Source organism: Kitasatospora misakiensis (genome assembly GCF_042656005.1).
GTDB lineage: Bacteria > Actinomycetota > Actinomycetes > Streptomycetales > Streptomycetaceae > Kitasatospora > Kitasatospora misakiensis.
The window spans coordinates 56,790-111,271 of the sequence record NZ_JBHSOF010000008.1 but is presented as its reverse complement, the minus strand read 5'-3'; the positions used below and the strand labels follow the sequence as shown (position 1 = coordinate 111,271).

The window sequence follows — 54,482 nt, the reverse complement described above, 5'->3', positions numbered from 1 at the left end:
CGTCCCGGTCGCGCCGCCCGTCCCGGTCGCGCCGCCCGTCCCGGTCGCGCCGCCCGGGCCGGTCGCGCCGCCGGTGCCCGCGGGCTCCACCGGGCACTTCCTGCTGCCCTCCGGCGCGCCCGTCCAACTGCCCGCCCGCCCGCCGCAGCAGCACGCCCCCGCCGGTCCGATCGCGGTGCTGCTGATCGGCCCGGCCGGCGCCGGGAAGACCACCGTCGCCCGCCACTGGGCCGAGCGGCGGCCCACCCCGACCGCGCACATCAGCCTCGACGACGTCCGCGAGTGGGTGCAGTCCGGCTTCGCCAACCCGCAGTCCGGCTGGAACAACGCCTCCGAGGCGCAGTACCGGCTGGCCCGGCGGACCTGCGGGTTCGCCTGCCGCAACTACCTCGCCAACGGCATCTCCTGCATCATCGACGACGCCGTCTTCCCCGACCGCCCGGCGATCGGCCTCGGCGGCTGGAAGCGCCACATCGGGCCCGGCATGATCCCGGTGGTGCTGCTGCCCAGCCTGGACTCGGTGCTCGGCCGCAACGCCCGGCGCAGCGGCAACCGCCGGCTCGGCGACGAGGAGGTGGCCCGGATCCACGGCCGGATGGCCGGCTGGTACAACTCCGGGCTGCCGATCATCGACAACTCCCACCTCGACGTGGCCGCCACCGCCGCCGAGCTGGACCGGGTGATCCTGGCCCGGCTGATGGGCATCCCGGTCCGCTGAGCGGCTCCGGTTTGGCCTCGGCACCGGGCCGGGTCTGTCAGTGCCGACTGCGATGATGGACGCGTCCTGAACGAACCACCGGGGGGAGCCGCGCCCGTGCCGGAAGGCCACATCATCCACCGCCTCGCCGCCGAGAACCACCGCGCCTTCGGCGGCCGGTCGGTCCGCGCCAGCAGCCCGCAGGGGCGGTTCGCGGACGGCGCCAAGCTGATCGACGGGCGGGAGCTGGTGGCGGCGGAGGCCACCGGCAAGCACCTGTTCCTCGGCTTCGGCGAGGACGCCTGGGTGCACGTCCACCTCGGGCTGTACGGCGGCTTCACCTTCGCCGAGCTCGGCGGCGGCCCGGTGCCCGAGCCGGTCGGCCTGGTCCGGCTGCGGCTGGAGAACGACGAGCACGTCGCCGATCTGCGCGGCCCCAACACCTGTGCGCTGATCACCGGCGCCGAGAAGGCCGCGGTGGCCGCCCGGCTGGGGCCGGACCCGCTGCGCGCCGACGCCGACCCGGACGCCGCCTGGCGGCGGATCACCGGCAGCCGGACGACGATCGCCGCCCTGCTGATGGACCAGAAGGTGCTGGCCGGGGTCGGGAACGTCTACCGCGCCGAGGTGCTGTTCCGGCACGGCATCGATCCGCACCGGGCCGGGCGTGAGCTGCGCCGGGCCGAGTGGGACGCGATCTGGGCCGACCTGGTCGCGCTGATGCGCGAGGGCGTCGGCGCGGGCCGGATCGACACCGTACGCCCCGAGCACACCCCCGAGGCGATGGGCCGCCCGCCGCGCGTCGACGACCACGGCGGCGAGGTGTACGTCTACCGGCGGGCCGGGCTGTCGTGCCTGGTCTGCGGCACCGAGGTCAGGACCGAGGAGCACGCCTCCCGCAACCTGTTCTGGTGCCCGTCCTGCCAGCCGGCCGGTGCCCGGGGCTGACGCCGGTCCGGCCCCGCGGCCCCGCGGCGTCCGGCGGGTCAGCCGGCCGCCGCGGCGTGCTCCGGGTGCCCCGGGCGCCCGGCGTGCTCCGGGTGGTCGGTGTGCGCGGCGTGGCCGTCCGGCTCGGCGTGGTCGCTGTGCTCGTTGTGGTCGCTGTGCTCGGTGACGGCGGATTCGACGGCGCACTCGTCGAGGAGGGGGCGCAGAGCCGCGTCCACAAGCCGGTAGCGCACCACACGTCCTTCCTTCTCCCCCGTCACCACACCGGCCGTCCGGAGCAGCCGCAGGGCCTGTGAGACGGCGGGGTCGCGCATGCCGGTGGCGACCGCGAGGTCGGTGACGGCGAGCGGTCCGGTGCGGTGCAGGGCGAGCAGCAGCGCGAGCCGTCCGGGGTCGGCGAGCAGCGAGAAGCGGTCGGCCCAGGACCGGATGTGCGCGCTGTCGCCGATCGCGGCGATGGCTTCGCAGACCCGGTGGCCGTCGATGGTGCGGTGGCCCGCGCGGTCGGCCGGTACGAGATGCATACGGCCCATTCTCGCAGGCCGGGAGGTGTGATCCTGGACACCTGCGCAGGTGCGCAGCCTTGCAAGGGTCGTCCGCCGCGCCCTACGGTGTTCCCCGCCGTGGTGCTCGGGAAGACCGGTGAAGGATCCTCAGGGATCCCAGTCCGGAGCGGCCCTCGCCACTGTGATCGGGGGACAGTTGTCCGTACCCATATCGCCACTGGGCGCCTAGCGCACCTGGGAAGGCGGGTCCGGGAGCCCCGTCAGCCAGGAGACCGGCCACGGCATCTCACGAAGTCTTTCCACGAGGTGCTGGAGCGTGATCCCAGGATGACCCTGCCCGAAACCGTCGCCGCCCCGGCGGCGCCCACCCCCCTGCCCACCTTCCGCTGGCGGCGCGAGGACACCGTCCGAACCGCCGGCCTGATGGGCGTGATCCTCGCCATGCACGTGGTGGCGTTCGGCACGCTGATCTTCCTGGTCGCCCCCGAGAAGTACGAGGTCGGTACCCAGGTCTTCGGGGTGGGCCTCGGCATCACCGCGTACACCCTCGGCATGCGGCACGCCTTCGACGCCGACCACATCGCGGTGATCGACAACACCACCCGCAAACTGATGGCGGACGGCAAGCGCCCGGTCTCGGTGGGCTTCTGGTTCGCCCTCGGGCACTCCTCGATGGTGGTGCTGATGGCCGCCCTGGTGGCGGGCGGCGCACAGCTGGCCAACACCCTGATGGACGACGAGTCCGCCACCCACCAGTGGCTGGGCGTGGTCGGCACCTCGGCCTCCGGGGCCTTCCTCTACCTGATCGGCGCCCTCAACCTGATCGCGCTCTTCGGCATCCTCAAGGTGTTCCGTTCGATGCGGGCCGGCCACTTCGACGAGGCCGAGCTGGAGGAGCACCTCAACTCCCGCGGCCTGCTGGCCCGGCTCCTGAACCGGGTGACCCGCTCGATCACCCGCCCCGGGCAGATGTTCCCGGTCGGCATGGTGCTGGGCCTGGGCTTCGACACGGCGACCGAGGTCACCCTGATGGTGATGGCCGGCTCCGGCGCGGCCGCCGGCCTGCCCTGGTACGCGATCATCTGCCTGCCGCTGCTCTTCGCGGCCGGCATGAGCCTGTTCGACACCCTGGACGGCACCTTCATGAACTTCGCCTACCAGTGGGCCTTCTCCAACCCGGTCCGCAAGGTGTACTACAACCTCACCATCACCGGGCTGTCCATCGCGGTGGCCTTCATCATCGGCACCATCGAGCTGGTCAGCGTCCTGCACGAGAAGCTCGACCTCACCGACCCGGTGTCCGGCTGGATCGCGGACATCTCCCTCGACAACGTCGGCTACGCGATCGTCGGCCTCTTCGTCGTCGTCTGGGCCGCCGCCATCGCCTACTGGCGCCTGGCAGGCGTCGAGAAGAAGTGGGCCGCCCCCGCCTCCGCACCGGCCGCTACCCCGGCCCCCGCCGGCGGCGCCGAGTAGCCCCACCCGGCTCACAGGCGGGCCCGTACGGGTACTCGGTCGGTCCGAGTTCCCGTACGGGCCCGGTGGCTTCAGCCGCCCGCGAACTCGCGGAGCTTCGCGCGGGTCTCCGCGTCGGTTGAGGTGATCACGGTGCCGATCATCCCGCGGGTCAGCAGCACCTTGTAGGTGTTCCGGATCAGCCGGTCGACCTCGGCGTCGGGGGTGGACCGGGTGAACACCGGGTCCTTGGACGCCGTCCGGTCGGTCACCCAGCCGTCCTGCCGCCACACGAGGTCCGGGCCGAGGATCACCCCGCTCCAGTCGTACTCGAAGCCCTGGGCCGTGTACACGCAGCCGACCTGCCCGAAGCCGCCCGGGTCGGTGGCCCAGAGCGCGGACGGCGGGGCTCCGTCCACCGCCGAGTCGCCGTGGACGTTCCACGGGCGGGACCAGTCGCCGATGACCACGTCCTGGGGGAGGGGCTCGCCCGGCTTCGGCCGGGTGGTCCACTTCCAGCAGTACCCGGCGGACATCCGGGCACCGAACCCTTCGGCGTTCCGGGTCTGCAGCAGCCGCTCCAGCTCGAGCGGTGAGTCGACGACCTGGAGTTCCATACGGCCGTCCGGCTCCCAGACGGTCGGCTGCTCGTCCTGCAGGCCCAGCAGCCGCACCACCCAGCGCAGGTAGGCCTCGCTGCCGCCGCAGCGGAACTGGCCGTCGAGCGGGACGACCTGGCAAGACAGACCCTTGTCCGCCGCGGCCTTCCGGATCTCCTCGACCGTGCCCATCTCACCCGGGCGCACCACCTGGTGCTCGTCCAGCAGGAACACCGGCACCCGAGCGGCGTCGATGAGCTCCTCGATCTGGGGCTTGCCCGTGCGGTTCGCGGCCTTGGTCCAGCGGTTCGCCGAGGTGATGCGGATCCGGTGGGCCTCGTCGCAGACGAGCACGTCGAGACCGTTCCGATCGGCCGTCATGAAGCTGTTGAAGTACTTGAACAACTGCTGGACCTCGGGCTTGCGCGCGCCCGCGACCTTGCGCATCGTCTTCGTGAAGGACTGGGAGCCCGTCGCGTGCAGCGCGCGGTGGCCGTCCCGGTAGAGCTCGCCCAACAGCGAGAGGGCGATCACGCTCTTCCCGCTGCCCGGCCCGCCGGTGACCACCACGACCTCCTTGTGGTCCGACCGCCGGGCCTTGCGGACCGCGCGCATCACCAGCTCGAACGCCTCGCGCTGCTCCTTCAGGAGGATGAAGTGCTCCCGCTCGCGCACCTCGGCGGCGGCGACGGCCATCAGCTGCCGGGACGGCTGGATCCGGCCCGCGCACAGGGCGTCGCCGGCGGCGGAGCCCGGCCCCGGGGCGAGCAGGGTGCGAAGGTGGTCGACCAGCCGCTCCCGGCGCTCCCCGGTGAACAGCCGCCCCTGCCGGTCCTGCTCCACCTCGTAGAGGCCGGACACGCCGAACTCGGTCGCGTTGTGGAGGAACGCCACTCCCGAGACCAGGTGCTCGCGTCCGTCGAGGGCGCCGTTGAAATCGCAGAGGTAGCGCACGTAGTCGCGGACCTGCTCGACCGGGTTGAGCACCGGCCGCGGGTAGGCGTCGACGCGGCAGAGCGCGGGCGCGTCGTCCTCGGGCTCGGCGCCGGACCACTGCTTCAGCTCCACGACCACATAGGACGGTTCGCCGGTCGCCGGGCGGGTGCCGGCGAGGACGACATCCGCCCGCTTGCTGCTCAGCGGGAGGGCGTACTCGATCAGCATCTCGACGGCGCCCAGACCCGCTTCCCCGAGCGTCGCCGCGAGCACCGGCAGACTGCGCTCCCAGGAACGGACCTCGGACGCCGTCGGCCGGTGACCGTAGGCACGGAGGAACTGTTCGGCCAGGCGCGTGGCGAGCGCTCCGGCACGGTGTTCGACGGTGACGGCGTCAGCGGTGGCACGGAACAGCAAGGCTTCCCCCCAAGGCAGCACGAATCGGGGCCACCCTAGCGCGGGCCACCGACATCCCCCGTGGCCTCAGGAGACCCGGTATCCGCTGTTCCGCTCGCTGGTTCGGCCGCGTACCATGACGCCGTCCCATGTCCGAGCGTCCCTCGTGTCCCCTGGCGGCCCTTTCGTGCTTCTGCTCCAACTCCCCGCCCGTGACCTGCTGCGCCTGCACGAGCGGGGGCTGCTCGTCAGTCACCTCTCGCAGCGGTACCTCCTGTTCAACCGGGCGCCGGCCAGTCGAAACGAACAGCGGGCCTGGGAGGCCAGCTTGGTGGCCCTCGCCGAGGACCTGGTCGGCTTCGGTCTCGGCGAGGTGCGGATGTTCGTGGAGTACCAGCCCCCGTCGGATGGTGAGGACGGTCCCGCGCACCCGCCGATCGACGTGCTGCTGGTCGGCCGCTATCCCGACTCGGACCGTGACTCGGTGCTGGTCGTCGAGCTCAAGCAGTGGAGTGCGGCGGTCAGGAGCCCGGCCGACCCCGCCAAGGTCGATGTTCCTGGCCTCGGCGCGAAGAAGCACCCCGCCCAGCAGGTCCGTTCCTCGTACGAGACCGTCCTGGCCCCGTTCGGTCTCCTGGATGACCTGACGCTTCAGGTGGGCGGCTTCTCCTACCTGCACAACGCCCACGACGTCGCGGTCCGCGACCTGCTCGACGCCGAGCACGCCACGGGTGGCACCGGTCTCTACTTCACCGCCGACACCCGCCATGAACTCGGGCGACTGCTCCTCCAGTCCTTCGCCCCCGGCGACAACTCGGCGGTGGCGGAACGGCTTCTCCGGCGCATCGGCATCCGCAATACGCCGCTCCTGGAGGCCATGGTGCGTTCGCGGGGGGAGGACACGGTGTTCACGCTGCGCGGGGTGCAGCGCACGGTCGCCGACCAGGTCCGTCGCGACCTCGAGCGGATGTACCGGGACGGCGAGACGGGGAAGGCGGTGTTCGTCGTCACGGGAGGGGCCGGGACGGGAAAGAGCGCCATCGGGCTGGAACTCCACAACCGCCTCTCGAACGAGCTCTACCGGGTGCTCTACGCGACCGGTGCCAGGGCGTTCGACGCGAATCTGCGGGAGCACCTGGGGATGGCCGAGACCCGCTTCCGGAAGGAGTTCAAGTTCTTCCGCGATTTCGTGGAGCCGCCCGCCCCCCGGCTGGACGTCCTGATCTGCGACGAGGCCCACCGCCTGCGGGAACGGTCGACGTTCACCGGGTTCCCCGGCGCCGCTCGCCGTCGGGCCGGGACCAGGCCGCAGGTCGAGGAACTCATCGAGGCCGCACGGATCACGGTGTTCCTCCTGGACGAGGCGCAGAGCCTGAGGAACGACGAGGTCGGCACCCGGCAGCTGATCGTCGACGCCGCGAAGCGGATGGGTGCTGCCGTCCGGACCTACGACCTCCAGGACTACTACCGCTGCGGCGGCAGCACGCTGTACCGCCAGTGGGTCTGGGACCTGCTCGGCCTGGAGGGGGGACAACCCCGGCCATGGGTTCCCGACGGGCTGATGCACGTAGAGCTCGCCGAGACCCCCACGGACCTGGAGAAGAACCTCCTCCGGGAGATCGAGGCCGGGGCGAGCGGCCGGATGGTCGCCGGCTTCTGCTGGAAGTGGAGCGACCCGCGGGAGGACGGCAGCCTGGTCACCGATGTCCGGATCGGAGGCTGGCACAAGGCCTGGAACGCCAAACCAGATCCGGAGCGCCGGGTGAAGGAGTACGAGAACAACGCTCCCCCGGCGGAACTCTGGGCCACCCGGACGGGTGGCAAGCACCAGATCGGCTGTGTGTACTCCGCCCAGGGCCTGGAGTGGGACTGGTGCGCGGTCATCATGGGAGAGGATCTCGTCCGGCGCGGGGACCGGTGGGTGATGCAGAAAGGATCCTTCCGTAAACGCGTGGACGGCCAGGGCTACGACGTTCTGAGGCCGGGATCCGCGGACCCGCGGATCGCCGACGAGAGCGGCATCGGCTTCGCCCAGCGTGTGCGCCACGCCTACCACGTCCTGCTCACCCGGGCGAGCAAGGCGACGGTGCTCCACTCGACCGATCCGGAGACCATGGAGTTCCTTCGCACCGTGGTGCCACCGGTGGACCTGCACGGCCTTCGTCCGTCGGGGCGCGGAGAGCCGGACCCGGCGGAGTCCCGGCGGGTCCGGCCGACGCGCGGACGCGGGAAAGCCCGCCGACCACCGGTTCCGCGCGGAGTTCCGGCCGAGGGCCAGAACAGTCTGTTCGACGAGCTCGACCACTGATTCCCGCAGACCTTGCAAGAGTTGATTCGCGGGGGTGGGGGCGCTTCAATGGGGGTGCGGAGCCACTGGGTGGGCTGCCGGGACAAGCCAGATGCAGGAAACTGGATCCCTCCGGGACGGATGTTCCGGTTGCGGCCCCCGGAGCCCTCCCAGTGGCTCCCGTTCTGTGCGACCTCAGCCGGTCAGATCGGTCCACCAGACGCGCTTGGTCAGGAACGACTCGTCGCCGAGCAGTCGGACACCGTGGCCGAGCACGTGACCGGATCCGGCGTGACGCGGCACCTGCGCGGCGCAGCTGATCAGGTACGACGCGCAGGCACGGTCATCCGGCGCGCCGGTCAGCGCGTTGTTGAGGAAGCCGCAGTGCAGGTCCGCCAGTTGAAGCCCGTCGTAGGCGGCGGTCCCGTGCCAGGTCGGCGGCCAGTGGAGCAGATGCCAGGGGACCTGTGGTGCGCCCGCGCGGACCAGGTCGAGGTAGGCGACGGTGTCGGCGTGGTCCAGGTGCCGGACGTGCCCGAACTTGACCGAGGCGCGCCGGGGGCCGCCCGGCCACGCCGCCGCGGCGTGGGCGACCAGTTCGAGGATGAGGCGGCAACAGTGGTTGTAGAAGGTCTCGCCGCTGCGCAGCAGCTCCTCGTCGGCCCCCGCCGTGTCCTTGTGGACGACGACATGGACCACCCGTACGTCCGGGATCGCCGCCAGCATGTCGGCGGCCAGCTCCCTCCGGGCGCTGTGCTTCTGTTTGAAGTGGTCCACCCAGTGCAGGGGGCTGGAGGTGCCGATGTGCGCCCGAAGTCCGGCGGCCGTCGCACGCATCTGGTTCTGCCGCTCACGGGGCACGAGGAAGGCCGTCATGGAGAAGGTTTCCGACGAACGTTCGGAGAAGCCCCGGTCACCCGTCTCGTCCACGAAGGCGATCAGCCCCGGACCCGATGCGCCGGAATCCCCACTCCTGGCGGTACGCGCCATCCGAGTCACTCCTGTCCTCCCCGGCCCCGGCCTTGGGGCGTGTGCCGTCGATCCGGCGGAGCCCGGTTCGACGCCGTCCCGGCACGGGGAAGATCGTACTGGCTCCAGGAACACCCCGGCGGGGCTCGGGGGACGCGGGCGGCGGTGTTCGGCGGGCGGATCGGGGGTGGGGTTCGTAGGCTCGACGCATGGCTGATGCGTACGCGGGCCGGCGGGAGCGGTTGCGGGAGCACTGCAGTGCGTCCGGGGCCGACGCGGCGCTGATCACCCGGGCGGCGAACGTGCGGTACCTCACCGGGTGTCCGCCGTGCGGGGCGACCCTGCTGCTGACCCGGGACCGGGTGCTGCTCGCGCTGCCCGACGACCTGCCGCCGGACGACACCGGCGAGCACCTGATCGCCCCCGACGTGGCCCAGCTGGCGGTGGCGGCGGGGGCCGACACCGCGCTGGCCGCGGCCGCCGCCGCGGCTGGGCTGGGGGTGGCCGGGCTGGCGGTGGAGGAGCACGATCTGACGGTCACCCGGCACCGGGCGGTGGCCGGGCTGGTCGAGGGCGCCCGGCTGGCGGACGTCGGGCAGGCGGTCGAGCGGCTGCGGGTGGTCAAGGACGAGCACGAGATCGCCGACCTGCGGATCGCCGCCGAGATCGCCGACCAGGCACTCGGCGAGCTGCTGGAGTCGATCCTGGTCGGCCGGACCGAGCGGCACCTGGCGATGGAGCTGGAGCGCCGGATGATCGACCACGGCGCGGACCGCGCGGCCTTCCCGGTCTCGGTCGGCACCGGCAGCCACTCCGGCCAGCAGGCGCATCAGCCCACCGACCGGCGGGTCGAGGAGGGCGACTTCCTCACCGTGGTGCTCGGCGCGCAGTACCGCGGCTACGGGGTCTCCACCGCCCGGACCTTCGTGATCGGGGCGGCCCCGGCGCCCTGGCAGGTCGAGCTGCACCGGCTGGTGTTCCGGGCCCAGCGGGCCGGGCGGGAGGCCCTCGGCCCGGGCGTCGAGCAGCACGTGCCCGACCAGGCCGCGCGGGAGATCCTGCAGTCCGCCGGGCACACCGAGGGCTCTCCGCACCCGATCGGCCACGGGATCGGTCTGGAGATCCGGGAGGCACCGCGCCTCGGTCCGACGGACATGGGTAAACTGGACAGCCGCGTGCCGGTCACCGTCGGTCCTGGGGTTCACCTCCCGGGGCGGGGCGGGGTCCGGATCGAGGACACGCTCGTCGTGCGCCCCCTGGAGGAGGGCGGGCCCGAGCTGCTCACCATCACCACCAAGGAGCTCCTCGCGCTGTGACGCAGCTGCGGCACAGGACGCGTTCCTTGGTTCCTTGACAGCTATATCCAGGAGTTAGTGCGCCCGTGGCTTCCACGAACGATCTCAAGAACGGCATGGTCCTCAAGCTGGAGGGCGGCAAGCTCTGGTCCGTCGTCGAGTTCCAGCATGTCAAGCCCGGCAAGGGCCCGGCCTTCGTGCGCACCAAGCTCAAGGAGGTCCTGACGGGCAAGGTCGTCGACAAGACCTTCAACGCCGGCACCAAGGTCGAGACCGCCAACGTCGACAAGCGCGGCATGCAGTTCTCGTACAAGGACGGCGAGAACTTCGTGTTCATGGACATGGACACCTACGACCAGCTGACCATCGAGCCGGCCGTCGTCGGCGACGCCGCGAAGTACCTGCTGGAGGGCTTCGAGGCCCTGGTCGCCACCAACGACGGCGCGGTGCTGTACATCGAGCTCCCGGCCGCCGTCGAGCTGACCATCGCCGAGACCGAGCCGGGCGTCCAGGGCGACCGCTCCACCGGTGGCACCAAGCCGGCGACGCTGGAGACCGGCGCCGAGATCCAGGTGCCGCTGTTCGTCACCACCGGTGAGAAGGTCAAGGTCGACACCCGCGACGGCAGCTACCTCGGCCGGGTGAAGTAAGTCCGTGTCGTCCGCACGCACCAAGGCCCGTACGCGCGCCTTCCAGATCCTGTTCGAGGCCGACCACCGCGGGGTCGACCCGCTGACGGTCCTCGCCGACTGGGTGGCCCGGGCCCGGGAGCCCAAGCCGGACGAGGGCACCCCGCAGGTCGGTGAGTACACCATGGAGCTGGTCGAGGGGTACGTCCAGTACGCCCGCCGGATCGACGAGCTGATCTCCCAGTACGCCGTCGGCTGGACGCTCGACCGCATGCCGATCGCGGACCGCAACGTCCTGCGGCTCGGCGCGTACGAGCTGATCTGGGAGGACGGCGTCCCGGACGCGGTCGTCGTCGACGAGGCGGTGGAGATCGCCAAGGAGTACTCCACCGACGACTCCCCGGCGTTCGTCAACGGTCTGCTGGCCCGCTTCATGGAGCTCAAGCCGAGCATCCGCCGCTGAGGCGCGCCGCACCGCACTGCACCGCAGTGCACAGCAACACACCGCACCGCATCCACGGCCGTCGGACCGCAATGGTCCGGCGGCCGTTCCGGATGTTCACCCGGTCGGCGTATGGTGGCCTCTACTCGCCAGTAACCTGGTGCGCCGACGGCCCCGCGCCCGTTGGCGACCCCGTAGCGAAGGGCAGGCCGACCCCCATGACCACGGCGATCCGCAGCGAGTTCGACCAGGGCATCGCCCTCACCCCGCACCCGGACGAGCCCGGCCGGTACGACGGCGAACTCGGCGCCGGCTGGCAGATCGGCGGCGGCGTCAACGGCGGACTGCTGCTGGCCGTCGCCGGCCACGCGCTCTCGCTCGCGCACACCGCCCGCCCGGAGAGCGCCGGCCACACCGACCCGGTCTCGATCAGCGGCTACTACCTCTCCGCCGCCACCCCCGGCCCCGTCACCGTGCGCACCGACGTGGTCCGCACCGGCCGCAAGCTCTCCACCGGCACCGCCGCGCTCAGCCAGGACGGCGTGGAGCGGCTGCGGGTGCTCGCCACCCACGGCGACCTCGCCGCCCACGACGGCGAGGTGCGCACCACCGCTGCCCCGCCGCAGCTGCCGCCGCCGGACCAGTGCGTCGGCGTCGAGCACGCGCCCAAGGAGCTGATCGCGCAGGCCGCGCTGCTGGAGCGGTTCGACATGCGGCTCGACCCGGCCTCCATCGGCTGGGCGCTCGGGCAGCCCTCCGGCAGCGGCCGGATCCAGGGCTGGTTCCGGCTGGCCGACGGCCGCGAGCCCGACCCGCTGCTGCTCCTGCTGGTCGCCGACGCGCTGCCGCCGGTCACCTTCGACCTCGGGATGCCCGGCTGGGCGCCGACCGTCGAGCTGACCGTGCACCTGCGGGCCAAGCCCGCCCCGGGCTGGCTGCGGGTCGTCCACGCCACCCGGAACCTGGCCGGCGGGTACTTCGAGGAGGACGCCGAGGTCTGGGACGAGACCGGGCGCCTGGTCGCCCAGTCCCGTCAGCTGGCCCGCGTGCCGAGGTAGCCCGCGGGGGTGCGCGGGCGCAGGCCGGCCGGATCGGCGTGAGCGGGTGGGCACGGGGTGTGACGGTCGCGCCTAGCGCGGGGCGGATGCGCGGGGCGCGACCGGGCGGGCGCACAACCCTGCGTGACCCCAAACATCCGATTCACCCTCGGTTACAGTCCTGTGACACGTCGTACGTGTGCGCCACGCGGGGCTGGGGAGGACAAGGTCGGCGGTGCCACCGCCGCAGACCCGCCCGCCCCGCCCGCCCCGCCCGAGGAGCCCCGATGAGCCGCAACGGCCGCGCCCGCCGCACCCCCGACTGCACCGCCGCCGGCCCGCGCCCCCGGGTCCGTCCGCGCGCCGCCGCCGAGCGCGCCGAGGGCTGCGAGCGGCAGCGCTCCGAGGGGGCCGGCCAGGCCTTCGTGATCGGTGTGCTCACCAGCGCCGCCGACTTCGAACAGGCCCGCGCCTGGCAGCTCTCCGACGCCCCCGACCACGAGCGGTACCTGGCGGAGACCGCCGAGCTGCTCGGTGACGCCCGGCGCCGGTTCGACACCGTCCGGGCGCGGATGTTCCACCCGCAGGACTTCGCCGAGTTCTGCCTGCTGCACGGCCTCGACCCGGCCGAGCCGGCCGCCCGCGAGCGCTACCTGGTCAACCCGCCGCTGCGCACCCAGCTGCTGGCCTACCAGGGCGAGGAGCTGGTCGACGACTTCCTGCCCCGGCTGGTGCGGGCCCGCGAGAACGGGCTCACCCTGCGCCACGCCGACCTGCTGCTCGACGGCCGGCTGTACGGGGAGCGCGACGACGCCGTGCGGGCCGCCTACGAGCGCGGCGCCGAGGTGTTCCGCCGGATGCTGCTCGGGGCCGGCAGCGGCGTCTACGAGCTGCGCCTGGCGGTGGACGCGCCCGGCGGGCGGCTGGCCGCGGCGGCCCGGGTGCTCCAGTGGGAGGACGGCGTGGTCCGGATCAACGACGAGGACCTCGAACTGCTCTGCGCCGTGCTCTGCGCCGGGCTGGCCCGGGAGCTGCCCGGCCTCGCGGTGCTGCACGGCGCCCAGGGGTCGGCGGCGGCCTGCGGGGAGTACCGGCAGACGGCCTGGGCCTGGGCCAGCGAGGGCCGGGTGTGGACGCCCGCGACCGGGCCGGTCCGGCTGGACGGCGTGGCCGCCGAGCCGGGCTACCGGCTGGAGACGGTCTGCTGAGCGCCTCCGGAAGACGCCCGCGGGACACACCCGCGGGCGCGGACACGCCGCGGCGCGGCACCCCTCGCGGGGGCCGCGCCGTGACGTTTCTGCTGGTGTTCGCCGTTCCCGCAGCCTGGAACGGTTCAAGGACGGGCTGGAACAGCGCAGCCCGGAACAGCGGAGGCGGGACTCAGCCCGTCTCCTCCTCGCGCACCGCACGGCGCGCGTCGGGGTTGAGCACGCCCCAGGAGATGAGCTGCTCGGTGAGGATCGACGGCGACTGGTCGTAGATCACGGCCAGGGTGCGCAGGTCGTCCTGGCGGATCGACAGCACCTTGCCGTTGTAGTCGCCGCGCTGGCTCTGGATGGTCGCCGCGTAGCGCTGCAGCGGGCCGGCCTTCTCGGACGGGACCTGGGTCAGTCTCTCCAGGTCGAGCACCAGGCGCGGCGGCGGCTCGGCCGCGCCGCCGGGCGTGCCGCCGGGCAGGAGCTCCTGCACCGGGACGCCGTAGAACTCGGCCAGTTCTGCCAGCCGCTGCACGGTGACCGCACGGTCGCCGCGCTCGTACGAGCCGACGACGACTGCCTTCCAGCGCCCCTGGGACTTCTCCTCGACACCGTGCAGGGAGAGACCCTGCTGAGTGCGGATGGCTCGGAGCTTGCCTCCGAGCTGCTTCGCGTAGTCGCTGGACATTGATCTCCCCGGACGAGATTGCTTCGCGTTCAGTGGTGGGTCACGGGCGAATGCCGACGCCGTTACCGGTGGGTCCGACGTCCGTCTCGTAACTCACTGTGAGGTTACGTAGAGTGAGGTAGTTGCGTCAAGCCGAATGGGGCAGTCGTGCGAATGGGCCGCATCAGGGGTGCGTCCGCCACGTGAACCCGGGGAAGCGGAACGATGGCCGTCGGTTGGCCGCAGAATCACGCTGGTAGGATGGCCGGAGCCCGCGCCGCAGGTCGGCGGGGGTCTCCCGACATCCTTTAAGACCCGTCCCGTGAGGCGGGGAAGGAGGTCCGCTTCGGCATGACCGCACACCAGGAAACCGCTCCGAGGCCGCCGCACCAGGTGCTGGACGGCACGGACATCGCCCGGGTCATCACCCGGATAGCGCACGAGATCGTCGAGCGCGCCAAGGGCGCCGAGGACGTCGTGCTGCTCGGCATCCACACCAGGGGCGTCCACCTCGCCCGGCGGCTGCATACCAGGCTCGCCCAGATCACCGGCCAGGACATCCCGCTCGGCACCCTGGACATCACCATGTACCGGGACGACCTGCGGCTGAAGCCGGCCCGCGCCCTGGAGCACACCGAGATCCCGTCCGGCGGCATCGACGGCCGGCTGGTCGTCCTCGTCGACGACGTGCTGTTCTCCGGCCGCACCATCCGGGCCGCGCTCGACGCCCTCAACGACATCGGCCGTCCGCGCGCCGTGCAGCTCGCCGTCCTCGTCGACCGGGGCCACCGCGAGCTGCCCATCCGGGCCGACTACGTGGGCAAGAACCTCCCCACCTCGCTGCGCGAGGCCGTCCAGGTGCGCCTCTCCGACCGCGACGGCGTGGACGCCGTGCTGGTCGGCGACCGCGACTTCGCGGCCGCGTCGCGCTCCGCGCGCACCGAGCAGGACGCGCAGGCCATGGCCGCCCAGGCCACCGAATCGCACCTCCCGGAGTAACCCGCGTGAAGCGCCATCTCGTGTCCGCCGCCGATCTCACCCGCGACGACGCGCTGCTCATCCTGGACACCGCCGAGGAACTCGCCCAGCTCTCCGGCCGGGCGGTCAAGAAGCTCCCCACCCTCCGCGGCCGCACCGTGGTCAACCTGTTCTTCGAGGACTCGACCCGCACCAAGACCTCCTTCGAGGTCGCCGAGAAGCGGCTCTCCGCCGACGTCATCAACTTCTCCGCCAAGGGCTCCTCGGTCTCCAAGGGCGAGAGCCTCAAGGACACCGCCCTCACCCTCCAGGCGATGGGCGCCGACGCGGTCGTCATCCGGCACCACGCCTCCGGCGCGCCGGCCCGCCTGGCCCAGTCCGACTGGCTGCACGGCAGCGTCATCAACGCCGGTGACGGTACCCACGAGCACCCCACCCAGGCGCTGCTCGACGCCTTCACCATGCGCCGCCACCTCAACCCGGGCGTCGGCCACGACCTCGCCGGGCGGCGGGTGACCATCGTCGGCGACATCCTGCACAGCCGGGTCGCCCGCTCCAACGTCCACCTGCTCACCACGCTCGGCGCCCAGGTCACCTTCGTCGCCCCGCCGACCCTGCTGCCGATCGGCATCGAGAACTGGCCGTGCGAGGTCAGCTACGACCTGGAGAGCGTGCTCCCGAAGACCGACGCGCTGATGATGCTCCGGGTCCAGCGCGAGCGGATGAACGCCGCGTTCTTCCCCACCGAGCGCGAGTACACCCGCCGCTACGGCGTGGACGGCCCCCGGATGGCCCAGCTGCCCGAGCACGCCATCGTCATGCACCCCGGCCCGATGGTCCGCGGCATGGAGATCACCGCCGAGGTCGCCGACTCGCCGCGCTGCACCGTGGTCGAGCAGGTCGCCAACGGCGTCTCCGTCCGGATGGCCGTGCTCTACCTGCTGCTCGGCGGAGCCACCCTCGCCGACACCCCCCGTACCGAATCCGGCGAGACCGCCCAGTGAACGAGCGAAGCGAGCGAACCACCACTATGGTCACCTACCTGATCCGCAACGCCCAGATCCTCGGCGGCGCTCCGCAGGACCTCCACCTCGTCGACGGTGCGATCGCGGCGATCGGCGCCGGTCTGGACGCCCAGGCCGACATCGAGATCGACGCCACCGGGCTGATCGTCCTGCCCGGCCTGGTCGACCTGCACACCCACCTGCGCGAGCCCGGCCGGGAGGACGCCGAGACCGTCCTCACCGGCACCCGCGCCGCCGCCATGGGCGGCTTCACCGCCGTCCACGCCATGGCCAACACCTTCCCGGTGGCCGACACCGCCGGCGTGGTCGAGCAGGTCTGGCGGCTCGGCCAGGAGTCCGGCTACTGCGACGTCCAGCCGGTCGGTGCCGTCACCGTCGGCCTGGAGGGCAAGAAGCTCGCCGAGCTGGGCGCCATGCACGAGTCCGCCGCCGGCGTCCGGGTCTTCTCCGACGACGGCAAGTGCGTCGACGACGCGGTGATCATGCGCCGCGCGCTGGAGTACGTGAAGGCCTTCGACGGTGTCGTCGCCCAGCACGCCCAGGAGCCGCGGCTGACCGAGGGCGCCCAGATGAACGAGGGCCAGGTCTCCGGCGAGCTCGGCCTGGGCGGCTGGCCGGCCGTCGCCGAGGAGGCGATCATCGCCCGCGACGTGCTGCTCGCCGCGCACGTCGGCTCCCGGCTGCACATCTGCCACGTCTCCACCGCCGGCTCGGTCGAGATCATCCGCTGGGCCAAGGCCAAGGGCTGGGACGTCACCGCCGAGGTCACCCCGCACCACCTGCTGCTGACCGACGAGCTGGTCCGCTCCTACGACCCGGTCTACAAGGTCAACCCGCCGCTGCGCACCGCCGAGGACGTCCAGGCGCTGCGCAAGGCGCTGGCCGACGGCACCATCGACGCCGTCGCCACCGACCACGCGCCGCACCCGGCCGAGGACAAGGACTGCGAGTGGGCCGTGGCCGCGATGGGCATGGTCGGCCTGGAGACCGCGCTCTCCGTGGTGCAGCAGACCATGGTCGACACCGGCCTGCTGAACTGGGAGGGCGTCGCCGACCGGATGTCGCACCGCCCGGCCCGGATCGGCCGTCTCGCCGGGCACGGCCGGCCGATCTCGCTGGGTGAGCCGGCCAACCTGGTGCTGTTCGATCCCGCGTACCGTGGTGCCGTGAACCCCGAAAGTTTCGCCAGCCGTTCCCGCAACACCCCCTACCAGGGCCTCGACCTGCCCGGCCGGGTGCACGCCACCTTCCTGCGCGGCACCGCCACGGTGCTGGCCGGCGAGCTGGTCGAGCAGGGCGGTCTCGCGTGAGCTCCGGTGCCCTGCTGGCCCAGGAGCAGGCCAGGGTCGCCAACTGGCCCGGGTACATCGGCTGGACGGTCGGCCTGCTGCTGATCATCGGCCTGATCTACTGGCTGATGCGCCAGGGCTGGAACTGGCGCCGCACCCTGCAGTCCGGCATCCCCCCTCTGCCCGCCGTGCCGGACCGCGCCGGGCGGACCATCCTGGAGGGCAGCGGCCGGTACCACGGCACCACCACCGCCGGGAACTGGCTCGACCGGGTCGTCGCGCACGGCCTGGGCACCCGCAGCCGCGCCGATCTGACCCTCGGCGAGCACGGCCTGCTGGTGCGGCGCCCCGGCGACGTCGACTTCTGGATCCCCGCCGAGCACCTGACCGGTGCCCGGACGGACTCCGGAATCGCCGGCAAGGTCGTACCGGCCGGAATCCTCGTCGTCACCTGGACGCTGCCCGGCCCCGCGGCCGGGGAGGCCTCCGGGGCGACCGACCTGGACTCCGGGTTCCGGCTCGACCACCCCGACGAGCACGCCGCCTGGGTCGAGGCGATCGCTCGGTTCGCACCACGTACGACGACGAAGAAGACGGAAGAGGCCGCGTCATGACCGCACCTGCCCCCACCACGCAGCGCCAACGGCGGGAGCGCCAGTTCTCAGAGCGTGCGGCTGCCGTGCTCGTCCTGGAGGACGGCCGGACCTTCCGGGGCCAGGCCTACGGCGCGACCGGCGAGACCTTCGGCGAGGCGGTCTTCAACACCGGCATGTCCGGCTACCAGGAGACCCTCACCGACCCGTCCTACCACCGCCAGGTGGTCGTGATGACCGCCCCCCAGATCGGCAACACCGGCTGGAACGACGAGGACGACGAGTCGAAGCGGATCTGGGTCGCCGGGTACGTCGTCCGGGATCCCTCCCGGGTCGCCTCCAACTGGCGCTCGCGCCGCTCGCTGGACGAGGAACTGGTCAACCAGGGCATCGTCGGCATCAGCGGCATCGACACCCGGGCGCTCACCCGCCACCTGCGCGAGCGCGGCGCGATGCGCTGCGGCATCTTCTCCGGCGAGGCCCTGGCCGACCCGGCCGCGCTGCTCGCCAAGGTGCAGTCCTCGCCCGAGATGAAGGGCGCCGACCTGTGCGCCGAGGTCGCCACCACCGAGCCGTACGTGGTGCCCGCGATCGGTGAGAAGAAGTTCACCGTCGCCGCCCTGGACCTCGGTATCAAGGCGATGACCCCGCAGCGGATGGCCGAGCGCGGCATCGAGGTGCACGTGCTGCCCGCCGACGCGACGATCGAGGACGTCTACGCCGTCAACCCCGACGGTGTGTTCTTCTCCAACGGTCCGGGCGACCCGGCCACCGCCGACCACCAGGTCGCCGTGGCGCAGGGCGTGCTGGAGCGGAAGACCCCGTTCTTCGGGATCTGCTTCGGCAACCAGATCCTCGGCCGGGCGCTGGGCTTCGGCACCTACAAGCTCAAGTACGGCCACCGCGGCATCAACCAGCCGGTGCAGGACCGCACCACCGGCAAGGTCGAGGTGACCGCCCACAACCACGGCTTCGCCGTGAACGCGCCGCTGGACAAGGTCAGCGACACCCCCTACGGGCGGGTCGAGGTCTCCCACGTCTGCCTCAACGACGACGTGGTCGAGGGCCTCCAGGCACTCGACGTGCCGGCCTTCAGCGTGCAGTACCACCCCGAAGCGGCTGCCGGCCCGCACGACGCGGCCTACCTCTTCGACCGTTTCGTCGAGCTCATGCGAGGCGACGACCAGCACAGCGTGAACCACATGGAGGGCCCGCGTGCCTAAGCGCACTGACATCAAGTCCGTCCTGGTCATCGGGTCCGGCCCGATCGTGATCGGCCAGGCCGCCGAGTTCGACTACTCGGGCACGCAGGCGTGTCGCGTCCTCAAGGCCGAGGGCCTGCGGGTCGTCCTGGTGAACTCCAACCCGGCGACGATCATGACCGACCCGGAGATCGCCGACGCCACCTACGTCGAGCCGATCACCCCCGAGTTCGTCGAGAAGATCATCGCCAAGGAGCGCCCCGACGCGCTGCTGCCCACCCTGGGCGGGCAGACCGCGCTCAACACCGCGATCTCCCTGCACGCGGCCGGGACGCTGGAGAAGTACGGCGTCGAGCTGATCGGCGCCGACGTCGAGGCGATCAACAAGGGCGAGGACCGCGAGCTGTTCAAGGGCGTCGTCGAGGCGGTCAACGCCAAGATCGGCCACGGCGAGTCCGCCCGCTCGGTCATCTGCCACACCATGGACGAGGTGCTCGCCGGGGTCGACACCCTGGGCGGCTACCCGGTCGTCGTCCGCCCCTCCTTCACCATGGGCGGCGCCGGCTCCGGCTTCGCCCACCACGAGGAGGACCTGCGCCGTATCGCCGGTCAGGGCCTGACGCTCTCCCCGACCACCGAGGTGCTCCTGGAGGAGTCCATCCTCGGCTGGAAGGAGTACGAGCTGGAGCTGATGCGCGACAAGAGCGACAACGTCGTGGTCGTCTGCTCCATCGAGAACTTCGACCCGATGGGCGTGCACACCGGTGACTCGATCACCGTCGCCCCGGCGATGACGCTCACCGACCGTGAGTACCAGATCCTGCGCGACATCGGCATCGCCGTGATCCGCGAGGTCGGCGTCGACACCGGCGGCTGCAACATCCAGTTCGCCGTCAACCCCGACGACGGCCGGGTCATCGTCATCGAGATGAACCCGCGCGTGTCGCGCTCCTCGGCGCTGGCCTCCAAGGCCACCGGCTTCCCGATCGCCAAGATCGCCGCCAAGCTGGCCGTCGGCTACACCCTGGACGAGATCTCCAACGACATCACCGAGGAGACCCCGGCCTCCTTCGAGCCGACCCTCGACTACGTCGTGGTCAAGGTGCCGCGGTTCGCGTTCGAGAAGTTCCCGAGCGCCGACGCCACCCTCACCACCACCATGAAGTCGGTCGGCGAGGCGATGGCCCTGGGCCGCAACTTCCCCGAGGCCCTGCAGAAGGCGCTGCGCTCGCTGGAGAAGAAGGGCTCCCAGTTCAGCTGGGTCGGCCCGGTGGGCGACAAGGCCGAGCTGCTGGCCAAGGCGGTCGTGCCGACCGACGGCCGGATCAACACCGTCATGCAGGCCGTCCGCGCCGGCGCCACCCCGGAGGAGGTGTTCGAGGCCACCCGGATCGACCCGTGGTTCGTCGACCAGCTCTTCCTGCTCGACGAGATCGCCGGCGAGCTGGCCGAGGCCCCCGAGCTCACCCCCGAGCTGCTCCGCCACGCCAAGCGGCACGGCTTCTCCGACCAGCAGGTCGGCGAGATCCGCGGCCTGCGCCCGGACGTGGTCCGCGAGGTCCGGCACGCGCTGGGCATCCGCCCGGTGTTCAAGACCGTCGACACCTGCGCGGCCGAGTTCGCGGCGAAGACCCCGTACTTCTACTCGTCCTACGACGAGGAGAACGAGGTCGCCCCGCGCACCAAGCCCGCGGTGATCATCCTCGGCTCCGGCCCGAACCGCATCGGCCAGGGCATCGAGTTCGACTACTCCTGCGTGCACGCCTCCTTCGCGCTCGCCGACGCCGGGTACGAGACCGTCATGGTCAACTGCAACCCGGAGACCGTCTCCACCGACTACGACACCTCCGACCGGCTCTACTTCGAGCCGCTCACCCTGGAGGACGTGCTGGAGATCGTCCACGCCGAGCAGCAGGCCGGCCCGCTCGCCGGTGTGATCGTCCAGCTCGGCGGCCAGACCCCGCTGGGCCTGGCCCAGGCGCTCAAGGACAACGGCGTGCCGATCGTCGGCACCCAGCCCGAGGCCATCGACCTGGCCGAGGAGCGCGGCGCCTTCGGCCGCGTGCTGCGCGACGCGGGCCTGCCCGCCCCCAAGCACGGCACCGCCTTCTCCTTCGAGGAGGCCAAGGCCATCGCCGACGAGATCGGCTACCCGGTGCTCGCCCGCCCGTCCTACGTGCTCGGCGGCCGCGGCATGGAGATCGTCTACGACGAGGAGTCGCTCGCCTCCTACCTGGAGCGGCACGCCGGTCTGATCTCCGAGCACCCGGTGCTGATCGACCGCTTCCTCGACGACGCGGTGGAGATCGACGTCGACGCCCTCTACGACGGCACCGAGCTGTACCTCGGCGGCGTCATGGAGCACATCGAGGAGGCCGGCATCCACTCCGGCGACTCCGCCTGCGCCCTGCCGCCGATCACCCTCGGCGGGTACGACATCAAGCGGCTGCGCGCCTCCACCGAGGCGATCGCCCGCGGCGTCGGGGTGCGCGGTCTGATCAACATCCAGTTCGCGCTCTCCGGTGACATCCTGTACGTCCTGGAGGCCAACCCGCGCGCCTCGCGCACCGTGCCGTTCACCTCCAAGGCGACCGCGGTGCCGCTGGCCAAGGCCGCCGCCCGGGTCTCGCTCGGCGCCACCATCGCCGAGCTGCGCGCCGAGGGCATGCTCCCGGCCGAGGGCGACGGCGGCACCCTGCCGGCCGACGCCCCGATCGCGGTCAAGGAGGCCGTGATGCCGTGGAGCCGCTTCCGCGACGTCCACGGCCGCGGCGTGGACACCGTCCTCGGCCCGGAGATGCGCTCCACCGGCGAGGTCATGGGCCTGGACCGGGTGTTCGGCACCGCGTACGCGAAGGCCCAGGCCGGCGCGTACGGCGCCCTCCCGACCAAGGGCAAGGTCTTCGTCTCGGTCGCCAACCGGGACAAGCGCAACCTGGTCTTCCCCGCCCGGGCACTGGTCAGCCTCGGCTTCGAGGTGCTCGCCACCGCCGGCACCGCCGAGGTGCTCCAGCGCGGCGGCATCCCGTCCACGCTGGTGCGCAAGCACAGCGAGGGCGAGGGCCCGAACGGCGAGCGGACCATCGTCCAGCTGATCCACGACGGTGAGGTCGACCTCATCATCAACACGCCGTACGGCACCGGTGGCCGCCTCGACGGCTACGAGATCCGCACCGCCGCGGTCGCCCGCGCGGTGCCCTGCCTGACCACCGTGCAGGCCATGGGCGCCGCCGTCCAGGGCATCGACCGGCTGCTGCGCGACGAGGTCGGCGTGATGTCGCTGCAGGAGCACGCCGAGCTGATCAACGCCGGCCGCGCCAAGTAGCACCACTCCAGTGGGGGGCACCAGTACCGCCGGGTGCCCCCCACTTCCATGCCCTGGGAGGATCTCGTGTACAAGCTGCTGTTCGACCTCGTCTTCAAGAAGATGGACCCCGAGAAGGCCCACCACCTGGCCTTCTTCTGGATCCGGCTGGCCTCCTCGGTGCCCGGTCTGCGCGGCCTCGTCCGGCTGGTGCTCGCCCCCCGCGACCGGGCGCTGCGCACCGACGCCCTCGGTCTCGCGCTGCCCGGCCCGTTCGGCCTGGCGGCCGGCTTCGACAAGAACGGCGTCGGCATCGACGGCCTGTCGATGCTCGGCTTCGACTACGTCGAGATCGGCACCGTCACCGGCGAGGCGCAGCCGGGCAACCCGCAGCCGCGGCTCTTCCGGCTGGTCGAGGACCGCGCGCTGATCAACCGGATGGGCTTCAACAACCAGGGCTCGGCCCGGGTCGCCGCCCGGCTCGCGGCGCGCCCGCACACCACCTCGACCCCGGTCGTCGGCGTCAACATCGGCAAGACCAAGCTGGTCGAGGAGGCCGACGCGGTCGCCGACTACGTGAAGTCCACCGAGCGGCTCGCCCGCTACGCCGACTACCTGGTGGTCAACGTCAGCTCGCCGAACACCCCCGGGCTGCGCAACCTCCAGGCCGTCGAGCACCTGCGCCCGCTGCTGAGCGCGGTGCGCGAGGCCGCCGACCGGACCACCCCGCACCGCGTGCCGCTGCTCGTCAAGATCGCCCCCGACCTGGCCGACGAGGACATCGACGAGGTCGCCGACCTGGCCCTGGAGCTGGGCCTGGACGGCATCATCGCGACCAACACCACGATCGGCCGCGAGGGCCTGCGCAGCGACGCCGGCCGGGTGAAGGAGATCGGCATGGGCGGCCTGTCCGGCGCCCCGCTCAAGGAGCGCGCCCTGGAGGTCCTCCAGCGGCTGCGCGCCCGCACCGAAGGCCGGCTGACGCTGGTCTCGGTCGGCGGCATCGAGACGGCCGAGGACGCCTGGCAGCGGATCGTCCACGGCGCCGACCTCGTCCAGGGCTACAGCGCCTTCATCTACGAGGGCCCGCTCTGGTGCCGGCGTATCCACAGGGGCCTGTCCGCCCGCGTCCGGGCCGGCGGCTTCCGCAGCCTGGCCGCGGCCGTCGGCAGCGCCGTCGACGCCCGCCCGGCCGCCTGAACCCCGCTACTCCCCCCGGAAGGACGTCATGACCCTCGCCCCCTTCGGCGCCCGGCTGCGCCACGCCCTCGACACCCGCGGCCAGCTCTGCGTGGGAATCGACCCGCACGCCTCCCTGCTCGCCGGCTGGGGCCTGGAGGACACCGTGGCGGGCCTGGAGACCTTCAGCCGCACCGTGGTCGAGGCGCTGGCCGGCCGGGTGGCCGTGCTCAAGCCGCAGGCCGCCTTCTTCGAGCGCTTCGGCTCCCGCGGCGTCGCCGTCCTGGAGAAGTCCGTCGAGGAGGCCAGGGCGGCCGGCGCGCTCGTCCTGATGGACGCCAAGCGCGGCGACATCGGCTCCACCATGGCCGCCTACGCCGAGGCCTTCCTGTCGCCCGGCAGCCCGCTCTTCTCGGACGCCGTCACGGTCAGCCCCTACCTGGGCTTCGGCTCGCTGCGCCCGGCGCTCGACCTCGCGAAGGCCAACGGCGCGGGCGTGTTCGCGCTGGCGCTCACCTCCAACCCGGAGGGCGCCGAGGTGCAGCGCGCGCTCGGCGCCGACGGCGAGCCGGTCGCGGCCTCGGTGCTGCGGCAGCTGGCCGCCGAGAACGCCGGGGCCGAGCCGCTGGGCTCGTTCGGCGCGGTGGTCGGCGCGACCCTGGCCGACGCCGGCGTGGACCTGGCGATCAACGGCCCGCTGCTCGCCCCCGGCATCGGCGCCCAGGGCGCGACCATGGCCGACCTGCCGCGGGTGTTCGGCGCCTCGGTGCGCAACGTCGTCCCGAGCGTCAGCCGGGACGTGCTCAGGCACGGCCCCTCGGTGGCGGCGCTGAGCTCGGCCGCCGACCGTTTTGTCCAGGAGTACGCCGACGCGGTCAAGTAGCGGACGGCACGGCGGGGTTCGTCCCGGCGGACGCTCCGCAGCACCGCCGTGACGGGTTGCGACGCGGTCGCGCCGCCCCGGCTCGACGTGAGCGCCGTCACATCGGTGCCGCCAAAGGTTCGCAATCACGGTCATTTTGCCCGGGAAAGTCCTGGTCGGCCTTGGCTGACCAGGACTTTTCGTGTTCTTTTCCTGACGCGGCGCCGCAATCCGGGTAGTGTCCGGCGATAGGTCATCGAGGAGCCGCGAATCTTGCTGCTCCCGCAGGTCAGGGGCGGCGAGTCCGCTCTCCGACCGGTGTCCTGGGAACCACAACAGTCAGAGTTCAATCCCTTCCATCCACACCTGAGGTGAACGGCGTGGCTCTTCCGCCCCTTACCCCTGAACAGCGCACTGCCGCGCTCGCCAAGGCCGCCGAGGCTCGCCGGGAGCGCGCCGAGGTCAAGAACCGGCTCAAGCACTCCGGCGCCTCCCTGCACGAGGTGATCAAGGCCGGCAAGGCCGACAACGACGTGATCGGCAAGATGAAGGTCTCCGCCCTGCTGGAGTCCCTGCCGGGCGTGGGCAAGGTCCGCGCCAAGCAGATCATGGAGCGGCTCGGCATCTCCGAGAGCCGTCGTGTCCGTGGTCTCGGGACGAACCAGATCGCCTCCCTGGAGCGGGAGTTCGGCGGCGGTGCCGCCTGACCGTGCCCCGTGGTCCCGGGATCGCCCGCGATCCGGGATAATCGGTGCATGAGTGAGCGTCCGCGGCTGACCGTGCTCTCCGGCCCCTCGGGGGTCGGCAAGAGCACGGTCGTCGCTCATATGAGGAAGCAGCACCCCGAGGTCTGGCTCTCGGTGTCGGCGACGACCCGCCACCCGAGGCCGGGCGAGCAGCACGGGGTCCAGTACCACTTCGTCGACAACGACGAGTTCGACAAGCTGATCGCCAACGGTGAGCTGCTGGAGTGGGCCGTGTTCGCGGGCAACCGCTACGGCACCCCTCGGGCGGCGGTCCAGGAGAAGCTGGAGCGCGGCGAGCCCGTGCTGCTGGAGATCGACCTGCAGGGTGCCCGCCAGGTGCGCGAGTCCATGCCGGAGGCGCAGCTGGTCTTCCTGGCCCCGCCGAGCTGGGACGAGCTGGTCCGCCGGCTCACCGGCCGGGGCACCGAGCCGCAGGACGTGATCGCGAAGCGCCTTGAGGCCGCGAAGGTCGAGCTGGCCGCCGAGCCGGAGTTCGACACCACCCTGGTCAACACCTCCGTCGAGCAGGTGGCGAGCGAACTGCTAGCCTTGCTCGGTGTAGGCTGACCTGTCTGTTGTCTTTTCCACCCTTTCGGAAGGTTTTCGCGTGTCCTCTTCCATGACCGCGCCCGAGGGCATCATCAACCCGCCGATCGACGAGCTGCTTGAGGCCACCGACTCCAAGTACAGCCTGGTGATCTACGCGGCCAAGCGTGCGCGTCAGATCAACGCGTACTACTCCCAGCTCGGCGAGGGCCTGCTGGAGTACGTCGGCCCGCTGGTCGACACCCACGTGCACGAGAAGCCGCTGTCGATCGCGCTCCGCGAGATCAACGCCGGCATGCTGACCGCCGAGGCGATCGAGGCCGCCTGAGGCGCCTCCACCCGCGTGGAAGGGCCCATCGGAGTTCGCTCCGGCGGGCCCTTCGTCGTGCCCGTGGGGGCCGGGGGAGGGTCGTGGGGGGTGCCGCGTGCGGGTGATCGTCGGCGGGCCGTAGGGTTGGCAGGCACCTGAGGACCGCCGAGAGGAGAGCTGGGGACCATGAGCGGCAGCACGGAGCAGGCGGGCGCGCCACGCGTCGTCCTCGGCGTCAGCGGCGGCATCGCGGCGTACAAGGCGTGCGAGCTGCTGCGGCGGTTCACCGAGTCCGGGCACCAGGTCACCGTGGTGCCCACCGCGGCGGCCCTGCACTTCGTCGGCGAGGCCACCTGGGCGGCGCTCTCCGGCCGCCCGGCGGCCACCGAGACCTGGGAGAACGTGCACGAGGTGCCGCACGTGCGGATCGGGCAGCACGCCGACCTGGTCGTGGTCGCCCCGGCCACCGCCGACCTGATGGCCAAGGCCGCCCACGGGCTCGCCGACGACCTGCTGACCAACACCCTGCTCACCGCCCGCTGCCCGGTCGTCCTGGCGCCCGCGATGCACACCGAGATGTGGGAGCACCCGGCCACCCGGGAGAACGTCGCCACCCTGCGCCGCCGGGGCGTGATCGTGCTGGAGCCCGCCAGCGGGCGGCTGACCGGCAAGGACACCGGCAAGGGCCGGCTGCCCGAGCCGGCCGCGATCTTCGACGCCTGCCGGGCCGTGCTCCGCTACGGCGGCGAGCGGACCGACCTGGCCGGCCGGCACGTGGTGGTCTCGGCCGGCGGCACCCGCGAGCCGCTCGACCCGGTCCGCTACCTCGGCAACCGCTCCTCCGGCAAGCAGGGCTACGCGCTCGCCGCCACCGCGGCCGCCCGGGGCGCCCGTGTGACGTTGATCTCGGCCAATGCCGCGCTGCCCGATCCGGCCGGGGTGGACGTGGTCCGGGTGGCGACCGCGCTGGAGCTGCGGGACGCCGCGCTGAAGGCGGCCGAGGACGCGGACGCGGTGGTCATGGCCGCCGCGGTCGCCGACTTCCGGCCCGCGGTCTACGCCGCCGGCAAGATCAAGAAGGTCGAGGGCGTCGAACCGGCGCCGGTCGCGCTCGTCCGCAATCCCGACGTCCTCGCCGAGCTCTCCGTCCGCCGCACCCGTTCGGGCCAATTGGTGGTGGGTTTCGCCGCGGAGACCGACGACGTCCTCGCCAACGGCCGCGCCAAGCTCGCGCGCAAGGGCTGCGACCTGCTGGTGGTCAACGAGGTGGGGGACGGCAAGGCCTTCGGCCAGGACGTCAACGAGGCCGTGGTGCTGGGCGCCGACGGCACCGAGACGCCTGTTCCGGTGGGCCCCAAGGAGGCTCTCGCGGACGTCGTCTGGGACCTGGTCGCGGAACGGCTAGAACTGCTCGCCGACTGATCTCGAAGGGTGGGCGGACGGTCTCCGATTGCGGAATCGCGTGACGATTCTCGGAGGCTGACCGTTAGACTCCAGGAATCAAGTCTTTCCGGAAGTCCCCGGTTCCGACCGGGGCCTTTCAGTCAGCAGCCGCTGCAACCCCAGGGAGCGCTGTGTCTCGCCGCCTGTTCACCTCGGAGTCCGTCACCGAGGGCCACCCCGACAAGATCGCTGACCAGATCAGCGACACGATCCTTGACGCTCTCCTCCGCGAGGACCCGACCTCCCGGGTCGCGGTGGAGACGCTCATCACCACCGGCCAGGTGCACGTGGCCGGCGAGGTGACCACCAAGGCGTACGCGCCGATCGCGCAGCTCGTCCGGGACAAGATCCTGGAGATCGGTTACGACAGCTCCAAGAAGGGCTTCGACGGCGCCTCCTGCGGCGTTTCCGTCTCGATCGGCGCCCAGTCGCCGGACATCGCCCAGGGCGTCGACACCGCGTACGAGGCTCGGGTCGAGGGGTCCGCCCAGGGGGACGACACAGACGACCTGGACCGGCAGGGCGCCGGCGACCAGGGCCTGATGTTCGGCTACGCGTCCGACGAGACGCCCGAGCTCATGCCGCTGCCGATCACGCTGGCCCACCGGCTCTCGCGCCGCCTCACCGAGGTCCGCAAGAACGGCACCATCCCCTACCTGCGCCCCGACGGCAAGACCCAGGTCACCATCGAGTACGACGGCGACAAGGCCGTCCGCCTCGACACCGTGGTCGTCTCCACCCAGCACGCCAGCGACATCGACCTGGAGTCGCTGCTCACCCCGGACATCCGCGAGTTCGTCGTGGAGCCGGAGCTGAAGGCGCTGGCCGAGCAGGGCATCAAGCTCGTCACCGAGGACTACCGGCTGCTGGTCAACCCGACCGGCCGCTTCGAGATCGGCGGCCCGATGGGCGACGCCGGCCTCACCGGCCGCAAGATCATCATCGACACCTACGGCGGCATGGCCCGCCACGGCGGCGGCGCCTTCTCCGGCAAGGACCCGTCCAAGGTGGACCGCTCGGCCGCGTACGCGATGCGCTGGGTGGCGAAGAACATCGTCGCCGCCGGCCTCGCCCGCCGCGCCGAGGTGCAGGTCGCGTACGCGATCGGCAAGGCCGAGCCGGTCGGCCTGTTCGTGGAGACCTTCGGCACCGAGACCGTCCCGGTCCTCACCATCCAGAAGGCCGTCACCGAGGTCTTCGACCTGCGTCCGGCCGCGATCATCCGCGACCTGGACCTGCTGCGCCCGATCTACTCGCAGACCGCCGCGTACGGCCACTTCGGCCGTGAGCTGCCGGACTTCACCTGGGAGCGGACCGACCGCGTCGAGCAGCTGAAGAAGGCCGTCGAGGCCTGACGCCCCGGCGCACCCGGAATTGATTCGCCGCAGGCGGGCGGCGCCCCCCCCCGGGGGGGTGCCCCCCGCCTGCGGTTTCTGTCGGTGGGGTTTGATGTACTAGGGGCGATGAGTAGCACGCAGGGGAGTGACGAGGGCGGGGCGCCGGAGCAGTTGGCGTTCATCCGGGAGACGGTCCGCCGGGCCAAGCCGCGCACCTGGCACGGGGCCAAGCGGGCCGAGCACCTGCCGGTCGCCCGGGTGGTCGTCGACAAGGGCGTGCTCACCATCGACAAGTTCTTCGACTACGAGGTGCCCGCCGCCATGGCGGAGGAGGCGCAGCCCGGGGTGCGGGTGCGGGTGCGTTTCGGAGCGCGCGTGGTCAAGGGCCAGCGCGAGGGGGGGGAACTGCACGACGGTTTCATCGTCGCCCGGCTGGAGAAGAGCGACTTCGCCGGGCCGCTCGCCCCGCTCGCGCAGGTGCTCTCGCCCGAACCGGTGCTCACCCCGCAGCTGCTCCGGCTCTGCCGCACCGTCGCCGACCGGTACGCGGGCACCCTCGCCGACGTCCTGCAGCTCGCCGTCCCGCCCCGGCACGCCAAGGCGGAGGCCGAGGACTCGCCGCCACCGCTGCCGCGCCCGGACGCGCCCGCGCCCGGCGGCTGGTCCCGCTACCCGGCCGGGCCGGAGTTCCTGGGCTCGCTGGCCGCCGGCGGGGCGCCGCGCGCCGTCTGGACGGCGCTGCCCGGCCCCGGCTGGCCGTACGAGATCGCCCGCGCTGTCGCGGCCACCCTGGCGAGCGGGCGCGGCGCGCTGGTCGTCGTGCCGGACGGCCGCTCGGTGGCCCGGGTCGACCGGGCGCTGACCGAACTGCTCGGCGAGGGCCGGCACGCCGTCCTGGCCGCCGACCTCGGCCCGCGCGAGCGCTACCGGCGGTGGCTCACGGTCAGCCGGGGTTCGGTGCGCGCGGCCGTCGGCACCCGGGCGGCGATGTTCGCGCCCGTGCACGACCTCGGACTGCTGGTCGTCTGGTCCGACGGCGACTCCAGCCACAGCGACCCGCGCGCCCCGCACCCGCATGTCCGCGAGGTCGCCCTGCTGCGTGCGGCGGAGGAGGGCGCGGCCGTGCTGGTCGGCGGGCACGTGGTCACCGTGGAGGGCGCCCAGCTGGTGCGCACCGGGTGGGCGCGGGCGCTGACCGCCGACCGGGAGACGGTCCGCCGGACGGCGCCGCGGGTGCGCACCGTCACCGACCAGGACCAGCACCGGGACGCCGCCGCGCAGGCCGCCCGGCTGCCCTCGATCGCCTGGGAGGCGGCCCGGGAGGGCCTGGCGGCCGGCGGGCCGGTGCTCATCCAGGTGCCCCGGCGCGGCTATGTGCCCCGGCTGGCCTGCGGGCGCTGCCGCACGCCCGCGCGCTGCCGGCGCTGCGAGGGCCCGCTGGAGGCGGCCGGTGCGGACGCGCCGCTGCACTGCGGGTGGTGCGGGGAGGACGAGCGGGACTGGCACTGTCCGGAGTGCGGCTCGTTCCGGCTGCGGGCGCAGGTGGTGGGGGACCGGCGGACGGCCGAGGAGCTCGGCAAGGCGTTCCCCCGGGTGACGGTCCGCACCTCCGGACGGGACGCGGTGCTGGCCACCGTGCCGGACGAGCCCGCGCTGGTGATCTCCACGCCCGGCGCCGAGCCGGTCGTCGACGGCGGCGGCGGGTACGCGGCGGCGCTGCTGCTGGACGGCTGGGCGCTGCTGAGCCGCCCTGACCTGCGGTCCGGGGAGGAGGCGCTGCGGCTCTGGCTGGCCGCCGCCGCGCTGGTCCGGTCGGCCGGCGAGGGCGGGACGGTGGTGGTGGTCGCCGAGCCGACCGCGCGGCCGGTGCAGGCGCTGGTGCGCTGGGACCCGCTCGGGCACGCCGGGCTGGAGCTCGACGAGCGGGCCCAGCTGCACTTCCCGCCGGTCGCCCGGATGGCCTCGGTGACCGGCAGCCCGGCGGCGGTGGCGGACCTGCTGAACCTGGTCCGGCTGCCGCAGGACGCGGACGTGCTGGGGCCGGTGCCGGTGGCGGCGCTGCGCGGGGAGGAGCAGGAGCGCGCGCTGCTGCGGGTGCCGCCCGGGCAGGGGGCGGCGCTGGCGGCGGCGCTGAAGGCGGCGCAGATCGCGCGGATCGCGTTGCGGACGCCGGAGGCGGTGAAGGTGCGGATCGATCCGACGGACATCGGCTGAGCGCGGGTCCGGCGGGTTCTGGTCCGGCGGGTGCGGTGCGGCGGGTCAGGCGGGGCCGGACGGCCGGTGAGGGGCGCGGTGCTCGTACCCGCGGCCCTCACCCGGCGTCCGGGTGGTGTGTCAGCTGCGCAGCGGGACGCCGGAGCGGTCGAGGGTGCCGCGGTCCAGGGCGGTGCGGTCCAGGGCGGTGCGGTCCAGGGCGGTGTGGTCCAGGCCGCCCTGGCGGGCGGCCGGGACGGTCGTGGCCAGGCCGGTCGGCGCGGGGGAGCGGTCGCGCTCCGGCGTGTGGGACGGCGTGTGGGCCGCGGCGGGGTGCGACGGCGTGTGGGCGGCGGGGAGCGCCGCCGGGTGGGCCGTCGGGTGGGCCCCGGGGTGGCCCGGGAGCTCCTCGGAGCGGTCCGGGCGGGTCGGGTTCGGCACCGCGCCGCCCGCCGCCAGCAGCTCGCTGGTCGGCCGGCGCATCCCGTACCGGCGGTGCACCGCCTGCTTGGTCACCCCGAGGGCCGAGCCCACCGAGTCCCAGGAGAAGCCCAGCGCGCGGTCGAACTCGACCGCCGCCGCCACCAGCGTCTCGACGCTCTCGCGCAGCTCCTGCGCCAGCCGCACCGTCGGCGCGGGAGCCCGCCCGTACACCACGAAGCCCGCCGAGGTGCTCGGGCGACGCGGCCGGTAGACGTTGCCCAACTGGGCGGTGAGTGTCCGCAGCGCGTCGACCTGGCGCCTCACCCGCTCGATGTCCCGCACCAGCAGGTGCAGGCTCGCCCGCGCCCGGGCGTCGTGATTGATCTGCTCGGCCATGGCCTACGTGCCACCTTCCGTACGGTTCGGCTCGACCGGAACGCCCTTGCCGCGCGCTCCGGCCCCGGTCAATCCCCCTTGACCAACGCCGGACGGCCGCCGGGGTCACGCAGGCGGGGTGACCGGGATATGCCAGAACCCCGTGCGAGCGGATTGCATAGACTTGCCGACGGCCGCGCGCCCGCCGCCCGGACCGCTCGTTGCCAGCAGCCCGCACCCCGACGGACAGGAGCCCGCACCCGTGGCGATCCAGCCGATCCGCATCTTCGGAGACCCCGTCCTGCGCGCCACCGCCCAGCCCGTCACCACCTTCGACAAGGAGCTCCGCACCCTCGTCGCGGACCTCACGGACACCATGCTCGACGCCCCCGGCGCCGGTCTGGCCGCACCCCAACTCGGCGTCTCCCTACGGGTGTTCACCTATCACGTGGACGGCGTCACCGGGCACCTGATCAACCCGGACCTGTCGCTCAGCGAGGAGGAGCAGGAGGGCCCCGAGGGCTGTCTGTCGCTGCCGGGCCTGCGCTACGACACCCGGCGCGCGTACGGCGTGGTCGCCCGGGGCTTCAACATGTACGGCGACCCGGTCACCGTCGAGGGCACCCAACTGCTCGCCCGCTGCATCCAGCACGAGACCGACCACCTCGACGGAATCATCTTCATCGACCGCCTCGACACCGGGCAGCGGAAGGCCGCGCTCAGGGCGATACGGGAATCGGACTGGGGTTCGGGCCCCGCGCCGGTGGTCAAGGTCTCCCCGCACAGCACCTTCGGCGCGGCGCGCTGAGCGGCCCGCCGGCCGACGTCGACGCCGTCCTGCGTCAACTCCGAACTTACGTCAACTCCGCACTGCAGAAAGGCACTTGATGCGCCTCGTGTTCGCCGGCACCCCCGAGGTCGCCGTTCCCGCCCTGGACGCCCTGCTCGCCTCCGACCGGCACGAGGTCGTCGCGGTGGTCACCCGCCCCGACGCCCCCTCCGGCCGCGGTCGCAAGCTCGTCGCCAGCCCCGTCGCCCAGCGCGCCGAGGAGGCCGGGATCGAGGTCCTCAAGCCGGCGAAGCCGAGCGACCCCGACTTCGTCGCCCGGCTCACCGAGCTCGCCCCCGACTGCTGCCCGGTCGTCGCCTACGGCGCGCTGCTGCGCCCCGGCACCCTGGAGATCCCGAAGCACGGCTGGGTCAACCTGCACTTCTCGCTGCTCCCCGCCTGGCGCGGTGCCGCTCCCGTCCAGCACGCGGTGATGGCCGGCGACGAGGTCACCGGCGCGTCCACCTTCCTGATCGAGCAGGGCCTCGACTCCGGCCCGGTCTACGGCGTGATCACCGAGGAGGTCCGCCCCGCCGACACCAGCGGGGACCTGCTCGACCGGCTCGCCCACTCCGGCGCCCGGCTGCTCGCCGCCACCATGGACGGCATCGCCGACGGCAGCCTGCACGCCGTCCCGCAGCCCGCCGAGGGCATCACCCTCGCCCCGAAGATCAGCGTCGAGGACGCCCGGATCGACTGGACCGCGCCCGCCCTGCGGGTCGACCGGGTGGTGCGCGGCTGCGCGCCCGCCCCCGGCGCCTGGACCGAGTTCCGCGGTGAGCGGCTCAAGATCACCGGACCGGTCGCCCTGCTGCCGGACTCCGCCGGGCTCGCGCCGGGCGAGCTGGCCGTCGGCAAGAACAGCGTGCGGGTCGGCACCGGCAGCCACGAGGTCGAGCTGGGCGAGGTGCGGCCGCAGGGCAAGAAGGCCATGCGGGCGGCGGACTGGGCGCGCGGCGCGCGCATCGAGTCCGGCGAGCGCCTGGGCGAGCGCGCCGGTGAGGGCTCGGGCGCGAGCTGAGTCGCGTCGCGTTTCGCGTTACTGTTCGAGAGATCCAGAAATAGCCCCCGCAGCACTTTGAGGCACATCCCATGAGCACGCCCAGCAGTACCCACGGTCGTTCCGGCAGTTCCGGTGGCCCTGGCGGTCCCGGCGGGAAGCGCGCGCCGAGGCCGCACCGGCGCCCGAAGAAGGACCCCGCCCGGATCGTCGCCTTCCGCGCCCTGCGGGCCGTCGACGAGCGCGACGCCTACGCCAACCTCATCCTGCCCTCGCTGCTCCGCGAGGCCGAGCAGAAGGGCATGGACCGGCGCGACGCCGCGCTCGCCACCGAGCTGGTCTACGGCACCCTCCGGCTCCAGGGCACCTACGACGCGGTCATCGCCGCCTGCATCGACCGCCCGCTCAGCAAGGTCGACCCGCCGGTCCTCGACGTCCTCTCGCTCGGCGCCCACCAGTTGCTCACCACCCGCATCCCCAGCCACGCCGCCGTCTCGGCCACCGTCGAACTCGCCCGGGTCGTGCTCGGCGACGGCAAGGCCAAGTTCGTCAACGCCGTGCTGCGCCGGATCAGCGCCCACGACCTGGACGCGTGGATCGAGCGGGTCGCCCCGCCGTACGAGAAGGACGCCGAGGACCACCTCGCCGTCGTGCACTCCCACCCGCGCTGGGTGGTCGCCGCGCTCTGGGACTCGCTCGGCCGCTGGCAGCCCGAGGCCGCCGGCCGCGCCGCCGTCGAGGAACTGCTCCGCGCCGACAACGGGCGCCCCGAGGTCACCCTGATCGCCCGCCCCGGCCGGGCCACCGTCGAGGAGCTGGCCGAGGCCCTGCCGGAGGCCGAACCGGGCCGCTGGTCCCCGTTCGCGCTGCGGCTCGCCGAAGGCGGCGACCCGGGCTCCGTCGCGGCGGTGCAGGAGAACCGGGCCGGCGTCCAGGACGAGGGCAGCCAGCTGGTCGCCCTCGCCCTCGCCGCCGCGCCGCTGGACGGCCCCGACCGGCTCTGGCTCGACGGCTGCGCCGGCCCCGGCGGCAAGGCCGCGCTGCTCGCCGCGCTCGCCGCGGAGCGCGGCGCGGCGCTGGTCGCCAGCGAGAAGCAGCCGCACCGGGCCCGGCTGGTCGCCCGCGCCCTGGCGGGCAACCCCGGCCCGTACACCGTGATCGCCGCCGACGGCACCCGGCCGGCCTGGAAGTCCGGCGGCTTCGACCGGGTGCTCGTCGACGTGCCCTGCTCCGGGCTCGGCGCCCTGCGCCGCCGGCCGGAGGCCCGCTGGCGCCGCCGGCCCGAGGACGTCGCCGCCTTCGGGCCGCTCCAGCGGGACCTGCTGCGCTCGGCCGTCGAGGCCACCCGGGTCGGCGGCGTGGTCGGCTACGCGACCTGTTCGCCGCACCTCGCGGAGACCCGCGCGGTGGTGGACGACGTGCTGCGGACGGAGGGCGGGCGCGTCGAGTGGATCGACGCGCGGCCGCTGCTGCCCGGCGTCCCGTCCCTCGGCGACGGTCCCGACGTCCAGCTCTGGCCCCACCTGCACGGGACGGACGCGATGTACCTGGCGCTGCTGCGCCGCACGGCGTAACGGTGCTTCGGGCCGCCGGGGCGTGTGCTCCGGCGGCCCGTGTTGTGTCGGGGTGCGCGGGGGCTTGAAGACGGACCCTTGGCGTCAATGGGCGCTGAGGGCGGGGTGGTTGGCGGCGGGAAGCGGTTCGGCCTGGCGCCGGGCCGGTAGGGCGGGCTTGCCGGCGCGGGCGGTGACGACACCGCGGACCAGCTCGCGCAGCCAGCGGTGGCCCGCGTCCTGGTCGTTGCGCGGGTGCCAGGCCATGCTCAGCACCACCTCGGGCAGGTTCACCGGCAGGGGGAAGGTGCTCAGGCCGAGCGCCTCGGCCGCCGGCGTGCCGAGCCGGGCCGGAGCCAGGCCGACCAACTCGCTGTCGCGCAGCAGGAAGAGGGCCGCCGGGTAGCTCGGCACGCTGGCCACCACCCGCCGGGAGAGGCCGAGATCGGCGAGCCGCTGGTCGACCGGGCCCGGGCCGCGGCCGTGGCGGGAGACCGCGAGGTGGTCGGCGGCGGCGAACTGCTCGGCGGTGGGCGGCGTGCCGTTGGTCAGCGGGTGCCCGGTGCGGGCGATCCCCACCAGGCCGGTGGTGGTGAGCGGTTCGGTGCGGGTCTCGGGGTCGAGGTGCTCCGTCACCCCGACCTCCAGGTCGATCACACCGTCGCGCATCGCACTGGTGCCCTCCAGGTGGTCGCCGAGGAAGCGCAGGGTCACGGCCGGCGCCTGGGCGCGGACCGTCTCCACCAGGGTCGCGCCGATGGTGGTCAGCAGGACGTCACCGGTCTGCAGGGTGAACCGGCGGTTGAGTTCGGCGGGTTCGGCGGCGGCGCGCGGCACCAGGAGTGCCTGGCCCCGGCTGACCAGCGCCCGGACCTCCGCCCGCAGTTCCACCGCGCGCGGTGTGGGGACCAGCCCGCGGCCGGCCCGGACCAGCAGCGGATCGCCGAGCACCCGGCGCAGCCGCCCGAGCGTGCGGCTCATCGCCGGGGCCGAGGTGTGCAGCCGCTCGGCGGCACCTGTCACGCTGCCCTCCTCCAGCAGGGCGTCCAGGGCGACGAGCAGGTTGAGATCGAGGTCCGGCATGGAGTTCTCCGCTGGTGGTCGGTCGGCTGGGGTGGGGGGATGGTGGGGGGCGTGGATGACCAGACGTGGAAGTGGTGCTGACCAGGGTTTCGTGGGAGCGCATGACGACTCGGCATCTACCGTCGATCGTGACAACTCCCCTTTGGAGTGAAGGATCTGACGTGATGATTGACAATGACATGTTGGTGATGGCCTGCCAAGGAGGCCGTGTGCCGACCTTTCGTCCGACTTGCGGCGCACGCCGGCCGAGCCGGCCCGGCGAGCTGCCCGGGCTCCCCGCGCGCCGCCCGGGCGACGCCCCCGCGTGACCCCCCGGCCCGGCGGCGGGGGCGCCGAAGTGGTGACGGTCGGTCCGGATCATCGGACGGTGGTACATACCAATGGGCCTGCGGCGGTGGCGGGGCGGCGTGCGGGGCGGCGCGCGGAGGGGCTTGTGGAGCGGGGAGGGGAGTGGGGCGGGGAGCGGCGCGCCGGGGTGTGTGGGCCGGCGGAGGTGGCGGCGTGGGTCGGGTACGCCGACCAGGCGCACCTCACGAGGGAGGTGCGCCGGTGTCGGGGTGTCGCTGACGGTTCTGCTGGGCCGGGCGGCCGCGGGGCCCGGTCAGACGCCCCCGGGGGCGTCGTAGGCGCGGAGGGTGAGCAGCGCCTGGAGGGTGACGCCGGGGCGGGCCTCGGACTCGGTGGACGCGGACCAGCGTGCCCAGTGGATCGGCCAGCCGCCGTCCGGCTGCTGCTCGGTGGCGAGGTGGTCGAGGCCGCGGGCGAGTTCGGCGTCGGTGAACCAGGCGCGCGCCAGGCTGTCCGGTCGGCGGGCGTAGTCGTGCGGCAGGTGGTACTCGCCCGGTGCGTAGCCGGGGGAGAGTCGGGCCTCCTCGGGCCGGTCCGGGTCGAGCAGCACGATCCGCTGCTCGCGGACGAGTTCGCCCAGCCGGGCCGCTTCCCGTCGAGCCCAGGCGGTGTCCGGGGCGGCGTCGAGGAAGCGGATCGCGGCGCCCGCCTCGTACGGGTGGGTCTCGCGGAGGTTCTCGACGGCGGTGCGGCAGAAGGCGGTGGCGGCGGTGAGCCACGGGTGGACGATGCCTCGGCGGAGCAGCGGGGCGACGATCTGGCCGGTGGACAGCAGTGCGCCGATGGGCGGTTCGCCCTCTTCGGGTACCGGTACGAACGGCGGGTGCGGGTAGGGCCGCAGGCTCGGCAGGACGACGGGCACGCCGCCGTCGGGTGCGGCGACCGCCGCCAGCCAGTCGCAGACGCTCCGGGCGCGGGCCTCGTCCAGTGCCCCGGCCTCCTCCAGGACGAGCAGCGCGGTCGGCATGGCGATGGGCTGGGCGGCGGGCCCGCGCACATCCGGTTCGAGGCCGTAGGCGTAGCCGCCGTCGGTGGAGCGGTGGGCGTCGAGTGCGGCGAGGACGCCGACGGGGTCGCTCTCGCCGCCGAACAGGTGGGCGAAGCGCCGTTGTTCGAGGACGCGGCCGGAGGTCCAGAGGAACGCGGCGGCGCCGTCGAGCCGGGTGTCGGTGAGGCGTGCGGTGCGGGTCATGGCTCGACCGTAGGCGGCCCCGCGGCGGTGGTCTTGAACGATCCGGACACCGCCGCGGTGGTGTCGCGTCCGGCGGGTTCAGAGCTCGCGCGCGGCCGCTCGGCGCTGTCGCTTGCCGAGCGGGGCCTGGGAGAGGTCCTCGGCCTGGGAACGGAGGTTCTTGTAGCCGTAGCCGCGTGCGTCGAGCCAGCCGCGCGCGGACTGCTCGGCGCGCTCGGTGGCGTCGAGGATGTCCTCCTCCGCCTCGCCGGTGTCCTGGTAGCGGAAGGTGAAGACCGCGCGGGCGTTCAGGTCGTAGCTGAGGTGGCCCTCGGGGGTGAAGGCGGCGAAGAGGATGTCGTGCTCGGCCGCCCGGGACTGCAACTCGGCGTGCTGCTCGGGGGTGAGGCCGTCGAAGGCGCCGCGGACGGTGATGCGGAAGGTGCGGGTGGTCATCCGGCGAGCGTAGTTCGCGGGGCGGCGGGTGGGCGAAGGGTTTTCACCGGCCCCGGCCCGGCCCCGGCCCCGGTGTCAGAGGCCGGGGCGGGTCGCTCAGGCCTCGTGGAGGACGGCGTCGGCGGGTGCGGGTGCCGCTGCGGGTGCGAGGGCGGGCCAGGCGATCCGGGTGGCGCAGAGCGCGACGACCAGCGCCGAGGCCGCGACCACGCCCATGCCCCAGACCAGGCCGGTGGCGCTGGCGACGAAGCCGATCACGGCCGGGCCGGCGAGCAGGCCGGTGGTGCCGGTGGCGGCGACCAGCGCGAGCGCGTCGGAGCCCTGCCGGGCGGCGGCGACGTAGACGCACGGGGTGACGGCGGCGACGCCCAGGCCGACGCAGGCGAAGCCGATCAGGGCCGGGACGACACCGCCGACCAGCAGGGCGAGCGCCAGGCCGAGCCCGGCCACCGTGCTGCCGACGCGGACGATCCGGCCGTCGCCGAAGCGGGTGCGCCAGCCGTCGGCGAACAGCCGGGCGAGCACCATCATCACCGAGATGACGGCGATGCCCATCGGGGCCAGCTGGGGCGAGGCGTGGGCGACGTTCTTCAGGTAGAGGGCGGACCAGTCGTTCATGGCGCCCTCGGTGATGGTGCCGAAGACCATCGCGAGGCCCATCCAGACGGTGATCCGGGAGGGGAGCGGGATGCCGCGGCGCTTCGGGCGGCCGGCCCCGGCGGGCTCCGTGCTGGCGGCGGCCTCCGGCTCGTCCGCCAGCATGCCGGTCTGGGCGAGGAGGAGCAGCAGCGCGAGGACGCCGGAGGCGATCGCGAAGTGCGCGGACAGCGCGGTGGTGACGACGTTCACGCCGGAGGCGAGCAGGGCGGCCAGACCCAGGCCGGCACTGAAGGTGGCGTGCAGCCTGGACATCGCGGTGCGCCCGAAGCGGACCTCCAGCGCGGTGCCCTGGGCGTTCATCGCGACGTTCAGGAAGCCGACCGCGACGCCGTCGAGCGCGGCCACCAGCAGCAGCACGGGGAAGTTCGGGGCGAGGGTGAAGCCGGCCAGGACGAGGCCGAGGACGAGCGCGGAGACCGTGGCGAGGGTGCGCGAGCCGTACCGCTTCATCATCGTGGCGACGAGCGGGAAGGAGGCGGCGGCTCCGATGCCGGACGCCATCAGCAGCAGGCCGATCCGGCCGTCGCTCAGCTCGAACCGGGTCTTGAGGGCGGGCAGGCGGGAGACCCAGGTCGCGTACTGGAAGCCGAGGAAGCAGAACAGCGCTGCGATGGCCAGGTGCGCTCGCAGGAAGTCGTCGCGCACGCGGAGCATGTGCATCAGCCCGATTCGTTGGTGGGGGGTTCGTGGGTGGGGAGGAAGGGGGGAAGGGCGTCAGGGGTGCAGGGGCATCGCCATGTAGACGGCCTGCTTGCCGTAGCTCGCGGGCAGCCGCACCTCGGGGTGGGGGCGGTAGCCGAGCGGGGCCCACAGGACCTCGCTGCCGCGGACGGCGACCAGGGAGATGGTGGCGTAGCCGCGGGCGCGGGCGGTGTCGGCGAGGAAGGTCAGCAGCCGCGGGGCCAGGCCTCGGCCGCGCAGCCGCTCGGTGACGACCAGGTCGTGGGCGTGCAGGTTGGTGGACGCGCGGCCGGTCGGGTTCTCGGCCCGGTTCTCGGCCGGGTTCTCGGCCCGGTTCTCGGCCCGGCTGAGGTCGGGGCAGTGGCCGAGCGGGTAGGGCAGGGCGAGCAGGTAGCCGCCGAACTCGCCCTTGTGTTCCACCGCGTAGCAGCAGTCGGGCGCGGCCCGGTGGCGCGAGCGCAGCGCCTCGCCGCCCTCGGAGAGGCCGCTCTCGGTGTAGGCGCGGGCCTCCAGGGGGACCACCTCGGCCCAGTCGTGCTCGGTGAGGGGGCGGACGAGGAGGTCGTCGTCGATAAGGGCGGAGTGGGCCGTGATGGTGGGGTACGCGGACATCTACTGCGGCTCTCCCTCGGGGCCAGGTCCGCCGGACGGACGGTCCGCCCGGACGCAGCTGTAGGGGAGCGGCGGGAAGCCGTTGAACCCCCGCGTGGTGTAGGCGGCGGCGTAGGCGCCGCAGGAGAGGATCCAGACCGGGTCGCCCGAGGCGGCGTCCCGGGGGACGGGCACACCGGCGCCCTCGTCGGCGAAGGCGTCGTCGCTGTCGCAGCTGGGCCCGGCGACCACGGCGGGCACGGTCACCGCGTCGGGGTGGGTGGGGAACTCCAGCCGGTAGCGCAGCTCGTCCATCTCGTACAGGCCGTTGAACTTGCCGCAGCTCAGGTAGAGCCAGTGCGTCCGTTCACCGTCGAGCTGTTGACGGTCCGTCAGTCGGGCGATGTGGGCGCGGATCGCGCCGTGGTCGGCGACCAGGTGGCGGCCCGGCTCCAGGAGGAAGCCGAGCGGCGCGGCGGAGAGTTCGCCCAGGCGCTGCATGCCCTCCCGGATCACCGCGAACATCTTGTCGACCGGCGGGTGGAGCGGCTCCCCGCGCCGGTCGAGGACGCCGAGCGCGGGCAGGCCGCCGCCGAGGTTGACGTGGTCCAGCAGGATGCCGCGCCGGTTGGCCTCCTCGATCACCGAGGCGAGCGTCTCCAGGGCGTGCTGCCAGGCCTCGGAGGTGAGTTGCTGGGAGCCGACGTGCACCGAGAGGCCGGCCGGGACGAGCCCGGCGTCCCGCGTCGCTTCGAGCACCCGGACGGCGTCCTCGGGCGAGCAGCCGAACTTGCGGCTCAGGCCCCAGAGCGCGCCCTCGCCGGTGGTCGCGAGGCGGCAGAACACCCGGGCGCCCGGGGCGTGTTCGGCGAGCGCGGCGACGTCGGCCAGGCTGTCGGTGGCGAAGTCGCGCACGCCGAGCCGGTACGCCTCGGCGATCTGGCGGTCGGACTTGACGGTGTTGCCGTAGTGGATCCGCTCGACCGGTACGCCGGTGCGCAGCGCCTGGGCGATCTCCTGCGGGCCGGCCGCGTCGAAGCCGGCGCCCCGGGCGGCCAGGCAGTCGAGCACCTCGTCCACCGGGCAGGCCTTCATCGCGAACCGGACTTCGATGCCCGGCAGTTCGCGCAGCAGGGCGTCGTACTGGGCCTCGATGCCGTCGAGGTCGTAGATGATCCGGTCGTCCTCGGCGGCGGCCAGGGCGGCGCGCAGGCGTCCGTGGTCAGGCATGGTCGGGTCTCCCGACGGCGGGCCGGGCGGGTCTCTCGGAGCGGCTGGCGGCGGGAGCGGCCGTCGGAGGGGCGGTGGTGCGGGCGGCGCGGACCAGCGGGCCCCAGGCATCGACGAGCAGCGCGAAGGCCTCGATGTCGGCCTGCGCCTCGTCCAGCAGCCGCTCCCGCAGCGGCAGCAGGCGATCGGCGAACTCCGTGTAACGGCCGCCGAGTCGGCGGTAGGCCCGGTCGAGGACGTCCAGTCGGCGGCGGTTCTCCGCCCGGTCCGTACCGGCCGCGGCGCGGGCGAACCCGGCGACCAGCTCGGGGCGGAGGTGGTGGTCCTCGTCGAGCAGCGCCCCGCCGGCCGCCTCCAGCGCGGCGTACACCGGGTGGAGGTACAGCATCGACAGCAGGAACTTGGTGAACCGCAGCTGGTAGGCCGGGAACCCGGCGTCGCTGCGCCGCTCGGAGGTGTAGTGGTTGACGATGTCGCGGTTGTGGGTGACCCCGGGCAGTGCGGCGTTGAGCACCAGGTGGTGCAGGAAGTAGTCGCTGCCGATGGTGTCGGTGGCCGGCGGCAGCGGCACCCGCTCGTACACCTCGCGGTCCAGCGCGATGTTGCACATGTCGATCCGCCAGATGTCGGGCAGGTCGAGCACCGCGCGGTCGTGGGTGAACGGGTTGGTGCCGGCGCCGACGAAGGAGTCCGCGACGAGTTCGCGGCGCTGTTCGGCGGTGTGGCCGGTGGGCGCCCAGAGGCCCACGACCTCCTCGTAGACCGCCGGGTCCAGCGCGCGGATCTCCCCGAGGTCGACGGAGAGTTCGCCGATGAAGGAGCTGCCGACCAGGGCGACCGGCTTCTGCGCGTGGGCCGGGTCGAGGGCGTGGTGGGTGACGCCGGACGCGGCGTCGGCGGCGCGCCGGCCGATCGACCGCAGCTCGTGGTGGATCGGGAACACCGGTTCGCCGTCCAGCAGTTGGTAGGTGCTGTCGGAGTCGCGGCGGTGCAGGGAGGAGCAGCCGAGCGCGGCGGCGAGCAGGAACGCCCGGTTGGTGCAGGCGCCGTAGGACACGGCGTCCGGCAGCAGCAGGTCGAGGAGCCGGTCGGCCGCCGTGGCCGGGGCGTCGGCGTGGGCGCGGTCGATCACCGTGCGCAGGAAGGCGCGTTGCTGCTCCTCGTCGAGGTGGTGGACGAGGACGCCGGGGGCGGCGGGCAGGTCGGCGACGGCCTTGGCGTGCTCCTCGCGGGTCGCGGCGTCCGCCGAGTCGAGGATCAGCAGGTGCACCTGGACGCCGAACTCCCGGGCGGCCCAGGCGGCTTCGGCGCCGACGTCGGCGATGGCCGGGGCACAGGGCCGGTTGGTGGGCAGGGCGAGGCAGACGCCGTGCGTGGCGAGGTCCGCGGTCATGCCCCGCCGTCCCGGGCGGGGGAGTTGGTGGCGGTGTCCGTGCTGTCGCCGGTCGGGTGCCAGGACTCCAGGCCGAGCAGTCGGGCGCCGAGGCCGGTGAGTTCGGCCGGGCCGTAGCGCAGCGACTCGTGCTCGCGGTGGTCGCCGACCAGGGTGCCGTTCCAGGTCGGGGTGGAGAGGTGGCGCCAGGAGTGCACGCGCGACTCGCGGAGCGCCGTGTGCTCCTCCAGCGCGGGCATCATCGACAGGTACTGGACGGAGCGCACGCCGCTCGCCGAGGTGTTGGCGGCCACGCCGTGGGCCAGCATGCCGTTCCAGATCAGCAGGTCGCCGGCCTTCAACTCCGGCCGCACGACCGGGAACTCGGCGCGGTCGACGGCCGGGCGGATGGGGTCGCGGTCGGCCGGCTGGGCGGCCTGCCAGCTGTTGAACCGGCGGAACAGCTCGGGGTTGCACTGGAAGCCGCCGTGGTCCGGCTCGGTGTCGTTGAGCGCGATGATCCCCTGGACGCGCTGCGGCAGCATCCCGGCGGTGGAGTCGACGTCCCAGTGCAGCTCGATGTCGAAGCCCTCGTCGGTGGGCTCGATCAGCGCGCGGTCACGGTTCTTCACGTTCGGCGGGTTGAGGTTGAGCCGGTCGAGGGTGACCCAGAGCTCCTCGCAGTCCCAGACGTCGACGAAGGCGTCGTAGACCCGGCGGGCCTGCCGGCTGTCCCAGAGGAGCTGGTGCTGGTAGGCCTCGACGAAGCCGTAGATGTGCAGGTGCCGGTCCAGCTCGTCCCGGAACTCCCGCTCCTCGTACCAGGTTTCGGGCCGATCGGGGTCGAGGCCCTGGAACTCCCAGGCGAAGTCGAGCAGCGCGCGGGCGGCGTCGGCGGAGATCGCCGCCGGCACGACGACATAGCCGTAGGTCCGCCAGAAGGCGAACTGCTCCTCGGACAGCACGCGCAGCGGGCGCTGCTTGTCGAGGTCCCTCAGCGCGGTGGCGGCGAGGTAGGACTCGCCGTCGTGGCTGAAGTAGGGGCGCTCCGAAGCGGCTCGGTACAGGTATCCGTCGGGCTTCGGCATCACGTCACTCCAAGGTCGGGTCGGGACGTCGGGTCGGTCGGTGGCCGGGGTGCCCGGGCCGCCCGGACGCAGGGGACGGGGCCGCGGGGCATGGCCGAGCGGGGCCCGGAGGCCCTGGTGGGGAGTGAGGGGAGGGTGGATTGCTCGTCCGACAAGGAGTGCCGACAGCGGTTCCGGCCTCGTCAAACGGGTGTGCCCCTACGGTGGACTAGACCAACTTGCGGTGTCAACCCTCCTCCCGCCGGGGTGGGGTGGCGGTCCGTCGGCCGGCGTGACGGTCCGTCGAGCCGGTGGAGGCGGGTGCCCCTTCCGGCCGGCGCCGCTGCCCGAAAGGGCATCCGGTCTCGTCGGATTGACGCGGCCTCGGGCCGGAGCTGCTCGGGCCGGAGCTGCTCGGGCCGGAGTTTCGGGGGTGCTGTGCAGGTTGGGTGCGATGTGTACCTGCCAGCGCGCACCCGTGCGATCATCTGCCCGCTGTAGCCGATCACGCGCAAGGAGAACCCCCATGGCACGAGCCCGCGCCTTACGGTGGAAGGCGGCCCTCGCCGCCCTGGCCGCCGCCTGCACCGCCGTGCTGGCCGGACCGGCGACGGGCCCCGCGGCCGCCGTCGACGCGCCCGTGGTCCGGTCGCTCACCCCCGGTGCGGACCAGTTCCGGCTGACCGACACCGACTACACGGCGGCCACCGCCAACCTCTACAACCGGTACCTCACCAAGCACGCCGACCTGACGGACGTCGTCACCACCGACTACACCGTCAACTCCGCGGGCCAGACGGACGATTGGCTCAACCTCCGGCAGATGCGCCCCTGCACCGGCCTGGAGCCGGCCGGCCTGCCGCCCGCCGGCCTGCCGCCCGCCGACGTCGAGAAGAAGACCGCCTGGTGCTGGTCCAGCGCCCACGGCGACGACACCACCCAGCACTGGTTCCCGCAGGGCCTCAGCACCACCGGCACGGCCGACGGCGGCGACGGCGCGATCCAGGGCCGCAGCGTCACCGCGGTCGCCTGGCACTACACGACGTACGACGACGACCCGGTCACCACCGGCTGCAAGACGAACAACCTGCTCAAGCTCACCCTGATCGACCGGACCACCCAGAAGTACCGGCACGTCCTGCTGACCGAGCCCACCAGCACCTCCGGCTCGGCCGCCGACTTCTCGTTCGTCACCGGCCACGGCGGCGGCATCGCCTGGTACGCCAACTACCTGTACGTCACCGACACCGCCAACGGCATCCGGGTCTTCGACCTCAACAAGCTCGCCAAGGTCGACACCTACGGCTCCGGCGTCGCCACCGTCGGCATGAACGGCGGGAAGTCCAGCGCCTGCGGCTACCCGTACGTGCTGCCCGAGACGCACCGCTACTTCCAGGCGAGGCGGGCGCCGAGCTGCGCCGCCGACGCGCCGATCGACCCGGCCTCGCTCTGCTTCTCCTGGCTCGCCCTGGACAAGACCGGCGGCGGCTCCACCTTCAAGCTGGTCACCGGCGAGTGGTACGGCGACACCTACGGCTCCCGCGTGGTCCGCTACCGGCTCAACCCGGCGGGCTCGGCCACCGACCCCGGCCTGCTCGCCACCTCCGCGGACCGCACCGTCGTCCAGGACGCCTTCACCACCCCCGGCTACCGGGGCCTCCAGGGCGGCATGACCTGGACGGACGCGCAGGGGGTGGTCAACTTCGCGTTCTCCAAGGGGTGCGGCACCAAGCCGGCCGTGCTCTCGCACACCTGGACCGGCGACACCCGCCCGGTCACCGGCTGCGGCAGCGAGACCGCCTGGGGCGGCAACTGGGCCGCCGGCTCGCCCCAGGCGCTCAGCTACTGGCCCAAGCTGGGGGCCGACCAGGTCAATGAGCTGTGGGGCCTGACGGAGGGCATCTGCCGGGCCAAGGGCGACAAGCACTTCGCCGTCGGCGCCGACGACTCCGGCGTCTGCAAGAACTACGCCGGGAGCACGACGGCCTCGCTGCGCACCGTGTTCGCCGTCGGGTTCACCGACCCGGCGGTGCAGAACCGGCACTGAGTCGGCACTGAGCCCGGCACTGAGGCGTTGGCCGCGCGGGGCCCCGGGGCGGTTGCCCGGGGTCCCGTGGGCGAGGTGGGTGGTTGTTCCCGGATCGGGCATAGGTTCGCTCTATGACCTCATAGATCGGCACCGCCTACAGTGGCAAGGTCCGGCAGGGTTGGGTGGACGTGGGTCACCCTCGCCCCTCCATCCTGGTGGCGTTGCTCCGCCCTGCTCGGTTCTGCTCCGCCTTGCTCAGCCCCGCTCCGTCCCGTTTCGTTCGTCTACGCCCGGAGGATCGCCAGACATGACCCGCCCGATCCGCGTCGCGATCGTCGGCGCCGGCCCCGCCGGCATATACGCCGCCGACGCCCTGCTGAAGTCCGAGGCCGCCCAGCAGCCCGGGGTCTCCATCGACCTCTTCGAGCGGATGCCCGCGCCGTTCGGGCTGATCCGGTACGGCGTCGCGCCCGACCACCCGCGGATCAAGGGCATCGTCACCGCGCTCCACAAGGTGCTGGACAAGCCGCAGGTCCGGCTGTTCGGCAACGTCGACTACCCCGGCGACGTCGCCCTGGACGACCTGCACCGGTTCTACGACGCCGTGGTCTTCTCCACCGGCGCGATGGCCGACCGCGCGCTCGACGTCCCCGGCATCGGCCTCGACGGCTCGTACGGCGCCGCCGACTTCGTCTCCTGGTACGACGGCCACCCCGACGTGCCGCGCACCTGGCCGCTGGAGGCCGAGAAGGTCGCCGTGCTCGGCGCCGGAAACGTCGCCCTCGACGTGGCCCGCATCCTCGCCAAGACCGCCGACGAGCTGCTGCCCACCGAGATCCCGCCGAACGTGTACGAGGGCCTCAAGCGCAACCGGGCTCTGGAGGTGCACGTCTTCGCCCGCCGCGGCCCCGCCCAGGCCAAGTTCAGCCCGATGGAGCTGCGCGAGCTCGACCACTCGCCGAACATCGAGGTGATCGTCGCCCCCGAGGACATCGACTACGACGACGGCTCGATCGCCGAGCGGCGCGCCGCCAAGCACGTCGACATGGTCGCCTCGACCATCGAGAACTGGGCCATCCGGGACGTCGGCGACCGCCCGCACCGCCTCTACCTGCACTTCTTCGAGTCCCCGGTGGAGGTGCTCGGCGAGGACGGCAAGGTGAGCGGCCTGCGCACCGAGCGCACCGAGCTCGACGGCACCGGCAACGTCCGCGGCACCGGGCGGTTCACCGACTGGGACGTCCGGTCGGTCTACCGGGCGATCGGCTACTACTCCGACGAGCTGCCCAAGCTGCCGTTCGACCCGGTCTCCGGCACCGTGCCGAACGCGGCCGGCCGGGTGCTCGCGGCGGACGGCTCGCACCTGGACGCGGTGTACGTGACCGGCTGGATCAAGCGCGGGCCGGTCGGCCTCATCGGGCACACCAAGGGCGACGCCAACGAGACCGTCGCCTGCCTGCTCGCCGACCACACCGAGGGCCGGCTGCCCGGCGCCGTCGAGCCCGACCCGGAGGCGGTCGTCGGCCACCTGCGGGAGCGCGGGGTGCGGTTCACCACCTGGCAGGGCTGGTACGAACTCGACGCCCACGAGCGCGCGTTGGGCGAGGCGGAGGGGCGGGAGCGGGTCAAGGTGGTGGAGCGGGAGTCCATGCTCCGGCACAGCGGGGCGTAGGCAGGACCAGGAGGCCCCCGGCCCGTCGACGGGCCGGGGGCGGTTCTGGCCTACTCGGGCATCGGCCTACTTGGGCATCTCGTTCCAGAGCTGGTCGGCGGTCTTCCCGGTGAGCTGGACCCAGATCTGGCCGGAGCCGTAGTTCCTGGTGTTCAGCAGGTACGGCAGGTCGGGCCGCCGGTAGGTCTTGGCGACGTGGTCGATGAACCGGGCGGTGGCGCTGTAGCCGCTGTCGTACCGGTCGCCCGGGGCGAGCGGGTGGACGGTGCCGGGCTGGAAGTTGTAGTAGCGCACCCAGTCCGCCAGCCCCTCCTCCAGCCACCACGGGCGGTCGTCCGGGTGGCCGAAGAACGCCACGTGCGCGGCCTCGTGCAGCAGGAAGCCGGTGTCGTTCTGGTTGCCGCGGGTGTAGCTGACGCCGGCGTGGATCTCGGGCACGGCGCCGGGCCGCGCCTCGGCGGGGTGGTCGGTGATCTGCGGGTCGAGGACGATCCGGAACCGCGGGGCGGCGGTCCACGCGCCCTTGGTGACCAGGTTGGAGATCGTCGGGTAGTAGTCCGCGAGGGTCTGCTTCTGCCGTTCCAGCCACGGGCCGAGGTCCGGGGCCTGCGAGTAGTCCAGGTCGATGACCGGGCGGCCGGGGGTCGGCGGGGTGGTGCCGGTGCTCCGGTCGAGGTTCCAGTTCTGCGCCGGGTCGCCGGCGTTGCAGGCGGCCACCTTCGCGTTCAGGTCGGCGCCGCGGGTGAGGCAGAGGCTCGGGTCCGAGACGTTGCGCAGCAGCCAGCCCCTGCCGTCGCCCAGCGTGGTGTTGTGCAGGCTCCACCGCTGGTTGTCCGCGCCCACGTAGTTCCAGGAGCCGACGGTGTTCCGGCCCGTGTCGCGGTCGATCGCGTTGTTGGTGCCCGGCACCTTGACCGACCAGGTGCCGGCGCCCTCGTCCTTGATCGTCCAGAGCTGCTGGGCGGACGCCTCGTTCCAGTCGCGGATCACCACGTTGGACCCGGTGGTGCGGCTGTCCCACTGGAGGGCGCCGCCCGCCTTGCTGGAGACGCGGTACTCGGCGCCGCTGACCGGCAGCGGCAGGTCGGTCGTGCTCGCGCTCGCGGTCCCGGCCCCCAGGACCGTCCCTGACACCGCGGTCGCGGCGACCAGGACCGCGGTGGCGGCCGTACGACGGCTGATCATCTCGGGTACCCCCTTCCGGCCGGCTCCCCGGTGGATCCGACCTGCCGTCATGCCATCGCGCCGCCGCATACAGCGAGTTGACGGGCCGTCGACAGGAGCGTTGACGGGCGCGTTGAAGGGGGTGCCTTGACGGGGGTGCCGCGCGGACGGCCGGGACCCCGCGGGGCCCCGGCCGTCGGGCTCAGTCCTCGGCGGGCGGCGGTGGGGGGAGGACGACCGGCCAGGCGTCCTCCCCGGCGAGCACGTCGTCCAGCGCGAGCCCCGGGCCGGCGGCGAACACGGCGGTCGCGGCGCCGGCCCGGGCGTACAGCGCCGGGTCGACCGCCGCTTCCGCGTGCAGCACCAGCGCGGCCTTGGGGACGGCGGGCGAGCGCTCCGGGAACGCCGCCGGGTCCGCGCCGAGCCGCTCCAGCGCGGACGGGTACGCCGCCACCGCGACGGTCAGCCGCTCCCCGTCGAGGGCGTGCTCCGCCCAGCCGTCGGTGGGGAGCAGGTAGGACGCGCCGTCCCCCTCGTACCCGTACCAGCCCAGTTTGGCGACGGCCCGCTCCCCGGGCGGGCCGTCCGGATCGACGAGCAGCGCCACCACGGGCGCGCCCGGATCGTCGGGGTTGATGCCGCTGCGGACGTAGATCCGGGCCACGGGCGACCTCCGGTCGGGGGATGGGCGGACGTGCGGGAGGACGCAGGCGGGCGCCCTCAAGCGAGTCCGCTGATTGTCATGGACGCGACTTTAGTGGTCGGGTCGCGCGCCCGACAGGAGAAGCGCGCGCTCCGGATCGGGCCGCTCCCTACGGAGTCCGCTACGGAGTCCGCTCGCGCTCCCGCGGAAGCTCCGGAAGGTAATCGCGGGCCGCCGCCACCCCGCCCCTCCGGCCGCGCGCCGAGACGAGGTGGCGGGCCAGCCCGAGGCCGGTGAGCAGCGCGAGCAGGGTGCAGACGCCCGGCCAGCCGGCCAGGGCGTGGGCGCGCAGGCCGAGCCAGGAGCCGACGCTGCCCCCGAGGTAGCCGAAGGTCATGTACGCGGTGTTGAGGCGCCCGCGGGCGTCGGCGCGCAGATCGTAGACCCGCGTCTTGTTGGCGATCATGCCGGACTGCATCGCGACGTCCAGCAGCAGGATCCCGGCCACCAGGACGACCAGCCCCGCCGTGCCGCCCCCGCCGCCGGCCGCGAGGACCGCCGCCGAGGCGAGGGCGCCGAGCAGGCCCGCCAGGTTCACCGGGTCGGCGCCCCGGCGGTCCACCACGCGCCCGGCGAACGGCGTGCAGACCATCGTCGCCGCCCCGACCAGCGCGACCAGCCCGACCGCGTGGGCGCTCAGCCCGTAGCCGGGCCCGGTCAGCAGCAGCGGCAGGCACGTCCAGACGGCGCAGAACCCGCCGAAGACCATCGCCTGGTAGAAGCCGGAGCGGCGCAACTGCGGTTCGTCGCGCAGCAGTCGGAGCGGTTCGACCAGCAGTGACGCGTACGCCGGCCGGACGGCCGGGGCGACGGCGGTGACGTCCGGCAGGGCGCGGGTCAGGACGGCCGCGAGCAGCAGCGTCAGCACGCCCGCCGCCAGGTAGGGGGCGCGCCAGCCCAGCCAGTCGCCGAGCGAGCCGCTGAACGTCCGCGCCAGCAGCATGCCGCCGGTCGCCCCGCTCAGCAGGGTGCCCATCACCGCCCCGCGCCGGTCGGCGGGCACCAGCCCGGCCGCCATCGGCGACACCACCTGCGCGGCGACCGTGGTGATGCCGACGGCGACGCTCGCCGCGAGCAGCACCGGCAGCGTCGGCGCGCAGCCCGCCGCGAGCAGTTCGAGGCCGGTCAGCCCGAGCAGGGTGGTCAGCAGGCGGCGGTTGGGTATGCGGTCGCCCAGCGGCACGATGAGGAAGATGCCGATGGAGTAACCGATCTGAGTGAACGTCACCGCCAGGGCGGCGGAACTCTCGGAGGTGTCCAGGCCGGCGGCGATCAGCGGGGTGATCGCCTGCGGGAAGTAGATGGTGCCCACACCCACGGCGCAGGTGAGGGTGAGCAGCAGGAGCAGGCGGCGAGTCATACCGCGAGGTTGGACCGCCCGCGCGCCGCTGCCAATCGATGTAGCGTGGGGCTTCATGGTCGTCACCTTCGAGCTGGGCGTCGAGGATCTCGCGGACACCCGCTTCGCGCTCTCGCCGCTGCACGAGACCGTGGTCAGCCTGCGCGTCCTGCGGGAGCCCGGCCTGTCGGCCCTGCACCTGCCGTGGCGGCGCTCCGTGCTCCGGGCGCTCGGTGAACCCGACGGCTTCGACGGCCTCGACAGCTTCGACGGCCGGTTGCTGCTCTCCCTGGTCGCCGAGCGGCGGACCCTGCCGGACTTCCTCACCCCCCGTCCGGAGACCTTCGGACCCGCCTTCGAGGAGGAGTTGGCCGCCGTCCGCCGCACCGCCCCCGAGGTGGTCCGCCGCGACCTGCTGGACACCCACCTGCCGGACCCGCCCCCCGAGCCGCTGCGCACCGCCCTCGCCGGCGCCGACGACGCGGCCGTCGCCCGGCTGCGCGACGCCCTCTGCGAACTCCTGCGCCGGTACTGGGAGATCGCCCTCCGGCCGGAGTGGCCGAGGATGCGGCTGCTCCTGGAGGCCGACATGACGTACCGGGCCCGCCGGCTCGCCGTCGGCGGCGCCCGGCTGCTCTTCGCCGACATGCACCCCTTCCTGCGCTGGCAGCGAGGCGTCCTGCAGATCTCCGACATGATCAGCCGGCATCACGTGGCCGTCTCCGGGCGGGGCCTGCTGCTCGTCCCGTCCGTGTTCGCCCACAAGCCGGCGCCGCCGCTCAGCCCGGACGGCGCGCCCTCGTTGTCCTACCCCTGCCGGGGCGTGGCGACGCTCTGGTCCGGCCCGCCCGCCGTGGACGCGCCCGCGCTCGCCGCGCTGGTCGGCGCGTCCAAGGCCCGGCTGCTCACCATGCTCGACGAGCCGCTGGCCACCGTCGAACTCGCCCGCCGCCTGCGGGTCACGCCGAGCGCCGTCTCCCAGCACCTGCGGGTGCTGCACGCGACCGGCCTGGTTGCCCGGGCCCGGGACGGTCGGCAGGTGCTGTACCGGCGGACGGCGCTGGGGGACGGGCTCGCGGGCGGGGTGGGGGAGTAGGCGGGCGTGGACTTCAGTGGACTTCAGCGCGGTTCCGGTGCCGCCGCCAGGTCGGCCGGGTCGGTGTTGGCGCCGCACAGGACGACGCAGACCTTCTCGCCCTCGGCGGGGCGGTAGCCGTGGTCGTCGCCGCCGTCCGGGGAGGTGAGCAGGGCGGCGAGGGCGGTGGCGGCGCCGTGTTCGACCAGGATCCGCCGGTCCTCCCAGAGCTCCCGCCGGGCCCGGACGATCGCCTCGTCCGGCACGAGCACCGACCGGGCGTCGGCCTCACCGCCGTCCGGTCGGGCGGCGTCCACGGCGAGGCCGGTGGCCCGGCGGGCGCCGAGCGAGTCGCCGGCCACCGAGTCGACCGTGACGTCCACCGGCCGGCCCGCCGCGAGGGCGGTGTGCAGCGCCCGGGAGTGCTCCGGTTCGACCGCCACCGCGCGGATCCCGTGCTGCCGGGCGGCGGTGGCCACGCCGGCGAACAGTCCGCCGCCGCCGACCGCGACCAGCACCGTGTCCAGGCCCGGGACCCGCGCGTGGATCTCCTCCAGCAGGGTGCCCGCGCCCGCCGCGATCAGCGGATGATCGTACGCATGGCTCGCCAGCGCGCCGCTGGTGGCGGCGTACTCCTCGCAGGCCGCCAGCGCCTCCGCGTACTCCGAGCCGACCAGCCGGACGTCCGCCCCGTAGGAGCGCAGCCGGGCGACCTTCACCCGCGGCGCGTTGGCCGGGAGGAAGACGGTCGCGCGGACCCCCTGTCGGCGCGCCGCCCACGCGCACGCCAGCCCGGCGTTGCCCCCGGACGCGATGGTGACGCCCGCCTCCGGCAGGCTGCCCGCCTCCCGGTGGGCCTGGAGGAAGTTCTGCGCGCCGCGCGCCTTGAAGGACCCGGTGTGCTGGAGGTACTCCAGCGCCAGCCACAGCTCGGCACCCTCGCTGCTCCCGGTGGCCCCGAGGCCCTCGGCGGGCGCGACCGCCACCGGCCGGACGTGACCGGCGATCCGCTCCGCCGCCGCCTTGATGTCGTCGTAGCCGAGCTGGTGTCGCATGGTGCCGCCTCCAGGGATCCGCTTTCCGGTACGGCGTACCGTACGCTGTGCCGCATGCCCCGGCAATCCGCTTCCGCCGACCGCGCCACTCCCGAACGCATCGCCGTCGCGGCCCTGTCCATCGTCGACGGCCAGGGCCCGTCCGCCCTGAGCTTCCGGACCCTCGCCGCCCGGCTGGACATCTCCGTCGCCTCCCTCCAGCGCCGCTGCACCGACCTGGCCGGGCTCCTCGACCTGGTCACCGACCACCTCGCCGAACGGCTGCCGACGATCGCGCCCGGCACCGCCTGGGACGTCGCCACCGAGGCCCGGTTCACCGCGCTGTACCGCCTGCTGACCGCCCACCCCGGGCTGGTCGCCCTGCGCGGCAGCCGCCCCTGGCTCGGCCGGAACCTGCTCGCCCGCCTCGTCGAACCCCAGCTCGCCGACAGCCTCGCGGCCGGGCTGACCGCCGAGGAGGCGATCACCGCGTACCGGCGGATGTACCTGCTCACCCTCGGCAGCGCGAGCTTCGTCGACCACCGCGACCCCGCCGCCACCCGCGCCGCGACCCGCGTCGCGCTCGCCGCGCTCGACCCGGACGCGTTCCCCGTGCTGACCGGCCGGATCGCCGCGATCCTGCCGGCCGTGACCGACCACGAGGTGTACTACGGGGCGCTGCGCCAGCTGATCCGCGCCGCCGCCCCGGGGCCGGAGGGTCTGGAGGGCTGAGCCTGCGGGCCGAGGCGGATCGTGCCCGAAAGGGCCGGATCTGCGGGTCCGTCCTGCGGAACCGGGCCTCACCTGGCAGGATCACCAGACCGTACGAGAACGAAGAACGAGGTGGACGGCATGATCGGTGCGGTGCTGATCGGCATCCTGGCACTTGTCGTCGGGGGATGCGTCTGCGTCGTCTGGGCCGAGCGCGGTGGCCCGGCCTGGACCCGGGCCGTGGCCTCCGCCACCGTCGGCGCCGGCCGCCTGGTGCGCAGCTACCAGAAGGCCCAGCGTCGGGTGGGCAGCAGCAACAACGGCAACAGCGGCGACGCTGGGTAGGGCCCGTCCCGCAGTCCAAGAGAGTCACACCGCCGGGCCCTCGACGTGAGGGCCCGGCGGTGTTCGTTCGTCAGGGGCTCAGGTGCTTATGAGCCGGTCATGAACTCCTCGACCCGCAGGGCCCGCTTCACGATCCGGACGTCGCCGATGTACCCGTGGAACACCTTGTCCAGCACCCCCGCGTACTCGTAGCCGCCCAGCATCCACGAGCGCCCCAGCGTGGTCAGCCCCACGGCCGGCGTCGAGGGATTACGGGCCACCTCGCAGCCGTCGACGTACATCCGGCTGAGCTTCCCGTCGTTGACGATCGCGACGTGCCACCACCGGTCCAGCGGCAGCTGGTGGCCCCAACAGGTCGACGGCCCGGTCTGGTTGAGCGGGTAGACGCACCACTGCAGGGCGGGCGCCTCGGAGACGCTGAGCGTCGCGACCGGCTCGTCCGTGTCCGTCCCCGGACCGTTCTTGCCCGCCTCGCCCGCCGTCCCCCACCGGCTGAGCAGGGCGG

The 54,482-nt window shown here is 73.3% G+C and carries 47 protein-coding genes, 2 pseudogenes and 1 riboswitch (1 of these 50 only partly in view); of the genes and pseudogenes, 31 read left to right on the top strand and 18 right to left on the bottom strand.

What is annotated here, in order from left to right; translation table 11 throughout:
* Together ACFP3U_RS09405 and ACFP3U_RS09400 are read left to right on the top strand one after the other, a co-directional pair.
* Positions 1–718: AAA family ATPase (locus tag ACFP3U_RS09405; RefSeq protein ID WP_380224847.1), on the top strand; the 718-nt coding region annotated here is incomplete at its 5' end.
* A gap of 96 nt (positions 719–814) precedes the next feature.
* A complete protein-coding gene (locus tag ACFP3U_RS09400; protein WP_380224846.1) occupies positions 815–1,645 on the top strand; it encodes an Fpg/Nei family DNA glycosylase in 831 nt (276 codons plus the stop codon).
* A gap of 185 nt (positions 1,646–1,830) precedes the next feature.
* Here the strand turns inward: ACFP3U_RS09400 and ACFP3U_RS09395 are convergent.
* Positions 1,831–2,169: pseudogene (locus ACFP3U_RS09395) on the bottom strand (ArsR/SmtB family transcription factor); the annotation flags it as partial.
* An 83-nt stretch (positions 2,170–2,252) separates the two neighbouring features.
* Positions 2,253–2,446: riboswitch (cobalamin riboswitch) on the top strand.
* A 32-nt stretch (positions 2,447–2,478) separates the two neighbouring features.
* On the opposite strand from ACFP3U_RS09395, the gene nicT reads away from it, so the two are divergent.
* Positions 2,479–3,627 (top strand): Nickel transporter NicT, encoded by a 1,149-nt coding sequence (gene nicT, locus ACFP3U_RS09390; protein ID WP_380224845.1) that lies wholly within the window; start codon positions 2,479–2,481, stop codon positions 3,625–3,627.
* A gap of 71 nt (positions 3,628–3,698) precedes the next feature.
* Here nicT and ACFP3U_RS09385 read toward each other — a convergent pair whose 3' ends face one another.
* Positions 3,699–5,558: a DNA/RNA helicase domain-containing protein gene (locus tag ACFP3U_RS09385; protein WP_380224844.1), complete on the bottom strand. Its 1,860-nt coding sequence runs from the start codon at positions 5,556–5,558 to the stop codon at positions 3,699–3,701.
* A gap of 166 nt (positions 5,559–5,724) precedes the next feature.
* Here ACFP3U_RS09385 and ACFP3U_RS09380 point away from each other — a divergent pair, with 166 nt between their 5' ends.
* A complete protein-coding gene (locus tag ACFP3U_RS09380; RefSeq protein WP_380224843.1) occupies positions 5,725–7,845 on the top strand; it encodes a DNA/RNA helicase domain-containing protein in 2,121 nt (706 codons plus the stop codon).
* Between the two features lie 174 nt (positions 7,846–8,019).
* Here ACFP3U_RS09380 and ACFP3U_RS09375 read toward each other — a convergent pair whose 3' ends face one another.
* Positions 8,020–8,814, bottom strand: coding sequence for a DUF3800 domain-containing protein (locus ACFP3U_RS09375; protein ID WP_380224842.1), 795 nt, complete (start codon positions 8,812–8,814; stop codon positions 8,020–8,022).
* A gap of 188 nt (positions 8,815–9,002) precedes the next feature.
* Between ACFP3U_RS09375 and ACFP3U_RS09370 the strand changes: the two genes are divergently transcribed.
* From ACFP3U_RS09370 to ACFP3U_RS09350, 5 genes are all read left to right on the top strand, one after another.
* Entirely contained in the window at positions 9,003–10,109 is a 1,107-nt protein-coding gene (locus ACFP3U_RS09370; RefSeq protein ID WP_380224838.1) for a M24 family metallopeptidase, read from the top strand.
* Positions 10,110–10,174: 65 nt separating this feature from the next.
* On the top strand, positions 10,175–10,738 hold the full coding sequence (gene efp / locus ACFP3U_RS09365; RefSeq protein ID WP_380224836.1) for an elongation factor P: 564 nt from the start codon (positions 10,175–10,177) through the stop codon (positions 10,736–10,738).
* Positions 10,739–10,742: 4 nt separating this feature from the next.
* The gene (gene nusB, locus ACFP3U_RS09360; RefSeq protein WP_360020022.1) at positions 10,743–11,180 is read left to right on the top strand and encodes a transcription antitermination factor NusB; all 438 of its coding nucleotides are present in this window, start codon (positions 10,743–10,745) and stop codon (positions 11,178–11,180) included.
* A gap of 197 nt (positions 11,181–11,377) precedes the next feature.
* Entirely contained in the window at positions 11,378–12,217 is an 840-nt protein-coding gene (locus ACFP3U_RS09355) for a thioesterase family protein (RefSeq protein ID WP_380224835.1), read from the top strand.
* 266 nt (positions 12,218–12,483) lie between these two features.
* Positions 12,484–13,404, top strand: a complete 921-nt coding sequence (locus tag ACFP3U_RS09350) for a hypothetical protein (protein ID WP_380224833.1) — start codon at positions 12,484–12,486, stop codon at positions 13,402–13,404.
* A 172-nt stretch (positions 13,405–13,576) separates the two neighbouring features.
* Here ACFP3U_RS09350 and bldD read toward each other — a convergent pair whose 3' ends face one another.
* Entirely contained in the window at positions 13,577–14,080 is a 504-nt protein-coding gene (gene bldD / locus ACFP3U_RS09345) for a transcriptional regulator BldD (RefSeq protein ID WP_030300254.1), read from the bottom strand.
* Between the two features lie 330 nt (positions 14,081–14,410).
* Between bldD and pyrR the strand changes: the two genes are divergently transcribed.
* From pyrR to ACFP3U_RS09275, 14 genes are all read left to right on the top strand, one after another.
* Positions 14,411–15,058, top strand: a complete 648-nt coding sequence (gene pyrR, locus ACFP3U_RS09340) for a bifunctional pyr operon transcriptional regulator/uracil phosphoribosyltransferase PyrR (protein ID WP_380224832.1) — start codon at positions 14,411–14,413, stop codon at positions 15,056–15,058.
* Positions 15,059–15,063: 5 nt separating this feature from the next.
* Positions 15,064–16,041, top strand: coding sequence for an aspartate carbamoyltransferase catalytic subunit (locus ACFP3U_RS09335; protein ID WP_380224831.1), 978 nt, complete (start codon positions 15,064–15,066; stop codon positions 16,039–16,041).
* A 26-nt stretch (positions 16,042–16,067) separates the two neighbouring features.
* Positions 16,068–17,372 carry a dihydroorotase gene (locus ACFP3U_RS09330; protein WP_380224907.1) on the top strand — a complete coding sequence of 435 codons (1,305 nt, stop codon included), beginning with the start codon at positions 16,068–16,070 and terminating at the stop codon, positions 17,370–17,372.
* Complete coding sequence (locus ACFP3U_RS09325) at positions 17,369–17,965, top strand: PH-like domain-containing protein (RefSeq protein ID WP_380224830.1); 597 nt, start codon at positions 17,369–17,371, stop codon at positions 17,963–17,965. The genes ACFP3U_RS09330 and ACFP3U_RS09325 overlap by 4 nt, the downstream gene beginning before the upstream one ends.
* Entirely contained in the window at positions 17,962–19,167 is a 1,206-nt protein-coding gene (carA, locus tag ACFP3U_RS09320; protein WP_380224829.1) for a glutamine-hydrolyzing carbamoyl-phosphate synthase small subunit, read from the top strand. Before ACFP3U_RS09325 ends, carA begins: the two co-directional genes overlap by 4 nt.
* A complete protein-coding gene (carB, locus tag ACFP3U_RS09315; protein ID WP_380224828.1) occupies positions 19,160–22,471 on the top strand; it encodes a carbamoyl-phosphate synthase large subunit in 3,312 nt (1,103 codons plus the stop codon). Before carA ends, carB begins: the two co-directional genes overlap by 8 nt.
* A gap of 66 nt (positions 22,472–22,537) precedes the next feature.
* Positions 22,538–23,650, top strand: a complete 1,113-nt coding sequence (locus tag ACFP3U_RS09310) for a quinone-dependent dihydroorotate dehydrogenase (RefSeq protein WP_380224827.1) — start codon at positions 22,538–22,540, stop codon at positions 23,648–23,650.
* Positions 23,651–23,678: 28 nt separating this feature from the next.
* A complete protein-coding gene (gene pyrF / locus ACFP3U_RS09305) occupies positions 23,679–24,512 on the top strand; it encodes an orotidine-5'-phosphate decarboxylase (protein ID WP_380224826.1) in 834 nt (277 codons plus the stop codon).
* A 359-nt stretch (positions 24,513–24,871) separates the two neighbouring features.
* Complete coding sequence (gene mihF / locus ACFP3U_RS09300) at positions 24,872–25,198, top strand: integration host factor, actinobacterial type (protein WP_030056187.1); 327 nt, start codon at positions 24,872–24,874, stop codon at positions 25,196–25,198.
* 48 nt (positions 25,199–25,246) lie between these two features.
* Positions 25,247–25,804 (top strand): guanylate kinase, encoded by a 558-nt coding sequence (gene gmk / locus ACFP3U_RS09295; RefSeq protein ID WP_380224825.1) that lies wholly within the window; start codon positions 25,247–25,249, stop codon positions 25,802–25,804.
* A gap of 40 nt (positions 25,805–25,844) precedes the next feature.
* A complete protein-coding gene (gene rpoZ / locus ACFP3U_RS09290; RefSeq protein ID WP_030240625.1) occupies positions 25,845–26,111 on the top strand; it encodes a DNA-directed RNA polymerase subunit omega in 267 nt (88 codons plus the stop codon).
* Positions 26,112–26,279: 168 nt separating this feature from the next.
* Positions 26,280–27,515, top strand: coding sequence for a bifunctional phosphopantothenoylcysteine decarboxylase/phosphopantothenate--cysteine ligase CoaBC (coaBC, locus tag ACFP3U_RS09285; protein ID WP_380224824.1), 1,236 nt, complete (start codon positions 26,280–26,282; stop codon positions 27,513–27,515).
* A gap of 152 nt (positions 27,516–27,667) precedes the next feature.
* Positions 27,668–28,891, top strand: coding sequence for a methionine adenosyltransferase (gene metK / locus ACFP3U_RS09280; protein ID WP_380224823.1), 1,224 nt, complete (start codon positions 27,668–27,670; stop codon positions 28,889–28,891).
* Positions 28,892–28,999: 108 nt separating this feature from the next.
* On the top strand, positions 29,000–31,087 hold the full coding sequence (locus ACFP3U_RS09275; RefSeq protein WP_380224822.1) for a primosomal protein N': 2,088 nt from the start codon (positions 29,000–29,002) through the stop codon (positions 31,085–31,087).
* A gap of 452 nt (positions 31,088–31,539) precedes the next feature.
* On the opposite strand, the pseudogene ACFP3U_RS09270 reads toward ACFP3U_RS09275, so the two are convergent.
* Positions 31,540–31,885 (bottom strand): annotated as a pseudogene (locus ACFP3U_RS09270) (hypothetical protein); the annotation flags it as partial.
* Between the two features lie 241 nt (positions 31,886–32,126).
* Here ACFP3U_RS09270 and def point away from each other — a divergent pair.
* The 3 genes from def to ACFP3U_RS09255 all read left to right on the top strand — a co-directional run bounded on the left by def (position 32,127) and on the right by ACFP3U_RS09255 (position 35,267).
* Positions 32,127–32,672: a peptide deformylase gene (gene def, locus ACFP3U_RS09265; RefSeq protein ID WP_380224821.1), complete on the top strand. Its 546-nt coding sequence runs from the start codon at positions 32,127–32,129 to the stop codon at positions 32,670–32,672.
* 79 nt (positions 32,673–32,751) lie between these two features.
* Positions 32,752–33,714 carry a methionyl-tRNA formyltransferase gene (gene fmt / locus ACFP3U_RS09260; RefSeq protein ID WP_380224820.1) on the top strand — a complete coding sequence of 321 codons (963 nt, stop codon included), beginning with the start codon at positions 32,752–32,754 and terminating at the stop codon, positions 33,712–33,714.
* Positions 33,715–33,785: 71 nt separating this feature from the next.
* A complete protein-coding gene (locus ACFP3U_RS09255) occupies positions 33,786–35,267 on the top strand; it encodes an RsmB/NOP family class I SAM-dependent RNA methyltransferase (RefSeq protein ID WP_380224818.1) in 1,482 nt (493 codons plus the stop codon).
* Positions 35,268–35,351: 84 nt separating this feature from the next.
* On the opposite strand, the gene ACFP3U_RS09250 is transcribed toward ACFP3U_RS09255, so the two are convergent.
* The 8 genes from ACFP3U_RS09250 to ACFP3U_RS09215 all read right to left on the bottom strand — a co-directional run bounded on the left by ACFP3U_RS09250 (position 35,352) and on the right by ACFP3U_RS09215 (position 43,926).
* Positions 35,352–36,329, bottom strand: coding sequence for a LysR family transcriptional regulator (locus tag ACFP3U_RS09250; protein WP_380224817.1), 978 nt, complete (start codon positions 36,327–36,329; stop codon positions 35,352–35,354).
* Between the two features lie 601 nt (positions 36,330–36,930).
* Positions 36,931–37,869 (bottom strand): hypothetical protein, encoded by a 939-nt coding sequence (locus ACFP3U_RS09245; RefSeq protein ID WP_380224816.1) that lies wholly within the window; start codon positions 37,867–37,869, stop codon positions 36,931–36,933.
* 78 nt (positions 37,870–37,947) lie between these two features.
* Positions 37,948–38,304 carry a DUF6204 family protein gene (locus tag ACFP3U_RS09240; protein ID WP_380224815.1) on the bottom strand — a complete coding sequence of 119 codons (357 nt, stop codon included), beginning with the start codon at positions 38,302–38,304 and terminating at the stop codon, positions 37,948–37,950.
* A gap of 96 nt (positions 38,305–38,400) precedes the next feature.
* The gene (locus tag ACFP3U_RS09235; RefSeq protein ID WP_380224905.1) at positions 38,401–39,618 is read right to left on the bottom strand and encodes an MFS transporter; all 1,218 of its coding nucleotides are present in this window, start codon (positions 39,616–39,618) and stop codon (positions 38,401–38,403) included.
* A 60-nt stretch (positions 39,619–39,678) separates the two neighbouring features.
* Positions 39,679–40,257, bottom strand: coding sequence for a GNAT family N-acetyltransferase (locus ACFP3U_RS09230; RefSeq protein WP_380224814.1), 579 nt, complete (start codon positions 40,255–40,257; stop codon positions 39,679–39,681).
* Positions 40,258–41,466, bottom strand: coding sequence for a type III PLP-dependent enzyme (locus tag ACFP3U_RS09225; RefSeq protein WP_380224813.1), 1,209 nt, complete (start codon positions 41,464–41,466; stop codon positions 40,258–40,260). It abuts the gene before it with no gap.
* Positions 41,459–42,859, bottom strand: a complete 1,401-nt coding sequence (locus tag ACFP3U_RS09220) for a DUF6271 family protein (RefSeq protein WP_380224812.1) — start codon at positions 42,857–42,859, stop codon at positions 41,459–41,461. The genes ACFP3U_RS09225 and ACFP3U_RS09220 overlap by 8 nt, the downstream gene beginning before the upstream one ends.
* The gene (locus tag ACFP3U_RS09215) at positions 42,856–43,926 is read right to left on the bottom strand and encodes a phytanoyl-CoA dioxygenase family protein (protein ID WP_380224811.1); all 1,071 of its coding nucleotides are present in this window, start codon (positions 43,924–43,926) and stop codon (positions 42,856–42,858) included. Before ACFP3U_RS09215 ends, ACFP3U_RS09220 begins: the two co-directional genes overlap by 4 nt.
* 505 nt (positions 43,927–44,431) lie before the next feature.
* Between ACFP3U_RS09215 and ACFP3U_RS09210 the strand changes: the two genes are divergently transcribed.
* Positions 44,432–45,952: a hypothetical protein gene (locus ACFP3U_RS09210; RefSeq protein WP_380224810.1), complete on the top strand. Its 1,521-nt coding sequence runs from the start codon at positions 44,432–44,434 to the stop codon at positions 45,950–45,952.
* 289 nt (positions 45,953–46,241) lie between these two features.
* Positions 46,242–47,606: an FAD-dependent oxidoreductase gene (locus ACFP3U_RS09205; RefSeq protein WP_380224809.1), complete on the top strand. Its 1,365-nt coding sequence runs from the start codon at positions 46,242–46,244 to the stop codon at positions 47,604–47,606.
* A gap of 66 nt (positions 47,607–47,672) precedes the next feature.
* Here ACFP3U_RS09205 and ACFP3U_RS09200 read toward each other — a convergent pair whose 3' ends face one another.
* From ACFP3U_RS09200 to ACFP3U_RS09190, 3 genes are all read right to left on the bottom strand, one after another.
* A complete protein-coding gene (locus ACFP3U_RS09200) occupies positions 47,673–48,791 on the bottom strand; it encodes a basic secretory protein-like protein (protein WP_380224808.1) in 1,119 nt (372 codons plus the stop codon).
* A 181-nt stretch (positions 48,792–48,972) separates the two neighbouring features.
* Entirely contained in the window at positions 48,973–49,434 is a 462-nt protein-coding gene (locus ACFP3U_RS09195; RefSeq protein ID WP_380224807.1) for a hypothetical protein, read from the bottom strand.
* A gap of 160 nt (positions 49,435–49,594) precedes the next feature.
* Positions 49,595–50,833: an MFS transporter gene (locus ACFP3U_RS09190; RefSeq protein ID WP_380224806.1), complete on the bottom strand. Its 1,239-nt coding sequence runs from the start codon at positions 50,831–50,833 to the stop codon at positions 49,595–49,597.
* Between the two features lie 55 nt (positions 50,834–50,888).
* Here ACFP3U_RS09190 and ACFP3U_RS09185 point away from each other — a divergent pair, with 55 nt between their 5' ends.
* The gene (locus ACFP3U_RS09185) at positions 50,889–51,908 is read left to right on the top strand and encodes an ArsR/SmtB family transcription factor (protein ID WP_380224805.1); all 1,020 of its coding nucleotides are present in this window, start codon (positions 50,889–50,891) and stop codon (positions 51,906–51,908) included.
* A gap of 23 nt (positions 51,909–51,931) precedes the next feature.
* Here the strand turns inward: ACFP3U_RS09185 and ACFP3U_RS09180 are convergent, their stop codons facing one another.
* Positions 51,932–52,942 (bottom strand): threonine/serine dehydratase, encoded by a 1,011-nt coding sequence (locus ACFP3U_RS09180; protein ID WP_380224804.1) that lies wholly within the window; start codon positions 52,940–52,942, stop codon positions 51,932–51,934.
* 54 nt (positions 52,943–52,996) lie between these two features.
* Here ACFP3U_RS09180 and ACFP3U_RS09175 point away from each other — a divergent pair, with 54 nt between their 5' ends.
* Both ACFP3U_RS09175 and ACFP3U_RS09170 read left to right on the top strand, forming a co-directional pair.
* On the top strand, positions 52,997–53,653 hold the full coding sequence (locus tag ACFP3U_RS09175) for a TetR/AcrR family transcriptional regulator C-terminal domain-containing protein (protein WP_380224803.1): 657 nt from the start codon (positions 52,997–52,999) through the stop codon (positions 53,651–53,653).
* Between the two features lie 120 nt (positions 53,654–53,773).
* Entirely contained in the window at positions 53,774–53,977 is a 204-nt protein-coding gene (locus ACFP3U_RS09170) for a hypothetical protein (RefSeq protein WP_380224802.1), read from the top strand.
* A gap of 86 nt (positions 53,978–54,063) precedes the next feature.
* On the opposite strand, the gene ACFP3U_RS09165 is transcribed toward ACFP3U_RS09170, so the two are convergent.
* On the bottom strand, positions 54,064–54,482 hold the final stretch of the coding sequence (locus ACFP3U_RS09165) for a LamG-like jellyroll fold domain-containing protein (RefSeq protein WP_380224801.1). It continues 1,918 nt past the right edge of the window; the window shows 419 of its 2,337 coding nt (coding positions 1,919–2,337); its start codon lies beyond the right edge, outside the window; the stop codon is at positions 54,064–54,066.

Excerpts from the sequence above, each read along its gene's own strand:
- ACFP3U_RS09215 (WP_380224811.1), bottom strand. The coding sequence starts at position 43,926 with ATGCCGAAGCCCGACGGATACCTGTACCGAGCCGCTTCGGAGCGCCCC.
- ACFP3U_RS09235 (WP_380224905.1), bottom strand. The coding sequence starts at position 39,618 with ATGCTCCGCGTGCGCGACGACTTCCTGCGAGCGCACCTGGCCATCGCA.
- carA (WP_380224829.1), top strand. The coding sequence starts at position 17,962 with ATGACCGCACCTGCCCCCACCACGCAGCGCCAACGGCGGGAGCGCCAG.
- ACFP3U_RS09255 (WP_380224818.1), top strand. The coding sequence starts at position 33,786 with ATGAGCACGCCCAGCAGTACCCACGGTCGTTCCGGCAGTTCCGGTGGC.
- ACFP3U_RS09250 (WP_380224817.1), bottom strand. The coding sequence starts at position 36,329 with ATGCCGGACCTCGATCTCAACCTGCTCGTCGCCCTGGACGCCCTGCTG.
- ACFP3U_RS09240 (WP_380224815.1), bottom strand. The coding sequence starts at position 38,304 with ATGACCACCCGCACCTTCCGCATCACCGTCCGCGGCGCCTTCGACGGC.
- pyrR (WP_380224832.1), top strand. The coding sequence starts at position 14,411 with ATGACCGCACACCAGGAAACCGCTCCGAGGCCGCCGCACCAGGTGCTG.
- bldD (WP_030300254.1), bottom strand. The coding sequence starts at position 14,080 with ATGTCCAGCGACTACGCGAAGCAGCTCGGAGGCAAGCTCCGAGCCATC.
- ACFP3U_RS09230 (WP_380224814.1), bottom strand. The coding sequence starts at position 40,257 with ATGTCCGCGTACCCCACCATCACGGCCCACTCCGCCCTTATCGACGAC.
- gmk (WP_380224825.1), top strand. The coding sequence starts at position 25,247 with ATGAGTGAGCGTCCGCGGCTGACCGTGCTCTCCGGCCCCTCGGGGGTC.
- ACFP3U_RS09180 (WP_380224804.1), bottom strand. The coding sequence starts at position 52,942 with ATGCGACACCAGCTCGGCTACGACGACATCAAGGCGGCGGCGGAGCGG.
- ACFP3U_RS09175 (WP_380224803.1), top strand. The coding sequence starts at position 52,997 with ATGCCCCGGCAATCCGCTTCCGCCGACCGCGCCACTCCCGAACGCATC.
- ACFP3U_RS09170 (WP_380224802.1), top strand. The coding sequence starts at position 53,774 with ATGATCGGTGCGGTGCTGATCGGCATCCTGGCACTTGTCGTCGGGGGA.
- ACFP3U_RS09350 (WP_380224833.1), top strand. The coding sequence starts at position 12,484 with ATGAGCCGCAACGGCCGCGCCCGCCGCACCCCCGACTGCACCGCCGCC.
- fmt (WP_380224820.1), top strand. The coding sequence starts at position 32,752 with ATGCGCCTCGTGTTCGCCGGCACCCCCGAGGTCGCCGTTCCCGCCCTG.
- ACFP3U_RS09355 (WP_380224835.1), top strand. The coding sequence starts at position 11,378 with ATGACCACGGCGATCCGCAGCGAGTTCGACCAGGGCATCGCCCTCACC.
- ACFP3U_RS09245 (WP_380224816.1), bottom strand. The coding sequence starts at position 37,869 with ATGACCCGCACCGCACGCCTCACCGACACCCGGCTCGACGGCGCCGCC.
- ACFP3U_RS09375 (WP_380224842.1), bottom strand. The coding sequence starts at position 8,814 with ATGGCGCGTACCGCCAGGAGTGGGGATTCCGGCGCATCGGGTCCGGGG.
- ACFP3U_RS09330 (WP_380224907.1), top strand. The coding sequence starts at position 16,068 with ATGGTCACCTACCTGATCCGCAACGCCCAGATCCTCGGCGGCGCTCCG.
- ACFP3U_RS09210 (WP_380224810.1), top strand. The coding sequence starts at position 44,432 with ATGGCACGAGCCCGCGCCTTACGGTGGAAGGCGGCCCTCGCCGCCCTG.
- pyrF (WP_380224826.1), top strand. The coding sequence starts at position 23,679 with ATGACCCTCGCCCCCTTCGGCGCCCGGCTGCGCCACGCCCTCGACACC.
- ACFP3U_RS09200 (WP_380224808.1), bottom strand. The coding sequence starts at position 48,791 with ATGATCAGCCGTCGTACGGCCGCCACCGCGGTCCTGGTCGCCGCGACC.
- ACFP3U_RS09205 (WP_380224809.1), top strand. The coding sequence starts at position 46,242 with ATGACCCGCCCGATCCGCGTCGCGATCGTCGGCGCCGGCCCCGCCGGC.
- ACFP3U_RS09185 (WP_380224805.1), top strand. The coding sequence starts at position 50,889 with ATGGTCGTCACCTTCGAGCTGGGCGTCGAGGATCTCGCGGACACCCGC.
- ACFP3U_RS09220 (WP_380224812.1), bottom strand. The coding sequence starts at position 42,859 with ATGACCGCGGACCTCGCCACGCACGGCGTCTGCCTCGCCCTGCCCACC.
- ACFP3U_RS09275 (WP_380224822.1), top strand. The coding sequence starts at position 29,000 with ATGAGTAGCACGCAGGGGAGTGACGAGGGCGGGGCGCCGGAGCAGTTG.
- ACFP3U_RS09225 (WP_380224813.1), bottom strand. The coding sequence starts at position 41,466 with ATGCCTGACCACGGACGCCTGCGCGCCGCCCTGGCCGCCGCCGAGGAC.
- ACFP3U_RS09190 (WP_380224806.1), bottom strand. The coding sequence starts at position 50,833 with ATGACTCGCCGCCTGCTCCTGCTGCTCACCCTCACCTGCGCCGTGGGT.
- coaBC (WP_380224824.1), top strand. The coding sequence starts at position 26,280 with ATGAGCGGCAGCACGGAGCAGGCGGGCGCGCCACGCGTCGTCCTCGGC.
- ACFP3U_RS09370 (WP_380224838.1), top strand. The coding sequence starts at position 9,003 with ATGGCTGATGCGTACGCGGGCCGGCGGGAGCGGTTGCGGGAGCACTGC.
- nicT (WP_380224845.1), top strand. The coding sequence starts at position 2,479 with ATGACCCTGCCCGAAACCGTCGCCGCCCCGGCGGCGCCCACCCCCCTG.